The sequence below is a fragment of the Verrucomicrobiia bacterium genome (genome assembly GCA_019634625.1).
GTDB lineage: Bacteria > Verrucomicrobiota > Verrucomicrobiia > Limisphaerales > CAIMTB01 > CAIMTB01.
Genome location: JAHCBA010000005.1, coordinates 57,672 through 115,342, shown reverse-complemented (window position 1 = coordinate 115,342; position 57,671 = coordinate 57,672). Strand labels below are relative to the sequence as shown.

At 66.6% G+C, this 57,671-nt stretch carries 42 protein-coding genes and 1 pseudogene (2 of these 43 cut by a window edge); 24 read left to right on the top strand and 19 right to left on the bottom strand.

Annotation, left to right across the window (positions count from 1 at the left end; genetic code table 11):
- On the top strand, positions 1-517 hold the 3' portion of the coding sequence (locus KF833_04655; protein MBX3744577.1) for a hypothetical protein. 371 nt of this gene lie to the left of the window's left edge; only the last 517 of its 888 coding nucleotides appear in the window; the start codon falls outside the window, past its left edge; it ends in the stop codon at positions 515-517.
- Positions 518-1,027: 510 nt separating this feature from the next.
- Here KF833_04655 and KF833_04650 read toward each other — a convergent pair.
- Positions 1,028-2,173 (bottom strand): hypothetical protein, encoded by a 1,146-nt coding sequence (locus KF833_04650; protein ID MBX3744576.1) that lies wholly within the window; start codon positions 2,171-2,173, stop codon positions 1,028-1,030.
- A gap of 98 nt (positions 2,174-2,271) precedes the next feature.
- On the opposite strand from KF833_04650, the gene KF833_04645 reads away from it, so the two are divergent.
- From KF833_04645 to KF833_04635, 3 genes are read left to right on the top strand one after another with little or no spacing between them, the layout of a single operon-like run.
- Positions 2,272-3,321 carry a polyprenyl synthetase family protein gene (locus KF833_04645; protein ID MBX3744575.1) on the top strand — a complete coding sequence of 350 codons (1,050 nt, stop codon included), beginning with the start codon at positions 2,272-2,274 and terminating at the stop codon, positions 3,319-3,321.
- Positions 3,322-3,327: 6 nt separating this feature from the next.
- A complete protein-coding gene (locus KF833_04640) occupies positions 3,328-3,963 on the top strand; it encodes a sigma-70 family RNA polymerase sigma factor (protein ID MBX3744574.1) in 636 nt (211 codons plus the stop codon).
- On the top strand, positions 3,960-4,463 hold the full coding sequence (locus KF833_04635) for a hypothetical protein (protein MBX3744573.1): 504 nt from the start codon (positions 3,960-3,962) through the stop codon (positions 4,461-4,463). The genes KF833_04640 and KF833_04635 overlap by 4 nt, the downstream gene beginning before the upstream one ends.
- 66 nt (positions 4,464-4,529) lie before the next feature.
- Here KF833_04635 and KF833_04630 read toward each other — a convergent pair whose 3' ends face one another.
- The 5 genes from KF833_04630 to KF833_04610 all read right to left on the bottom strand — a co-directional run bounded on the left by KF833_04630 (position 4,530) and on the right by KF833_04610 (position 11,809).
- Positions 4,530-6,137: a TolC family protein gene (locus tag KF833_04630; GenBank protein MBX3744572.1), complete on the bottom strand. Its 1,608-nt coding sequence runs from the start codon at positions 6,135-6,137 to the stop codon at positions 4,530-4,532.
- 71 nt (positions 6,138-6,208) lie between these two features.
- Complete coding sequence (locus KF833_04625; GenBank protein MBX3744571.1) at positions 6,209-7,474, bottom strand: Na+ dependent nucleoside transporter domain protein; 1,266 nt, start codon at positions 7,472-7,474, stop codon at positions 6,209-6,211.
- A 237-nt stretch (positions 7,475-7,711) separates the two neighbouring features.
- Positions 7,712-8,536: a helix-turn-helix transcriptional regulator gene (locus KF833_04620; protein ID MBX3744570.1), complete on the bottom strand. Its 825-nt coding sequence runs from the start codon at positions 8,534-8,536 to the stop codon at positions 7,712-7,714.
- Positions 8,537-8,791: 255 nt separating this feature from the next.
- The gene (locus tag KF833_04615; GenBank protein ID MBX3744569.1) at positions 8,792-10,099 is read right to left on the bottom strand and encodes a TrpB-like pyridoxal phosphate-dependent enzyme; all 1,308 of its coding nucleotides are present in this window, start codon (positions 10,097-10,099) and stop codon (positions 8,792-8,794) included.
- A 144-nt stretch (positions 10,100-10,243) separates the two neighbouring features.
- Positions 10,244-11,809, bottom strand: coding sequence for a cellulase family glycosylhydrolase (locus KF833_04610; GenBank protein MBX3744568.1), 1,566 nt, complete (start codon positions 11,807-11,809; stop codon positions 10,244-10,246).
- Positions 11,810-12,116: 307 nt separating this feature from the next.
- On the opposite strand from KF833_04610, the gene KF833_04605 reads away from it, so the two are divergent.
- Positions 12,117-12,692 carry an AAA family ATPase gene (locus tag KF833_04605; GenBank protein MBX3744567.1) on the top strand — a complete coding sequence of 192 codons (576 nt, stop codon included), beginning with the start codon at positions 12,117-12,119 and terminating at the stop codon, positions 12,690-12,692.
- On the opposite strand, the gene KF833_04600 is transcribed toward KF833_04605, so the two are convergent.
- Together KF833_04600 and KF833_04595 are read right to left on the bottom strand one after the other, a co-directional pair.
- Positions 12,634-14,031: a DUF3179 domain-containing protein gene (locus KF833_04600; GenBank protein ID MBX3744566.1), complete on the bottom strand. Its 1,398-nt coding sequence runs from the start codon at positions 14,029-14,031 to the stop codon at positions 12,634-12,636. The two genes, KF833_04605 and KF833_04600, sit on opposite strands and share 59 nt — an antisense overlap.
- A 673-nt stretch (positions 14,032-14,704) precedes the next feature.
- Positions 14,705-14,893, bottom strand: a pseudogene (locus KF833_04595) (type II secretion system protein).
- A gap of 511 nt (positions 14,894-15,404) precedes the next feature.
- Between KF833_04595 and KF833_04590 the strand changes: the two are divergent.
- The 11 genes from KF833_04590 to KF833_04540 all read left to right on the top strand — a co-directional run bounded on the left by KF833_04590 (position 15,405) and on the right by KF833_04540 (position 34,490).
- The gene (locus KF833_04590; GenBank protein MBX3744565.1) at positions 15,405-16,748 is read left to right on the top strand and encodes a PQQ-binding-like beta-propeller repeat protein; all 1,344 of its coding nucleotides are present in this window, start codon (positions 15,405-15,407) and stop codon (positions 16,746-16,748) included.
- 13 nt (positions 16,749-16,761) lie between these two features.
- Positions 16,762-17,124 (top strand): DUF1428 domain-containing protein, encoded by a 363-nt coding sequence (locus KF833_04585; GenBank protein ID MBX3744564.1) that lies wholly within the window; start codon positions 16,762-16,764, stop codon positions 17,122-17,124.
- A 363-nt stretch (positions 17,125-17,487) separates the two neighbouring features.
- Positions 17,488-20,757: a hypothetical protein gene (locus KF833_04580; GenBank protein MBX3744563.1), complete on the top strand. Its 3,270-nt coding sequence runs from the start codon at positions 17,488-17,490 to the stop codon at positions 20,755-20,757.
- Positions 20,754-21,410: a response regulator transcription factor gene (locus KF833_04575; GenBank protein ID MBX3744562.1), complete on the top strand. Its 657-nt coding sequence runs from the start codon at positions 20,754-20,756 to the stop codon at positions 21,408-21,410. The genes KF833_04580 and KF833_04575 overlap by 4 nt, the downstream gene beginning before the upstream one ends.
- A 266-nt stretch (positions 21,411-21,676) precedes the next feature.
- The gene (locus KF833_04570) at positions 21,677-22,459 is read left to right on the top strand and encodes a hypothetical protein (GenBank protein ID MBX3744561.1); all 783 of its coding nucleotides are present in this window, start codon (positions 21,677-21,679) and stop codon (positions 22,457-22,459) included.
- A 338-nt stretch (positions 22,460-22,797) separates the two neighbouring features.
- The gene (locus KF833_04565; GenBank protein MBX3744560.1) at positions 22,798-25,830 is read left to right on the top strand and encodes a hypothetical protein; all 3,033 of its coding nucleotides are present in this window, start codon (positions 22,798-22,800) and stop codon (positions 25,828-25,830) included.
- Positions 25,831-25,997: 167 nt separating this feature from the next.
- On the top strand, positions 25,998-27,005 hold the full coding sequence (locus KF833_04560; protein MBX3744559.1) for a hypothetical protein: 1,008 nt from the start codon (positions 25,998-26,000) through the stop codon (positions 27,003-27,005).
- 60 nt (positions 27,006-27,065) lie between these two features.
- Entirely contained in the window at positions 27,066-28,844 is a 1,779-nt protein-coding gene (locus KF833_04555; GenBank protein ID MBX3744558.1) for a delta-60 repeat domain-containing protein, read from the top strand.
- A 19-nt stretch (positions 28,845-28,863) separates the two neighbouring features.
- Positions 28,864-31,650, top strand: a complete 2,787-nt coding sequence (locus KF833_04550; protein MBX3744557.1) for a hypothetical protein — start codon at positions 28,864-28,866, stop codon at positions 31,648-31,650.
- 171 nt (positions 31,651-31,821) lie between these two features.
- Entirely contained in the window at positions 31,822-32,817 is a 996-nt protein-coding gene (locus KF833_04545) for a hypothetical protein (protein MBX3744556.1), read from the top strand.
- 692 nt (positions 32,818-33,509) lie between these two features.
- Positions 33,510-34,490, top strand: coding sequence for a TIM barrel protein (locus KF833_04540; GenBank protein ID MBX3744555.1), 981 nt, complete (start codon positions 33,510-33,512; stop codon positions 34,488-34,490).
- A gap of 43 nt (positions 34,491-34,533) precedes the next feature.
- On the opposite strand, the gene KF833_04535 is transcribed toward KF833_04540, so the two are convergent.
- Genes KF833_04535 through KF833_04510 form a run of 6 tightly spaced genes read right to left on the bottom strand, consistent with a single transcriptional unit; the run spans position 34,534 to position 41,440 of the window.
- Positions 34,534-35,064: an adenine phosphoribosyltransferase gene (locus KF833_04535; protein ID MBX3744554.1), complete on the bottom strand. Its 531-nt coding sequence runs from the start codon at positions 35,062-35,064 to the stop codon at positions 34,534-34,536.
- A gap of 22 nt (positions 35,065-35,086) precedes the next feature.
- Entirely contained in the window at positions 35,087-35,896 is an 810-nt protein-coding gene (trxA, locus tag KF833_04530) for a thioredoxin (GenBank protein MBX3744553.1), read from the bottom strand.
- Positions 35,893-36,981: a biotin synthase BioB gene (bioB, locus tag KF833_04525; protein MBX3744552.1), complete on the bottom strand. Its 1,089-nt coding sequence runs from the start codon at positions 36,979-36,981 to the stop codon at positions 35,893-35,895. Before bioB ends, trxA begins: the two co-directional genes overlap by 4 nt.
- Before the next feature lie 13 nt (positions 36,982-36,994).
- Positions 36,995-37,918: an NAD-dependent deacetylase gene (locus KF833_04520; protein MBX3744551.1), complete on the bottom strand. Its 924-nt coding sequence runs from the start codon at positions 37,916-37,918 to the stop codon at positions 36,995-36,997.
- Positions 37,902-40,064: a hypothetical protein gene (locus tag KF833_04515; GenBank protein MBX3744550.1), complete on the bottom strand. Its 2,163-nt coding sequence runs from the start codon at positions 40,062-40,064 to the stop codon at positions 37,902-37,904. Before KF833_04515 ends, KF833_04520 begins: the two co-directional genes overlap by 17 nt.
- Before the next feature lie 5 nt (positions 40,065-40,069).
- Entirely contained in the window at positions 40,070-41,440 is a 1,371-nt protein-coding gene (locus KF833_04510) for a trypsin-like peptidase domain-containing protein (protein MBX3744549.1), read from the bottom strand.
- Between the two features lie 108 nt (positions 41,441-41,548).
- On the opposite strand from KF833_04510, the gene KF833_04505 reads away from it, so the two are divergent.
- Together KF833_04505 and KF833_04500 are read left to right on the top strand one after the other, a co-directional pair.
- Positions 41,549-41,800 carry a HAMP domain-containing histidine kinase gene (locus KF833_04505; GenBank protein ID MBX3744548.1) on the top strand — a complete coding sequence of 84 codons (252 nt, stop codon included), beginning with the start codon at positions 41,549-41,551 and terminating at the stop codon, positions 41,798-41,800.
- Between the two features lie 358 nt (positions 41,801-42,158).
- Positions 42,159-45,212: a c-type cytochrome gene (locus KF833_04500; GenBank protein ID MBX3744547.1), complete on the top strand. Its 3,054-nt coding sequence runs from the start codon at positions 42,159-42,161 to the stop codon at positions 45,210-45,212.
- Here KF833_04500 and KF833_04495 read toward each other — a convergent pair.
- On the bottom strand, positions 45,205-46,104 hold the full coding sequence (locus tag KF833_04495; GenBank protein ID MBX3744546.1) for a phosphatidate cytidylyltransferase: 900 nt from the start codon (positions 46,102-46,104) through the stop codon (positions 45,205-45,207). The two genes, KF833_04500 and KF833_04495, sit on opposite strands and share 8 nt — an antisense overlap.
- A 635-nt stretch (positions 46,105-46,739) precedes the next feature.
- Here KF833_04495 and KF833_04490 point away from each other — a divergent pair.
- Both KF833_04490 and KF833_04485 read left to right on the top strand, forming a co-directional pair.
- Positions 46,740-48,023, top strand: a complete 1,284-nt coding sequence (locus KF833_04490) for a hypothetical protein (protein MBX3744545.1) — start codon at positions 46,740-46,742, stop codon at positions 48,021-48,023.
- A 235-nt stretch (positions 48,024-48,258) separates the two neighbouring features.
- A complete protein-coding gene (locus KF833_04485) occupies positions 48,259-49,740 on the top strand; it encodes a sigma-54-dependent Fis family transcriptional regulator (protein ID MBX3744544.1) in 1,482 nt (493 codons plus the stop codon).
- Positions 49,741-49,749: 9 nt separating this feature from the next.
- Here the strand turns inward: KF833_04485 and KF833_04480 are convergent, their stop codons facing one another.
- Positions 49,750-50,100, bottom strand: coding sequence for a response regulator (locus tag KF833_04480; GenBank protein ID MBX3744543.1), 351 nt, complete (start codon positions 50,098-50,100; stop codon positions 49,750-49,752).
- A 516-nt stretch (positions 50,101-50,616) separates the two neighbouring features.
- On the opposite strand from KF833_04480, the gene KF833_04475 reads away from it, so the two are divergent.
- Together KF833_04475 and KF833_04470 are read left to right on the top strand one after the other, a co-directional pair.
- Positions 50,617-50,772, top strand: coding sequence for a DUF1328 domain-containing protein (locus KF833_04475; GenBank protein MBX3744542.1), 156 nt, complete (start codon positions 50,617-50,619; stop codon positions 50,770-50,772).
- Between the two features lie 68 nt (positions 50,773-50,840).
- Entirely contained in the window at positions 50,841-51,353 is a 513-nt protein-coding gene (locus tag KF833_04470) for a hypothetical protein (GenBank protein ID MBX3744541.1), read from the top strand.
- An 84-nt stretch (positions 51,354-51,437) separates the two neighbouring features.
- Here the strand turns inward: KF833_04470 and KF833_04465 are convergent, their stop codons facing one another.
- The 3 genes from KF833_04465 to KF833_04455 are packed head-to-tail and all read right to left on the bottom strand — an operon-like array spanning position 51,438 to position 56,125.
- Entirely contained in the window at positions 51,438-52,808 is a 1,371-nt protein-coding gene (locus tag KF833_04465) for a sigma-54-dependent Fis family transcriptional regulator (protein MBX3744540.1), read from the bottom strand.
- Between the two features lie 24 nt (positions 52,809-52,832).
- On the bottom strand, positions 52,833-53,966 hold the full coding sequence (locus tag KF833_04460; GenBank protein MBX3744539.1) for a hybrid sensor histidine kinase/response regulator: 1,134 nt from the start codon (positions 53,964-53,966) through the stop codon (positions 52,833-52,835).
- Positions 53,963-56,125, bottom strand: a complete 2,163-nt coding sequence (locus KF833_04455) for a CHASE3 domain-containing protein (protein MBX3744538.1) — start codon at positions 56,123-56,125, stop codon at positions 53,963-53,965. The genes KF833_04460 and KF833_04455 overlap by 4 nt, the downstream gene beginning before the upstream one ends.
- A gap of 147 nt (positions 56,126-56,272) precedes the next feature.
- On the opposite strand from KF833_04455, the gene rph reads away from it, so the two are divergent.
- Positions 56,273-57,022, top strand: coding sequence for a ribonuclease PH (gene rph, locus KF833_04450; GenBank protein MBX3744537.1), 750 nt, complete (start codon positions 56,273-56,275; stop codon positions 57,020-57,022).
- 32 nt (positions 57,023-57,054) lie between these two features.
- On the top strand, positions 57,055-57,671 hold the 5' portion of the coding sequence (locus tag KF833_04445; GenBank protein MBX3744536.1) for a histidine phosphatase family protein. It continues 16 nt past the right edge of the window; 617 of the gene's 633 nt are visible here — the first part of the coding sequence; its start codon is at positions 57,055-57,057; its stop codon lies off the right edge, out of view.

Here is a 57,671-nt window from a genome sequence, read left to right as displayed (position 1 = left end):
CGGCATCCGGTCGCTGTTCGGCTGGACCCAGGTGCCTTACCCACGAAACGGACGCTTCTCCCTCTCCCGAACGGAGGCCTCCGCCCAGATCGCAGCCTGGCGTACCCCCCTGCTCGCGCTGCTCGGTGCCCTGATCGTCCTCGGACTCGCCATCGCCTGGCTGGCCCTGGCCCTCCTCCACACTCCGATCCTCGCCACCGCCGCGTTTCTAGTCGGACGTCCCCTTTCCCTTGGCGTCGCCTGGCAACTGGCGCAGGCGGCCCTCCTGCCCGGCGCCCTCCTGATGGCGGCGGCCGTCGCGCTTTATGCGAGCCGGCAGTTGAGCCTGGTCGGCCTGCTCGTGGCCCTGCCCCTGCACCTCGTGGCCGGTTGGATCTTCGCCGCCGGGGGCGCCTGGAAGCTCACGCGCCCGCCCGCCTCACCCCCGGCCAATCCGTTTCGCCCCCCCGATCCGGAACCGCTCCCCGCTCCCACGGACGCCGTCGCCCCGGAGAACCCATTCATATCCCCCCGATGACCGAGTCCGCACCCCCGCAGACAGCGCCTGCCTGGCGCATTTTCGCCATTCCCGCCCTGCTGGCACTGACAGGCTACCTGCTGCTGTACGGATGCGACCGTCACCTTCGTACGCGTCATGGACCTTGGGAGGTCACTTTCCTGACCGAGGCTACCGGCACTCCCGCCCTTCGCATCGCCCACCCGAACCTGGGAATCCCCGCGGTTACCCTTCGTTTCCCTGAGGAGCGTCTCGATCCGGAACCGCCCTCGCTTCCCGACACGGTCCGCTTCGATCAGCCACGCCTGCCGGTCCCCTTCGGCGCGACGGTCTTCGATGACCTGATGTACCTCCCGGGCACGGTGGTCCTCCATTGCTTCGGCCACGAAGTGCAGCTTCTGCCACGAGCCCTCTACCTGAACCGCCGGGAACATCCGTGGCGCGAACTCGCCACCGTGGACCTGCACGCCGCCGACAAGCTCCCGTCGCTCACCCCCGCCCCAACGGGCCGCCGCCCGTCCGTGCCAGCCGCTAGTTCACGAGCGATTCCCGGTACTGACGATACCCGTCGTCGCCAAGGGCCTGACGCAAGCCCCGCTCCCGCTCCCGCTCCAGCTCCTCCAGGCCCGCCTGTCGCTGCCCCGCGTTGAGCGCCGTATTGTTCAACACCTCCCGCCTCCGGCTCTCGTGGGCATTGAGGATCTCGTAAAAGGCCAGTACCCGGTCGTCCGGTAGCCCCGCCCGTCGAATCGCCAGTTGGGCCTGCCGGAACAAGGGGTACCGGCCCACCAGGTATCGCTGATACCGGTCCGGGGCCAGCACCTCCCGGATCGCCTCCTCCCGCTCCCGCTCGAACCTCTCCCGCTGACGCGCACTCAGGGAATCGATGGCGCCGTACTCCAGTTGCAAGCGGTGCTCCAGGGCGTCCACCGCCCGGAAGACCCCGCGAAATTCCTCCGGGGTCGGCTCCAAACCCGCCAATTCGCGCCGCAACCGGTTCGCATTGTGGGAATAACGCAGGAGGAACTCCTCCAGCTCTTCGCTCGTCAGGATTTCGGCCAGGTGAACCCTTGTGAAGTCCCGCAATCGCGCCATGTCGCCCTGGTTCAAGAATACCCCCTCGGACTGGCGCGCATTGAAATACCCCTGGTGCCGGTCCAGCGAGCGCGCGCAGATCTCCTGCACCCGGTTGTACTTGTCCCGCGGCAACGCCCCCAAAACCGGCCCCGACAGCGGCACCACGATCGGCACCTCATCCACCCCTTCGCCCCCGTCCTCCGCATCCTCGCCCAAGTGGCGTCGCACCAGCTCCGCCCGTTGCGCCCGCAATTGGGCGTACTGGTTTCCAAATGCCGGATCCGTCGCCGTGGGAGGCTCGGCCTTCCACCAGGGAAAATCGCCGGCCACCGCCTGCGAAATCCGCCGCTGCAGGAGCCACTCGTCCGCGTCGGCCAGCACGATCAGCCGCACCCGCTCCGGAGGACAACCGGCCGCCCGAAGTCGATCGAGGTAAGCCGCATACGCCCCGGTCTCCAGCTCCGCCCAACCGATCGTCCGTCCCGCGCTTTCCCCCCCGACGTCCCCAGTTGTGCCCGCGCCTGCCCCTCCGCAGATCAGGACCCATCCCACCACCAGTCCGCCGAGCCGACTTCTCCAGGAACGATACGATGCCTGCACGTCGTCAAGATTCCCGCGCCGCCCCCGGCGCACAATCGCAAATTCCAACAGGGTGAACGGTTTGACTTGAATTGCCCGCAAACCTAGAGTCGCAACCGATGTTGGCCGCCGAACTCAAGCCCGCGCAGGGAGGGCCTCCCCGGTCAAGCCCTGCGACGACAAGCAGGGCTTGGCGGGAGGTCTCCGATCCCCTGGCACCGTTCCTGGCCGACGTTCGCCGCTTCCTCGAGGCCCAGGTGGCCACCTTCGAGGAGGAAGTCGCCGAAGGCGCCCGCTATGCCCTCTCCGCCAGTGGCAAGCAACTCCGGCCAGTCCTGGTGGCCCTCAGCGCCAGGGCGGTCGGCAGCCTCCAACCCTCCCATGTCACCGGCGCTGCCATCGTTGAACTCGTTCACCTTGCCACCCTCGTCCACGACGATGTGATCGATGCCGCCGGGGTCCGGCGCCAGTTGCCCACGGTCGCCGCCCGCTTCGGGAATCGAACCGCCGTCCTGCTCGGCGATTGCCTCTTCGCCCACGCCCTGAAACTGGCGTCGGGCTATCCCACCACCGACGTCTGCCGCGCCGTCTCGGCGGCCACCAAGGCGGTCTGTTCCGGGGAGATCCTCCAGACCCTGCGCCCCGGTCGTGTCGATCAGCCGATCGAGCAGTACTTCCGGATCCTCCAGCTCAAAACCGCCGAACTGTTCGCCCTCGCCTGTGAGATCGGAGCCCTGCTGGCCACCCATCAGGCCGCTCATCGCACCTCGCTCCGTCGCTTCGGCCTCGAATTCGGCACGGCCTACCAGATCTTCGACGACTGCCTCGATGTCTTCGGCAACGAGCAGACGGCCGGAAAAACCCTCGGGACCGACCTGGCCAACGGCAAAGTCACCCTCCCCATCCTGCTCGCCTACCAGCGGGCCAGCCCGTCCGACCGTCAGCTCATCGAACGCTTCCTGGGTGGAACCGCGCCCGCAGCGCCGCCGGGAATCCGCCCCGTCCTCGCCCGCTACGGCGCGGCCGCCGCCTGCCGCGATGTCGTGGACGCGCATCTCCACAGTGCCCGGTCCGCCCTCGCCTTCCTCGGCTCGTCGGACGGGTCGTCCGCCCTTCTCGCTCTCACCGTCCACCTCGCCGATCAGGCGGCTTGCCTGGTTGACTCCTGAAACGCCATGTCGAAACCGTCAGCGACTGCACCCGCCGTGTCGCCCACGCCAGGAGGCAACCCGCCTCCGCCAGTGGACGATGCCATGCTTGTGCAGCGGGCCAGGGCCGGAGACCTGGATGCCTTCGGCGAGCTGGTTCGGCGCCATCAGGAGCGGGTGTACGGCACCGTGTACCACATGACGGCCAATCACGAGGATGCCGCCGACATCACCCAGGAATCGTTCATCAAGGCCCACAACGCCCTTCGCGGTTTCAAGGGCGACTGCAGCTTCTTCACCTGGCTGTACCGCATCGCGGTGAACCGGACCCTCAATTTTCTCAAGCAACGACGCCAGCGGGTCGTCCACCTCAGCCTTAACGACCTCGACTTCCAGGCCGAACACGATCCCGAAATTGTGTCCCTCATCTCCGACCGGACGCCCCGCCGTGACATCGACCTGGGAGAACTTCAGGAAAAGTTGAACGCCGCCCTGCTCAAGCTGTCGGAAGTGCATAGAATGGTGGTAGTTCTGCACGACATCCAAGGGCTTCCCCACGAGGAAATCGCCACCATCATGGACTGCAACCCGGGCACCGTGCGATCGCGGCTGTTCTACGCGCGCCAGCAACTCCAGGCTTACCTGTCCGATTACCTCCAATGACGATGGTCCCCAACCCCGACGAAGCCAATCGACGTCTCCTCAGTCTCCTCGCGCTGAAACGGCACGAGACGCCTCCGCCCGGTTTCTTCGATCTGCTGCCCCATCGTGTCCTCGTCAACATCCGGGCGGGCTCCCGGACCCCCGAGATCCCGTGGTGGGAGCGCCTTTGGCACAATGTGCGCCATGAACCCCTCCTGGCCGGCTCCTACGCGGCACTGGCGACCGGTGCCCTGATCTTCGGAATCAGTGTCTTCCAGGTGGCCACCGAACCCGCCGGTCCTTCCACGCCTCTTGGGGGCTTGGAGGCCTTCGCGATGGATGGCAGTCCGATCAACGTTTCCCCCTTTGCTTCCGCGGTGCCCTCGGGAGTCATCTACCGGGTCTCTCCCGCAACCTACGTCGGGGAATCATCCGTGATGCCCCTGCCGGCGAACGGTCTCTTCGCCGCCCCGGCATTCGATCCCTACCCGGGCCCGCAACGTCCCGCCAACGCCCCGTAATCTGCCCCGTGATCTTCCCGTAAGAGGTCGTCGATGGCCGCGGGTGTCCGGCCGCGACCGGAAAGATCAAGGCAGCCGCGCCCGATCCGGAATCTCCACCGCCGTCTCCAGATCGAACTTCAGCAGGCTCGAACCTTGCCGCTGCCGGACCGTCGCCAGCGCCTTGTTGTAATCCGCCAGGGCCCGCGTTTCGTCGCGGCGCGCCTGGGTCAGGTCCCGCTGCAATCGCAGCACCTCGAAACTGGTGCTCTTCCCGTTCGCCAGCTTCTTCTCCTCCGCGTCCAGGGCCTCCTCCGCAAACTGCCGCGCCGCACGCGTGGCCCCCACCCGCTGAAAGCTCGATTCCGCCTCCTGGATCGCATCGTGCACGCCCACCATGATCTGCTGCCGGGCCTGTCGCAGCCGCAGTTCCGCCTGGGCCTTCTCGTCCTTGCTGATCCGGAAGTTCTCCCGCGCCCGCCGGTTGCTCAGGGGAAAACTCAGGACGGCCCCGTAACTGTGCCGGGGCGCCGACCCGTCGAGAACCTGGCTGTACGAATCCCCGATCGACCGTCCCGAAGCATCGGCCCCCTGCCACCCGAACGCTCCGAACACATCCAGTTGCGGGAACAGCTGGTTCCGCGTGTACCGCGTCAGCAGGTTCCGCCGCTCCATGTCGATCACGAGGGCCAGCAGGTCAGGCCGCAGCCGGAACGCAAGGTCCCAGGCTTCCTCGACATCCAGTGCCTGCGGCAGGGCGTCGAGTTTCTCCGCCGGCACAATCTCCACCCGGTGCCACTCCTGGTAGTTGTCCGTCAGCAGGTTCTTGAGGATGTTCCCGGCGAAGTTCACCGCCCGCCGCGCCTCGATCACCGCAGCCTCGCTCGCCGCCATCTGCGCCTGCGCCTGCCGCTCGTCCAACTGCGCCATCGCCCCCACCTCCACCCGCTTCTTGTTCTCCTCGTACAGCTTTCTCGCCAGTTGCAGCGCGATTTCCGCACTCACCACGTTCTCCCGCGCCGCAATCAGGTCGTAGTACGCCTGCTCCACGCTGCTCACCGTGTTGATGATCTGCAGCCGCAGGTTCAAATCCGAAATCCGCAGATCCCGCCTCCGCAACCCCACATTCAACCGCGTCCCGTCGATCCAGAAGTTCCGGAGCAGCGGCTGACGCAACTCCCCCACCGCAAACTCCGCCTGCGCAAACGGCGACTGCGTCATGAACGGATCCCCCGTGATCGGGTCCCGCAATTCCTGCCGGTCCAGCCGGTCCCCCGCAAAGGTCGAGATGCTGTAGCTCAAGCCCCCGGGCGCCAGACCGGACAACGAGGCCGAGAAGTTGTCCGACTCGCTCTCCCGTCCGCTGAACGGTCCGCGATCGTCCACGCCGCCCGGCGACTGGCTGTAACTGTGGGAACCCCGGAACGTCACCTGCGGATCGTAGTCGCCGTACACCAGCCGCAACCGCGACTCGGCGATCAACGGCGAATACCGCTCGATCTGGATGTCCAGGTTGTGCTCCAACGCCATCGCGATGCAGTCCGCCAGGGCAATCGGCCGCTCCACCGCCGCCGCCGCCACCGCGCGCCCCGACATGCAGGCGACCATGAACACCGGCAACCACCTGAGAAGGACCAACGTGCTGCGCATCGCGGCGCCAGCCTGTTCGAACCGCCCCGCTTCGTCAAATCCCACGCGGACGCTCGAGCGCCTTCCCCATCCGGCAGGACGAACTCCGCAAGTCCCCCCCCCCTCCCGCTCCCCACTCATCCCCCCAAGAGCAGCCCCGCCATCGCCGCGGTCAGATACGATGCCAGAACCCCGCCCACCATCGCTCTCAACCCCAGCGCGGCCAATTCCCCCCGCCGTTCCGGAATCAGGGCCCCAATGCCGCCAATCTGGATCGCGACGCTCCCGAAATTCGCGAATCCGCACAGGGCGTAGGTCGCAATCACGAAACTGCGCGGCTCGATCTCCGGTCGTTGGGCCGCCAGGGTGGTGTACCCCACAAACTCGTTGAGAATCACCCGCTCCCCCAGAACCGATCCCACCGTCACACAATCCTTCCACGGCACCCCCATCAGCCACGCCAGCGGCGCATTCAGCCATCCCAGCACCTGCTGAAGCGTCACCGGCTGGACCACGCCCAACGGCCGTTGCGCCAGCCCGAACAGGAAATTCGCCAGGGCCACGATGGCGACAAACGCGATCAGCATGGCCAGCACGTTCAACGACAGTTTCATCCCTTCGCCCGCCCCGCGGCACAGGGCATCGATGCTGTTCGCCGCCTCCCGACCGGTCGCCAGCTCCGCCCCCTCCGACGTCTCGCTGGCCTCGATCTCAGGCAGCATGACCTTGGCGACAAGCAGCGCCGCCGGCGCGCTCATGACCGATGCCGTCAGCAGGTGCCCCGCCATGTTCGCCTCGCCCGCCTGCACCCCGAGCGTGACATACACCGCCCCCACGCCTCCCGCGATGGTGGCCATGCCCCCGGTCATCAGCGACAGCAACTCGCTCCGCGTCATCCCACGCAGATAGGGCCGCACCACCAGCGGCGCCTCCGCCTGCCCCACGAAGATGTTCGCCGCCGCCGCCAGACTCTCGCTCCCACTGGTCCGCATCAGCCGCCGCATCACCCACGCCGCCATCGCCACCACCCGCTGCAGCCAGCCCCAGTGGTAAAGCAGTGCCGACAACGCCGCGACCACGATGATCGTCGCCGTCACCATCACCGCCACGATATGGACCTGGGTCGGACCGAAGGCGCCGCCCAGCGATTCCCCGTCCGCCAACGGCCCGAACACCATCCGCGCCCCCTCCCCGGCGAACCCCAGCAGCCGGTTGAACGCCCGCTGCGTCCACGCGAACACCCACAACCCAGCCTCGGTCCGCAGAATCACCAGCGCGAAACAGCCCTGCAGCGCCAACCCCGCCACCACCGTCCGCCATGGAAACGCCGTGCGCCGCAGCGACAGCAGCCACGCCAGCCCGATGAACGCCGGGATCCCGAGAATCGCGACCAGATTCTGCATCCTGATCCTGAACCGGGTGCCGAAAACCCGGACGACCCCACGGCCCCATCACAACGGCCGATCGCCCCCGCTCGTGCAACCCTGACCAAGGCTCGCCCCCTCCCACCCCGCGATGCAAGCGCTCACCCGCCCCACCCTGCTTCACCCTTCGGAGGGACGAGCTCCGCGAGTCCTCATCCCAGCGGCCCGGTAGGGCGCGCCTTTCGGACGGCTGACACGATGCCGTTCCGCCGCCCCTCACTTCCCCTTCGCCGCCGGTTTCGCACGGAGCGGATAGAGTCCCGGACAGATCCCGAAGGTTTCGTGAAACGCCGCGCTGAAGTGGCTCAGGCTGTTGTAACCCACCTCGAACGCCGCCTCGGTCACGTTGTATTCCCCGCTCCTCAGCAGTTCCGCCGCCCGATCCAGCCGCAACCGCCGCAGGAACTGGCTCAGCGACACCCCCATCTCCCTCGAAAAAGTCCGGCTCAGGTAGCACGGACTCACCCCCACCTCGCGCGCCAGTTTCCCGAGCGACGGCGGTTCCGCGAGGTTCCGTTTCAAGATGCCGATGGCCTCCGCCACCCGGTCCCGCTGCAGACGCAATTGACGCTGGCAGAACAACTCGTCCGCCGCCGGCGCAAAGCAGCACTCCACCAGCACATCCAGCGCCCGCGCCTCGTACCACAATCGTCGCGCCGCCCGCGGCACCGGCGGACTGCGCAGGGCCCGCACGAGTTCGAGTTGACGCGGATTGAGCCGTTCCACCCCGCCCACACCCACTTTGCCGGGTCCCTCCTCGACCAGGGCCCGCACGACCGGATGCAGCCGCTCCGCCGATGCCGCCAGCCGCGTCCGCAGGAAGGGACGGGCCAGTTCCACCGTGAGAAACTGGTGTCTCCCTCCCGCCTCGCGCCTCGCCCTCAACCCCGCTTCCCCGGGCACGTAGAACCCGCAGGTCCCCGGCGTCAGTCGCAGGCTCGACCCGTCCCCGGCCACCGTTCCGTCCCCGGCCAGGTTGAGGCAGATCTCGAGGCTTCCCGGATGAAAACTCGGCGCCCAGTCAAGGCCCTCCCGTTCCATCTCGAAATCGTGCCACTCGAAACTGAAGCCCAATTCGTGGAACCCGCCGAACAACGGGCACCAACCCCGACCCACACGCGCCCACGCCGCCGATTCCCATCGGCAACCTTCCTCCCCGTCACCGGAGTCCGAACGGTCGGCGCACACCCCGTCTCTCTAACCCGTCCCCGCCCGCGCCGCTTGCTGTCGCTTGTCCCAAATTGTCTTCCGCTTGCGCCCTTCGTGCCGCCTCTCCCACAACCCCTCACGGCACAGTTACCCGTCCGTCAACCCGCCACCCAGGTACGCCTCGTAGGCGCTCAGGTCCAGGAGCCCATGACCGGACAGGTTGAACAGCAGCACCCGCGATTCGCCAGACTCCCGGCAGCGCTTCGCCTCGTTCACCACCGAGGCAATCGCATGCGCCGACTCCGGCGCCGGCACCAGCCCCTCGCTCCGGGCAAACAACGTGGCCGCCTCGAACACCTCGGTCTGCTGGTACGCCTCCGCCTCCATCAAACCCAGCTTCAGCGCGTGACTCACCATGGGCGCCATCCCGTGGTACCGCAGTCCCCCCGAATGAATCGATGGCGGCATGAACCGGTGTCCCAGGGTGTGCATCATCATCAACGGCGTCATCTCCGCCGTGTCCCCGAAATCGTACCGCAACTCCCCCTGCGTCAGGGTGGGACAGGCCGACGGCTCGACGCCGATGACCCGGTACGGCTTCCCCTCCACGATCTTCCTCCGCAGATACGGAAACGCCAGACCCGCGAAATTGCTCCCGCCCCCGCAGCACCCGATGATCACGTCGGGCTCCTCCCCGGCACGCTCCATCTGTCGCAGCGTCTCCTGCCCGATGACCGTCTGGTGCAGACACACGTGATTCAACACGCTCCCCAGGGAATACTTCGTGTGCGGATGGGTGGTTGCGTCCTCGATGGCCTCGCTGATCGCAATGCCCAGGCTGCCCGGACAGTCCGGATCCTCCGCCTGCAAACGCCGGCCGTACGCCGTCTGCCCGCTCGGACTCGCATGGACCGTCGCGCCCCACGTGTGCATCAGCATCCGCCGGTACGGCTTGCTGTCGTAACTCACCCGCACCATGTACACATTGCATTCCAGCCCGAAGAGACGGCACGCGAACCCGAGCGACGAACCCCACTGCCCCGCCCCCGTCTCGGTCGCCAGCCGCCGCGTCCCCGCCAGCTTGTTGAAGTACGCCTGCGGCACCGAGGTGTTCACCTTGTGACTCCCGGCCGGACTCACCCCCTCGTACTTGTAATAGATGCGGGCCGGCGTCTGCAGCGCCCTCTCGAACCGCACCGCCCGAAGCAGCGGTGTCGGACGCCACAGCGCATAGATCTCCCGCACCGGTTCCGGAATCTCGATCCACCGCTCCGCACTGATCTCCTGCTCGATCAGATTCCTCGGAAACAACCCCTCCATCGCTTCCGGCGTCAGCGGCTCCCGCGTCCCCGGATGCAACGGCGGCGGCAACGGCTCCGGAAAATCGGCGTTCAGGTTGTACCATGCGGACGGAATCTCCGCCTGGGTCAGGTCGAATCGCGTGGGGCCACTCATGGATGCATCGCCTTGCCGTTCATCCTTCAAGGGCCGCCCCCCCCTGACCAGCCCTACCGTGCCATTTCCCCACCAGAACTTGCCCTGCCGGCGCCCGGCCCCCACCGGTCCGCCATGCCGCCTTCATCGCCGCCGGTCCGGGGCTCACCGCGGGGATGGAGGAACGGCCACGCCTCCCTGCCCGGCCGCACCCACCAGCAGATCGAGCATGGCACGGTCGGCTTGCCGCCCTTCCAGGGGTTCGTACTCCACATCGCGCCGGTTGGAATCGAGGGGGCCGAAGCTCCCGCCGAAATTCCACAGGGCCCAGCCCAGGCCGGCCCGGCGATAATTCGCCAGCATGTCGCGCATCCAGGCCAGAGCCACCGGGTGCGGGGTCTGATGATGCACACCCCACTCCCCCACCATCACGCCCACCCCGCGTTCCCGCAGCTCGATCCAGGGCTGGATCGTTTCCCGCCACAGCCAGTCGCGTCCCAACGCCTCCGGGTAGCGGAACGGTTCCACCGTGTCGCCATCCCGATACTCGACGGTGCCGACCTGGCGTTCGCCCCAATCCATGCTCCCGGGCCGCAGCACCACCTCGACCGCACCCGGCCGTTCGGGAAGCAATCCCACCTCCCGGAAGGTCAGCCAGTCGCCGTCGGTGTTGGCAACGGTCACCCGTGCCGAACCGGCGGGGATCACGGCGGTGTAGTCCCGCCGGTAGAAATTCTGATAGCTGTTCCATTCCGGTCGATGCACCACCTCGGCCCATTCGCCTTCCCCCGCCCCGGGCACGAAAAGCTTGTCGAGCAGAACGGCGTTGTCGGCCCGCACCACCAGCCGGGCGCGTGAGGAGACCTGGTTGACGTGCACCCGAAGGCGGGTGGGCACCGGGAAAGGTCCGGCCAGGACGAGCGGGCTCTGGTATTCCTGTTTCATGGAACCGTACAGGTGATGATTGACACGCGAGGCGGGCCAGACGGGAACCGGCCAGGAATCGGACCCGGTCACCCAACTGGCGCGGTAATGGGTGAGCCCGAACGGCGCGTAACCGCGGGTCGCCTGGGCCACCCGCAGGGGGATGAGTTCGGGGACGGGCATGCGCCCGTACTCGAGTCCGTCGGCAATGATCAGGCGTTCGGGATCCTCCGCCCGGATGGCGGCAACGAGACGGGCCACGACATTCGAATACACCAGGGCGGACACCCCGTGGGGTTCGTTGAACAGGTTGAAGCTGACGTGGGAATTCGGACGGCCGGCGTACCGTCGGGCGAGGGTGGACCAATGCAGTGCCGCCACCCGTTGCGCCTCGGGATCGGTGAAGAGGTCCAGCGGTTCGGGCGGCGACGCGACAGTGAACCCGGCGATGCGGTGGAAATTGACGCACACATGAATGCCGTGGCGCTCCCCGTACACCATGACGCGGTCCAGGTCCTCAAGCGCCGCGGACGAGAACTCGGTCCAGTTGGTGCCGACGATCAGAGTGCGGTAGTCGATGGGCAACCGGACGAAATTGAACCCCAGCCGCGCCAGGAGCTGAAACTCCGCCTCCTCGAACGGCCGGGTGGCCCAGTCGCGATGAAACCGGTTGAGCAGGTTGAAACCGCGCCACTCCGGCAACCGGTCCCACGAGGCGTCCGGCAACGGAGCCGGCCGGGCAGCCGCCACCGGCGAAACGATGAGGGCCAGCAGGGCACCAACCACGGCGAAACAACGCGACGACATGCGGTCACTCTAAGGATCGACCGGCACCCGCAAAGCGAATCGTGACGAAAGCGACCCGCCATGAATCCACTCGCAGATGCCCCCGGTGCATCCCGGAGTTGTGGGTGAAGAGGCAGCGAATCGGAGGGACGAGCTCCGCGAGTCCTCAACCCAACGCTCCACACCGTTGCGGCCTCGTGGAACTCGGCCCTCCGAAGCGCCGCTTCGCGGAGTTCGCACCTCGACCGACAACTTCAGAACTCACGGGTATCCCCGTTCACGCAAGCCATGTCCTGCAAATTCACCATGAACCGGTGAAAAAACGTCCGTGATCCGGCGACATATCGATGAGCCCCTCCGGCGCGCCCTGGGCGATACTCCGGTCGTCCTCCTCAACGGGGCCCGCCAGACCGGTAAGACCACTCTCGCTCAGGCCATCGGCCAACGTTCCGGTGCCACCTACTTCACCCTCGACGATGCCGCCACCCTCGCGCTGGCCACCGCGGATCCGACCGGGTTCATCCGAAACCTTTCCGGACCTGTCGTCCTCGATGAAATCCAGCAAGCCCCGGACTTGTTCCCTGCCATCAAGCTGGCCGTGGACCAGCATCGAGTGGCCGGCCGCTTCCTGCTGACGGCGTCCGCCAACGTCATGATCCCGCCGCGATTGTCGGAATCGCTGGCCGGGCGGATGGAGATCGTTCCGATTGGGCGACCGGGTGCTTCCATCAGGAGATCGACTCTGGCTCGTGCCCTTGCCGTCCTTGTGGCAGCCATGACTCCGCTCCATCGCCCGGCCGGTCGCGGAAGAGACAAAGCCGGCTGCCGCCCGCCCCGGGACGCCGTCAACGCCGTGGCGCCGGAGGCAGCACGATGCTGTCAGGAAACGCGGCGTACCATGTGAACCAGTACGCCTCCACCAGCGGAACGTCGACGGGTGCTCCCTCCGCCCCGTGCACCTTCACCCGGCCGCGTTCCGACTGGATCTCCACCGGCCACGGGAATCCCGGCAGTTCCATGCGTTCACCCTCCAGCCAGGAAAGCACCTCCACCGGCACACAGACCGCATGCTCCCCGTACCGGAAACCCGCCACCGGCTGCATCGGCGGCAGACGGGGGTCCTCCCGGCTGACAGGTGCCGATGGTGACTCCACCTGGAAGCGTCCCTGGCCACGTTCCATCGGTCCGGTCCGATAAAACCTTCCTTGCCGCGCGTCCCCGACCAGCACCTGGGTCGCGGGATGTTGCCGCCGCCAATCGCCCCATCGAAGCACGGGCGCCGGGACGGCCGTCAATCGCACCCCGGAATGCAAACCCTCGATCGCCACTCCGCCCAGTTGATGCCAAAGGCTTCCCGTCGCCCGGTCGTACATCACCAGGTTGCACTCATAGACCGCCCCCTCATTGCCAAACGTGGCCCGACGCCTCCCGACGCGTGCGACAAACGCGACCGCCGACGCCGACCATGGACAATACGTCACGCAGATCGGTTCGGAACCGAACCGGTCGTTCACAATCTCCCGCTGCGAGAGGATCCAGAGTGGATACGCCCGCGCTTCCGAACCGCGAACCACCCCGATGACCCAGTCGTCGTCCTCCAGTCCCGACGTGTTCGGTGCCGTGGCCGCGAACACCGGATCGGTCACCGCCGGAATGGCGTCCCGCCCCCTGGCCGGATGCAGTTGACCCCCCGCGTTGGCAACCATGAACGTCCGGCCCCGGGGCACGAGGCCCGGAACGGCAATTCCGGATCGCACCATTCCCACGACCGCGAGCACCGCCACGCCCGCCACCCCTCCCAGTGCAACCCACGGCCGCCTGGAAATCCGGGCGCGAACTTCATTCCACCCGCGCACCCACCAGGCCGGTCCGGAAACCCTGGTTGCCGTCGATGCTGACGTCCCCAGTTCGCGTTCGGTCCTGGACCAGATCGACGGCCAATCCACCCCCTCGCAAACCTGGAACCGAACCCGGTAATACACCGCCGGACAATCCCGGCGCGCGCAGTAGCCCATCTGGAGACGGCGTTGCTTCTCCGTCAACCCCTCCGCTTCCGCCGATCCGGGTCCCGCCGCAATCAGGTCCTCACCGGACACCTCGATGCCGCACGAAACACATGAGCACGACATCGACCTCCTCAAAACCCCGGCCATCGCCGGGCCGCCCATTCCCGACTCCCCGAAGGCCGGCGCCATGGCGCCAACCAGTCGCGCCAGCAATCGAATCTCAACCTGCTGTTCCATGCTCGGTTCAACGGCTCGCAACCTCCGGGTCCTTCGGCCGGTACCAGATCCAGTCACGTGTCGGCTCGTAGGGATACAGAGGGTCGTCCCGCAACGCCCGGGTGAAATTGTGAAACTTCACATGACCATCCACGAACAACACCGGCGAATAGAACGCCGGCGGAGCCACCACCGGATCGTGGTAGGTCGAAGCCCCGCGAGCCCGGTGCCATTGCACCCAAACCGCCGGTTCCCCCGCGCATCCCCACGGCCGCGCCGGCGGCTCATACATCGAAATATAGCGTGATGGCTCGCGAACCCAGTTCTCCGCCTTGCCCGCCATCCCGTCCTCCGGATCCTCCTGCGGCTCCCGCGTCGCCGCCACCGTGAGCCTGGTGAACTGTCCGGCGTTGTAATTGTAACTGCAACCCAGCTCCTCCCACTTCCGGTCCGGCATCCCGGGACAATCCGCGCACGCCTGCCACGGTACACCGCGATCCCGCGGACACTCAAATGTCGCCTCCGCGGGCACGTACGGATTCAGGGGACGCAACTCCTTCGGCGCATAGATCGTCATCGGGTGATCCTCCGTCTTCTGCATCGCCCCCCCCATCGTGTACCGAACGTCATACGTTCGTATCAACCGCCCCGTGACGGGATCCCGACGCTCGACGCGCGAAGGCGGGTAATGGGACCGGTAATCCTCCATGTACAGGCGTATGCCGATTCCGATCTGCCGCAGATTGTTGATGCAGGTCGTCTCGTGCGCCCGTTCCTTCGCCTGACTCAACCCCGGCAACAACAAACTCGCCAGGATCCCAATGATCGCAATCACCACCAGCAACTCGATCAGCGTGAATCCACGCCGTGTTCTCGTCTTCATAAGGGTCGATTCCGGATGACACACGACCGCCCGGGATCCGCCGCACTTCGCCACTCCACCCCAACACCATCCCGTCGCGAACCGCTTCTTCTGCCGGGCGTTGATGTTCTCGGATTACATTAGTGCGTAACGGAGGTCAAGCCTTGTCTTCCAGCCGGCAGGAATGTCGGTGAGGAGGCAGCCAATCGGAGGGACAAGCTCCGCGAGTCCTCAGCCCAACGCACCCCATCGTTGCGGCCTCGTGGAACTCGGCCCTCCGAGGCGATGCTTCGCGAAGTTCGCGCCTCTCCCCACAATTCCGGGATGCACGGCCCTCCGGGCCAGTTCGCAGTGTGGCATTGGCCCACGCCCGCGGTTCTGGTATCCGAATCCCGGCCCTGATAGAAGTTGCCCCCTCCGCCCTGCCCAACCCCTCATGCCACCGGACATCTTCCCGCCCCACCCAGTCCCGTATCCACGGCGCCGTCCAGGGAGGGTCTGGATCACCGCCCTGGCCTGCATCGTGTCATGGATGGTCACCGCCCCGGCCCCGGCCCTCGACCCAGGCACGGCCCTTTGGCCCCAGTTTCGCGGGCCCGACGGCGCCGGCGTCAGCGCCGACCCCAGGGTTCCGGACACCTGGTCGGCCACTGAAAACGTGGCGTGGAAGACCGACCTTCCCGGTCGCAGCTGGTCTTCACCCATCGTCTGGGGACCACGCGTGTTCGTCACGACGGTGGTGAACTCGGGCGAGTCCGAGGAACCCAGGAAGGGCCTCTATTTCGGCGGGGACCGACCAGAACCACCCGGGTCGGAACATGAATGGAAGGTGCTCTGCCTGGACCTGGAAACCGGAGCCATCGCCTGGGAACGGACCGTTCACCGCGGCCTGCCCCCCACCCCCATCCACCTCAAGAGCAGCTACGGCGCCGAAACCCCTGTGACCGACGGCCAACGGGTGTATGCCCTCTTTGGTGGCATCGGCCTGTTTGCCCTGACACCCGACGGCAACCCTGCCTGGTCCAGGCCACTGGAACCGCGCCGGATGCGTTACGGCTGGGGCACGGCGTCGTCGCCCGTCCTGCACGGCGGTCGCCTCTTCCTGGTCAACGACAACGAGGAACGCGCCGAACTGTTGGCCATCGAAGCCGCCACCGGACGCGAATTGTGGCGCGTGGACCGCGACGAAAAGAGCAACTGGGCGACACCCTTCCTCTGGCGGAACGACCGGCGCACGGAACTGGTCACCCCGGGCAGCGGCGCGGTGCGCAGCTACGATCTCGAGGGCCGGCTGTTGTGGTCGTTCTCCGGGATGTCCGGCATCGCCATCCCCACCCCGGTCGCCGGCAGCGGACTGCTCTTCGTCAGCTCTGGTTACGTGGGCGACGCGCTCCGCCCGCTGTATGCCGTCCGCCCCGGCGCCCAGGGCGACATCACGCTGACCCCGGACGAAACCCGCAATGCCTTCATCGCCTGGTCGAACCCGGTCGGCGGCCCCTACAACCCCTCGCCCCTCCACTACGATGGCCGGGTCCATGTCCTGTATGATCGCGGGCTGGTGAGCGCCTTCGAGGCCGCCACCGGTCGCTTGCTCTACGACCGCGAACGTCTGCCCCGGGGTTTCGCCTTCACCTCCTCCCCCTGGGCCGCCAACGGACGGGTGTTCTTCCTCAACGAAGACGGCGTCTGCTACGTCCTGCGTGCCGGCGACAGCTTCGAACTGCTCCATACCAACACGCTGGCGGACGACGACATGTGCATGGCCACACCCGCCCTGGCCGGGGACCGGTTGCTGATCCGCACCTCGGCCCGCCTTTACTGCCTGCGCACCGCCCGTCCGGAGGCCGGCCGCGGGTCCACAACAAACCCCCAGTAAAACCAGTTGACCCATGAGCAAGTACATCGATGGATTCGTCCTCCCGCTGCCCGACGACAAAGTGGAGGTCTACCGAGAAACGGCATCCAAGGCGGCCGCGATCTGGAAAGAGCACGGTGCCCTCGAATACGTCGAGGCGATTGGTGACGACATGGAGGCCCAGGACATGGTCCCGTTTCCGAGGATGGCCGGTGCCGGGCCGAACGAGAAGGTCGTGATGGCCTATATCGTGTACCGCTCTCGTGAGCATCGCGACGAGGTCAACGCCAAGATCATGGCCGATCCGCGGATCAAGGCGATGTGCGACCCGGAGCATCCGATCTTCGACTACAAGCGGATGGCTTTCGGCGGGTTCAAGTGCTTCGTCGAGGCCTAGCCGGTGGACGGTTCGGGGAGGATTCCCGCATCGCACAAGTCCTCCGACTTATTGCCCGGGGGTCCCTCGGCGGATGCGCCTGTGGAGAGCGCGAACGATCGCAGCATTCCATGGGGCGCGGTCGGGGACTTCTCCTCCGGCGATCGGAGCCGTTGCCACGGGGCCTGAAGAGGCTTGGCTTGAAGGAATCGGACGGTGTAGAGCCGTGGGCATGGATTCCGCGAGATCCAGGTCCATGAGCCCGGGTCATTTCACGGCCGGTCAGGTCGCCGGTTGTCCTGCGGTGGCGTCCGGGATGACCGCGAACATCGAGAGGGTTGGGGAGGGTTCCCGATGCCGGCACCATGTACGAGGTCGGGTCTGATGATGCGACTTCGGCTGGGTGTCGGGATGCTGCTGACATCGGGCGGGACGCTTGCCTCGACCGAATCGGTCGGACTCATGGAATCCCCTCCGTTTCGAGTCAGTCAGATGGCGGTCGAACTCAGCGGTGCGCCCATGGTGACCTTGACGCCACACCGCATCACTTCCGTCGTCTATGGGAATCGAGTCACCAATGTCGTGTTCGATAATGAATCTCCGGTCCAGGAAGGCACCGCGGCTGGGATCGGAGTCGCGTTCTGGGGGGATCCACGGGCAGGCAGCCCGCCGGCGCGGCCGCAGCCCAGATACGTCATCGATCGTTGGAACGTGGAAGGCGGACTGCCCGCTCACAGGATCCTTTCCCTTCTTCAGACCCGCGATGGTTTCCTCTGGATGGGCAAAGTCCGCGCCCTGGTGCGCTTCGACGGCGTCCGCTTCACCACGTTCGACGCGGGGAACACTCCCGAGCTGCGGGACCATCGATCCATCGGACGCTGCCTGTACGAGGACCCGGAGGGCCGGCTGTGGATTGGCACGGGAAACGGGGTCCTCTGCCGCGCAGGAGGTCAGTTCGTCCGGTTTCCCGGAGACATGGAATTGCAGGGCGAAGCGATCAACGCCATTGCCGGGCGCGCTGCGGGCGGATTCTGGATCGGCGCGGATCGCGGCCTGGGTCTTTGGGAGGGCGACGGCGTTCAATGGATGGAGATCCCCGGGGTCAGCCGGGTCCTGTCGCTCGCCGAAGCGGCCGACGGCAGAGTGTGGCTCGGCACGCCCGGTTCGGTGACCTATTACGACACGGCGTCGCGCCAGGTTCTTCGGGCCTGGACCCATTCCGACTTGAGAACGAGAGCGGCGCCCATCGACGTTCTCGGGTTGCTCCTCGACCGCCGGCAGCGCCTGTGGATTGCCTCCACTCATGGCATCGCGCTGCTGAACTCACCGGATGCATCGCCCGTTCGCCTCGATATCCGGGAGGTACGTACCAGCATTGGCCTCGCGGAGGATGGTCAGGGCAACATCTGGGCCACCAACGGGTCCGACTATGTCGATCATCTTGGCAGCTTGTTTCGACTGGTGGAGGAACAAGGGAGGATTCTCCCCGTCCCCGTCGGCCCGATGATGGGAATCAAACTGTGCATCTGGGTGGATCGCGACGGTGCGGTCTGGGCGGGTGGCTGGGACGGTCTCGCCCGGGTGCGTGCCCTGCCTTTTGCGGTCCTGTCGTTCGATGGACCGTCAACCCGGGGCCATTTTTCCTTGGCGGAGGATCCGGCAGGAGCCCTCTGGCTCGGGGGTCTTTACTTCTTCGGACGCTGGTCGGGCCAGGAGTTAGCCATCCTCGACACGCAACGCCTCTTCAACGTGCGCACCCGGCTGCTCCAGTACCCGCTCGTGTTGGCCGGTTCGTCCGATGGCACTTGGGCGAGTCACAGTTCTGGCGGGCTCTTTCGGTTGCCGCTGCAATCCCCTGAATCGGAACCCGGGGACCCGTTTCCGCGCCGCTTTCAGGAACTGGGCGAGTTGCGGGCGCTGCACGCCAGCCGTTCGGGCGGGCTCTGGCTTGGCACTTCGAATCGTCTTTTTCTTGCCGCCGACGCGACCCGGGCCGTGCCGATGGGTGATTTCGAGTTCCCGGGGATCCATGCGTTCATCGAGGACCGCCGGACCAACCTCTGGATCGGAACCCAGGGCGGACTGTACCGGCTCGACCCCACCGGCCGCATCGAGGGCCTGACGGAACCGTTCGACCGGGGCGACACCGCCGTGATCGCCCTGCATGCCACGGAAGAAGGAGAACTCTGGCTGGGGACGCGGCAGGGTCTGCAACGGTTCGCGATGGGCGAGTTCGCACGGTTCGGTCCGGAGTCCGGCCTTCCTCAACTGGCCATTCACGGCATCCTCGAAGACGATTCCGGACGCCTGTGGATGAGTTGCGATGCGGGCGTGGTCCGGGTTGCGCTGGACGAACTGAGGCTTTGGTTGCGGGAACCCGCGCGTCAGCCTGCCGTCGCCATCTTCGGAACCGCGGATGGCGTCGCGACCCTCCGGGGCCGGGTCGGCGCTCAAACGTGTATCAAAGGCAGCGACGGTCGCCTGTGGTTCTCGAAGGATGGGTCCCTGGTGGTGGTGGATCCTTCCGAATGCCCCACCGCCCCACCGCCCCAGGTCCATATCGAAAGTGCGATCGCGGATGGGGAGATCCTGAACCTTGCTCCGTTCCACTCCGTCGCGGACCGGTTACCCCGCCCGGAGGCCGCGCGTGGGGCCGAAGCGGCGATCGATCTTCGTTCCGGGCAGGGACGCCACCTCGAGTTTCGCTTTACCGCCACCAGTCTGCATTCGCCCGAGCGCGTGCTCCTCCGCTACCGGCTGGATGGCCACGATCCCGATTGGATCGAGGCCGGCTCCGTCCGCCGTGCGAGCTATGCGAACCTCCGACCGGGCCGGTACCGCTTCCGGGTTCAGGCGCGGAATCACGAGGGCCGCTGGAGCGAGGACGACGCCGTGGTGGCGTTCCGCCTGACTCCCTTCTTATGGGAGAGCCGGCCCTTTTACCTCACTTGTGGGTTGGGCCTGTTCGGAGGCACCGCGGCTGCGGTGATCTGGCGGTTGCGCCGCCAGCGCCGCCGCCTCGATGCCGAGCGCCGGCATGCCCTGGAAACCGAGCGCGCGCGGATCGCCCGCGATTTGCACGATCATCTCGGTTCACGACTGACGGCGGCGGCCTTTACCGGCGGGACCGGCGTTGAGCATCACGTTCGCGAGTCCCTGGGCGAACTCGGTGACCTGATCTGGGCCGTCCATCCGGAACACGATACCCTCCCCAGCCTGGCCGGATTCATCATCGACCATGCCAGCCGGTTCCTCGGCGCCGCCGGACTGACCCTGAAGGCGGACATCCCGCCCGATCTGCCCGATGTCCCGGTGGCCGTCCATCTGCGTCGGGATGTCGCCGGCATGTTCAAGGAAGCCCTTCGCAATGTCGTCCAGCACGCCCACGCCACCCATGTCTCCATCCGGTTGCGAGTCCGGGAAGGTTTGCTCGAACTGTCCATCGAAGACAACGGATGCGGGTTCGATGGCGAGCCCGGCGTTCCCTCCTCCGGGCAGTCGTTCGTCCGGGGACGCGGCCTTCGGAACCTCCGAACCCGTTGTGCCGAACTCGGCGGTCACTGCGAAATCCGCTCCCGGCCGGGTTGCGGCGTCGAGGTCCGGCTTGTCGTGCCCATGAGCCTCCCCAATCCGAAGGCGTTCGGATCCCGATGAGTCGCCAGGTTCGAATCGCCCTGGTCGAAGACTCCGACCCGTTGCGGAGCCTGCTGCGGTCCACCCTCGATGCCCGGGACGGATGGTCGGTCGTCGCCGACTGCGGCAGCGCCGAGGACGCCCTCGAACGCATCCCCGATGCGAAACCGGACATCATCCTGTTGGACATCGTCCTCGGCGCCGACGATGACGGCATCAAACTCATTGCGCCGCTCAAACGGGCGTTGCCCGGAGCCCGGGTGGTCATGCTCACGGTCGTTGAAAACGACACCGCCATCTCGCGCGCCATCCATGCCGGAGCCTGCGGATACATCGTGAAGCGCGAAAAGGCTCATCTGATCGCCGGGTTGGAGGATGTCCTCGCGGACCGTGCACCGGCCATGAGCCCTTCCGTCGCCTGCCGGCTCTGGAACCTGGCGCAGCGGTACCTCCTGGCGGTTCCCCCCGGCGATCACGGCCTCACTCCCCGTGAATGGGACGTGCTCCGTCACGGTTCCCGAGGCAAACAACAGGGCGAGATCGCCCTGGAACTCGGCATCGAGATCAACACCGTCAAGAAGCACTGCAGCCACATCTACCGGAAACTGGGTGTGAACTCGATGCGCGAGGCGGTGCTCAAGGTTCAGGGTCTTCCACCCCTCCCCGACGAATAGCCGGATCCGCCCTCACCTTCCCGCGTGACCCCTCGCGAGGGGTCGGGAGGTCGTGCCGGCCACCCGGCATCACCCGCAAGGAGTATTCCCGGACGACCCGGCCCGCTGGCATGCTTCTCAAGCCCCTGAAGGCCCAACACACCGCCACTTCAAGAATGACCTCGCCAGAAAGCCACCCAGTCCGAAGTCGCCGACCCTCTTCCGCCTCCATGGACTGGCGATTGTCCCGCGTGGAGTCCCAGGCTCGATCTGCCGTCCTCGCGTCCGTGAAACGCCTCCCTGCCGGACTGATCCTGGCATTTTTTTGCGCTTCGGCCTCCGCCCAGCCCATTGCGGATTCCGTGTCCGGATTCTCGAACGTCCAGGGCGCCAACAACTGGCATTACGGCTACTACAATGTCACCGCCGACACGACACCCGGTTATGATCCCGAACACGACTTCACTCCATTCCCTGTCTTCGAACCGGGCAACCTCGGGAGCCCTGCCTGGAGGATCGGCTCGTTCTGGACCGAAGTCACCGCCACCAGCGCGCATCCCCATGCCGGGGACGCTCAGGAACATTGGGCGATCCGGCGGTGGATCAGCGGGACGACGGGCCTGGTGCGCATCTCTGGTCACCTCGCCAAACATTCCGCCGGCGGCAATGGCGTCCGGTTCACCGTGTACATCAACGGACGGAAGGTGTTCGAACGCCTGGTGAGCGGGGGCGACACGGCGGGTTCCGGCTACAGCTTTGGTGTTGGACTGAAGGAGGGCGACAGGGTCGATTTCGCAGTGGATGCCGCCGGGGACATCTTCTACGACACGCTGGTTCACTCCATCCAGATCGAGCCGGCGGAATGGGTGATGACTTCCGCAACCGCCATTGAAATCGGGACGCCCACCGTACCCGGAACCACCTACCAGCTTCTCCGCTCCCCCGATCTGGCCAACTGGAGCCCGGTCGCGGCCCCGTTCGTGGGCACCGGGGACACCCTCTATCACCTCTTCTCGACTCGGGAGTTCGGGACACCCGGCTACTTCAAGGCTGAGGTTGTTCCGGAATAGGTCATCGGAACTCTGGACCCTCCCGGAATCCGCACCCTTTTCGACCGGCCCTGACAACGTGCGGACGTTTTCCGCCGTGCTGCGCTCTGCTGCGACCCGACAACGACGCCCATTTCCACGATCACATGATAAAGCCCACCCCTGAAGTACCACCGACAGCGCAATCTTCCCACGGGCAATTACGCCCGGCGCGAACTCCCCTTGGCCCCGTCCTTGAGCCTCTGTCGCCGAATCGGCGTCTGCGCGCTTCCCTGACTGATTTCCAGCCGCGGATCTCAACGCCGACCGTTCTTCATGCCCGGGCTTCTGCCGTCAAGGCGCTGACTGTTTCGCTGTCAATGCTGATGGCCGGGTTGCTCACGGTGCGGGCTGACGGCCCCCTCACCCACGCCGGCAATCACAGCGACGCCATCTCTCCTGCCGGGGACGAGGACACATGGACCTTCACCGCCCAGGAGGGTGATCGCATTTACCTGCGCGCCAGCCAGACCAGCGGCGGCACGACTTTCGCCCCGCGCCTCCGCGTCTTCGATGCCGGACAAAACCTGGTCGGACGGGCGGCCGGAGCCAGTGATTCCTCGACGTCTTCCGCCCGCCTGGACCATGTCGCCACCTCCACCGGGACGTTCACGGTCATCGTGGATTCCGCACTGGCCAATGGCACCGGCAACTACCGCATGGATTTCGTGCGCCAACCCGGGGACGCCGCGGTCCCCTCCGGCGAAACCGGCGGCCCGCTGCCCAACGAATCCCGCTCCGAAGGCGCCATCGCCATCGGCGACCTGGACGTCTGGAGCTTCGAGGCGGCGACGGGCAACTCGGTGCTGCTCCGGCTGGCACAACTCTCCGGCGGCACGGGATTCGTTCCCCGGATGCGCGTGTTCGGCGCTGATGGAGGACTCCTGGCTGAGGCGGCTGGTGGTTCCAACTCGAGCACTTCCGAGGCGCGGCTGCTGTTTCAACCCACGGCGGAGGGCACGTTCATGCTCGCCATCGACTCCGCCACCGCCGAAGGCACGGGCAATTACCGGATTCACCGGCTGCAACTCCCAGGCGCCGTGACCACGCCATCGGGCGACACGGGAGGCCCGCTCACCAGCGGGGGGAACCACGATGGGGCGATCAGCCTCGGTGACATGGATGCGTGGACGTTCGAAGCGGCGGCCGGCGAGCGCGTATTTTTGCGCGCGGCGCAAACTTCGGGTGATGCCACCTTCGCCCCACGCCTCCAGGTCTATGATGCCCGGGGTCTCCTCGTGGGCCACGCGGCGGGCGCAAGCAACTCGAATGCGTCTGAAGCGCGGCTGGATTTTGTGCCGGACGAGGAAGGAAGCTTCACGGTCGTGCTCGATTCCAGCCTGGTCGAGGGCACCGGCAACTACCGGCTGTTCTATCTGAAATCGCCCGGCTCGTTCATCACCCCGCCCTTGGACGATGGCATGCCGCTCGTCACCGGCAATCAGGACGGCAGCACCACGCTCGGCGACCTGGACGTTTGGACCTTCACCGCCAATGCCGGGGACCGGGTGACGCTCGGCCTGACTCAGTTGACGGGCGCCGCGACCTACGCACCCCGCGCGAGGGTGTACGATGGCAACGGCACGCTGGTCGGATACAGCGTGGACACCGTCCCGGGCAGTGCCTCGGCCAGCACGCTCAAACTCATCCTGCCGACCACCGGCACGTTCAACGTGGTCCTGGACTCCCTGTTGATAGGAGGTTCAGGCAACTATCGGATCAACTATCTGCTCGAAGCCGGGCCGTTCTCGCCCGAGCCCGCGAACGGAACAACCCTGACAAACGGCGGGAATCACGAAGGGGCTATTGCGGTAGGGGAGGAGGACCCCTGGATCTTTGAAGTGTCTGCGGGCGAGCAGGTGTTCCTGCGCCTGGCCGGGCTCACCGGCGGTTCGGGCAACTCCGCCATACCCACGCTCCGATTGGGTGTCTATGGGCCCGAGGGTGAGTTGGTCGCGAGCACTTCGGCTCACAACGACGCCAGCATCAGCTTCGTGACCGGGGTGGCGGGCAGCTACACTGCCCTGGTCAGTTTCGGAACCGGCCTGACCGGCACCTATCGCCTGCACTACTTGAAGCTTCCCAGTGCCTTCACCATCCCCGGCGGGGACGAGGGCGGGCCGCTGGCCAACGGCGGCAACCACGAAGGTGCCGTTACGCTGGCCGATCTGGATCCCTGGACCTTTGAAGTGTCTGCGGGCGAGCAGGTGTTCCTGCGCCTGGCCGGGCTCACCGGGGGTTCGGGCAACTCCGCCATACCCACGCTCCGATTGGGTGTCTATGGGCCCGAGGGTGAGTTGGTCGCGAGCACTTCGGCTCACAACGACGCCAGCATCAGCTTCGTGACCGGGGTGGCGGGCAGTTACACTGCCCTGGTCAGTTTCGGAACCGGCCTGACCGGCACCTACCGCCTGCACTACTTGAAGCTTCCCAGTGCCTTCACCATCCCCGGCGGGGACGAGGGTGGGCCGCTGGCCAACGGCGGCAACCACGAAGGCGCCGTCACACTCGCCGATCTGGATCCCTGGACCTTTGAAGTGTCTGCGGGCGAGCAGGTGCTCCTGCGCCTGGCCGCGCTCACCGGTGGTTCGGGCAACTCCGCCATACCCACGCTCCGATTGGGTGTCTATGGGCCCGATGGCGAGTTGGTCGCGAGCACTTCGGCTCACAATGACGCCAGCATCAGCTTCGTGACCGGGGTGGCGGGCAGCTACACTGCCCTGGTCAGTTTCGGAACCGGCCTGATCGGCACCTACCGGCTCCACTACCTGAAGATCCCGGGCGCGTTCATCATCCCCGGCGGGGACGAGGGCGGGCCGTTGACCAACGGCGGCAACCATGAAGGCGCCGTCACACTCGCCGATCTGGATCCCTGGACGTTTGAAGCGGATCAAGGGAACAACATCACTCTGCAAGTCCAGGAAGTGACCACAACGAGCCTGACGCCGTTGCTCCTGCTCTATGGTCCCGATGGTCAGTTCATCGGCTCCCACACGCACGCCAGCCTGGCGCAGCTCAACTTCACCGCCCCGGACAGCGGCATTTTCCTGGTGGTGGTGGCCAACAACACCGCGGGTGGCACCGGCAACTATCAAATCTCCGCCACCGGCCTGCCCGAGCAGGGCAAGCAACTGCGCGTGGCTTGGCAGCGGGACGCGCTGCAGAACGAGACCGTGACCGTGAACTGGCCGTCCGCGCTGACAGGGCATGTGTTGCAGTGGAGCGAGGTCGTCGATGACCCGGATGGCTGGGAGGACATCGGCGCGGTGAACGACAACGGCCTCAACGTGCGGATCACGATCCCTGTCGAACCCGGGCAACGGTTCTTCCGGCTGCGCCCGCCGACGCCTTGAAGCCATGCCTGCCACCCACCTGGACTTCACCATGCCCGATGAAGATGCCCAACGACTCCCTCGGCAGCGCGGGAAAGGCAGACCGTTCGATCCCGCAGGCTGAAGACGAACCAGGATGACCTGTACAACCTCCAAGACCACTCAAGCACACCAACACCGTCCATGATATGAAACGACACTGCATCTCCACCCTGCTGACCCTTCTCGTGATCTCGGGCGCGGCGACAACGTCGAGGGTTGCCAAAGGCGAACCTCCGACCCTGATCGTGGCGCCATTCACCGGGGACCGGGTTCACATCCAGTACTGGCAGCCCGCGCTGGGCAGCGGGCTGGCCGACATGCTGGTCACGGAGGTCGGAAGAATCGGCAAGTTCACCGTGCTCGAAACGATCCATCTCGATGTGCTCAAGGACGAAATCCGCGAGGGCCAGGACGGCTGGATCGACGCGGCTGAGATGGTCGAGAAGGGCGGGTTTGCCGCCGCGGACTTCATGCTGACCGGCAAGGTCACGCGCTTCGGCGCCCAGGAATCCAATACCGGCGTCGGCGGCATCGCCCGGCGCGTGGGCCTGGGCAACGTGGGCATCCGGCAGAGTTCGGTCGATGTGCGGATCGACTGGCGGCTGGTGGATGCCTCGCACCGGCGGGTCATCAAGACCGGTTCGGCCACGGCGGAAAAGAGAGGCACGAGCTTCAATGTTTCCGGATTCGGCAGGGGCAGCGGGGGCGGCATCAGTCACGACAACCGTGAGTTCATGGACAGCGCTCTGGTCAAGGCCACGGTCGATGCGCTCGGGATGATTGTCGAGGAACTGCGGCCCGTGACACTGCCGGAGTCCGGTCGCGTGAAGCGGATCGCCGCCAGGGATCAGGCCGCGGGTGCCGCGGCGAGCGCTGAGTTCCAGGCCAGGCGCGCCACGGCGGGCAAGGTGCTTGCCGCACCGAGCCGGCAGGCGATCATCGTGTCGCTTGGCAAGGCGCAGGGCTTCAGGGACGGCGAGAAGCTGAATCTCTACGAGGCCATCGAGATCCGGGATGAGCATGACGTGGTTGTCTTTACGGAGGAGAAGCTGGTGGGGGAATTGACCATCCAATCGGCCCAGGAGGAGAGAAGCCGGGCGGTTTACGAGGGCGATCTCGAGGTCAAGGCCGGCTGGGTGGTCAAGGCGAAGTAGGCGTCCCGCAGCCGGAAAGCCGCGCGCGGCACGACCTTCGATCTGAATCCTGGTCCGACCATGAAGGCACCTGGATGGGAGCGTCACCGGATGGCCTTCGTTCGGAAGGCGGCGCTGGCGGTGTTGGGTTCGATCCTTGCCGGGAACGGGATGTCGATGGGGAGGCCGTCGCCGGGCGACGTGGACGAGGCATTCCGCCCCGTCATCGATCCGTTTGTCGTGACCGCGACGGTGCAGGCCGATCATGGAATACTGGTCGCCCTGCGTACAGGAGGCACTGGACGGAACCATTTGGTGCGCCTTCTCCCGAACGGTGATCCCGATCCCGGCTTCGAGGCGGACGTGCGCGGGGATGTGAGCAGCATCATCGTGCTGGGCGATGGCGGGATCGTCCTCGGCGGAGCATTCAGATCGATCGGGGGTGTTGAGCGGGTATTCGCCGCGCGACTTCATCCGGACGGCGCCCTCGATGCGGGCTTCGATCCGAGAGTGTCGGGGGAGGGTTCGTTCACAGGGGTGTACACCACGCTCCTCCTGCCGGACGGGCGGTTCATCCTGGGCGGGATCTTCGACACCGTCGGCGGGATCGAACGCGCTCATCTGGCGAGGATTGAGTCCGACGGTTCGGTCGATCCGGCCTTTGATCCGCGGGTGTCGGCGGATGGCGGATTCGCTTCTGTGAACGCCCTTGTCCGGCAATCTGATGGCCGCATTCTGGTGGGAGGCGGCTTCACGGGGATCGACGGTGTGGCGCGCACCAACCTCGCGCGGCTTCATCCCGACGGGTCGCTTGATCCTGACTTCAATCCCGGCGTGTCCGGCGGCGAATTCGGTGGCGTGTACGCCATCCGCGAGCAGCCGGATGGAATGATCCTGGTCGGGGGCATTTTTCACTCCGTCGCGGGGACCGCACGGACTCACATGGCCCGTCTTCACCCTGATGGCTCGCTGGATATGGGTTTCGATCCACAGATCTCGGGCGCCGGAACCGTCGGCGTGTTCACCATGGGATTGCAGACGGATGCTAGACTCGTCATCGGCGGATTCTTTAAAGCCGTTGGGGGGATCGCTCGCAACGCCATGGCAAGGCTTCTTCCCGACGGGACCATCGATGCCGCCTTCGCTGCCAGCGCCTACGCCGAGGTCGCTGCTCCTGTCGTCTCGGGCGTCCTCATCCAGGGAGACGGGAGCGTGGTGATCGGAGGCAGGTTTGCCGGGGTCAATGGGCAGCCGCGGGCCAATCTTGCGCTGCTCAAGAACGATGCCGCCACGCAAAACCTCGCCGTCACGGCGGCCGACAGGATCGAATGGCTGCGCGGCGGCGCCTCACCGGAGGCGGAAGGTGTCGCGTTCGATCTCTCGACGGACGGGGGCATGATCTGGAGCGCGCTGGGAGCGGGAGTGCGCATTCCGGGAGGCTGGCAACTCACCGATCTCGCGCTTCCAGTCACCGGGTCCGTGAGGGCCCGTGCGCGGGTAACGGATGGGGCCGTCACCTCGGGGCTCGTGGAGACCCTCGCCGACTATGCCCTCATGTCCCCGCCACCTGAGTTCACCGCCGTGACGCTCTCGGGCGACGGTTCGTTGCGCATGGAGTTCACGGCCCCGGCGGGTGAGACCTTCACGGTCCTGGCCACGGATCTCTTGGGTTTGCCGAGGAGTCAGTGGATGCCGATGGGTCCTGCCAGGGAATTGGTCCCGGGCGAATACGAGTTCGTTGGTTCGGCAACCCCAGGCCTTCCGTTCCGATTCTATGTGGTTCGATCCGAACCGCGACTCCGGCTTCGAACCCCCGCCTCCCGCCTCCACCTTCCAGCGAAGCCCGCGACAGGGAACTGAGCCTGAAACGAACTGCCGCATGAAGAAATTGCCTGCCCTCGCATGGATCGTTCCGGCCCTTGCCGCACCTGCTCAGACGTGGACAGAGATAACCACGAACGTCCCCGGGCCGCTGACGATAGCCAGCACCTCATCAAGCCGCACTCAACCTGTTGCCAGTGACGGCACACACCTCTACTTCCTGGGCGCTGCGGGCGTCTATCGGACCGAGGATGGGCGGACGTTTGACACCATCAACGCGGTTCAGGGAACCGGCTCATACAACTTGACGAACCTCTCCTTGAACTTTGTGAAATTCGAGAACGGGTTCGTCTGGGTCGGCGGGGATCTGCTTCAACCGCAGACACCGGTGGGCGCAACAGCGCTCCATCGGCTTCGGCCCGGGGAAGCGACATGGGAGAAGGCCGTTGAATCAGGTATAGCACTCGATTCAGTTCCGATTCTGCGGGACATCGCTTATGACGCCGCGTCTGAGCGTTACTACGTCCCTTCGGTATGGAACGGCGTGTACACGTCTGCAAACGGGATGGACTGGCACCAAGTCACGAATGGATTGCCCGCAGGCACTCAGCCGAAGTCCGTCATAGCCGGGGCAGGGCAAGCACTCGTGAGTGTGCGAATCCCAAATGCTCTGCCTCATGAGATATACAAGACGACGGACCATGGAGCCAGTTGGAGAAAGACAACCGCACCGGTTGGCATTTACCACGGTCAGTTTGTTCGCCACGGCAGCCGGGTTTTCATTCCGATCGATGAGGATCCGCTCAGGGCAAGGTCGCCCGAGGGCATCTACTTCACAGACGACTTCGGTGACTCGTGGACAGAGGCGAGAGCCGGATTGGGGACGGGCGCAAATTTTCAATGGAATCTCACCTCGGACGGATCCACTCTTTTTCTCGGCCACCTTGCGGGAACCAGCATCGAAGGGCCAAAGTTCTCTGTCACTGACGGGATAACGTGGGACAATCTTCCGACCGCGACCGCCTCGTTGCCTGCCAGTCTTGTCCAATCCTGGACCCGGCATGTCTTCCGTCACGGTCCGCACCTGTTTGCGCTTGCCGCGGACAGCTTGGTCCGGCTGCTTCGCATTCCTGTTGCCGATGTCAACTTCACGCCGACTCCGCGCATCGTCGTCACGGAGCACCCTCGATCGGCCGCACTCCTGACGGGCCAAACCCTCGCTTTGAGCGTCAGTGTCTTCGCTGTGAGTGTAGATCCGATCTACCAATGGCAGAAGCAGCCGGCCGGGAGGTTGGGCTACACGAATATTCCCAATGCGACCGCCGCAATGTTCATCGTGGCCAATGCGACAACCAATGATTCCGGCAACTATCGTTGCCTTGTCTCGGACGGCGGAATCTTCGGGCAGCAAACTTCGGCTGCTGGCATCGTGCAGGTGGTCGAGCGCCGCGACGGAGCACACGATCCCACGATGAAACCGGCGAGCATGGGCAGTGGCACCCTCACCCGCCTGTTCGTCCGAAGGGACGGGAGTGTCGTGGCGACCGGTACAAGTGGTGTCATCCAACGCATCGGTCCCGACGGAGGGGTAGTTGACCAAAGATCCGCATGGAGTGCCTTCGGCCTGGACGAGGAAACCACCAGCCACTCCTTTCAGAATGGCATCATCGACTCCCAAGGCCGGCTTGTATGCAGTAGCAATGTTCGACAAGGACAAGGCGGGCGAGGTCCTGGAGGCCGAGTCCCTGTCTTCAAGTACATCATCCAACGGGTATTCGCCGACCAGGCCGGCCTTCCGGATGATCCGTCGTTCAGTCCCATCGAGTTGATTGGGGGCCCGGCGAATTCGATCTCGGAAAGGCCGGGTGTCGGCTACGTCCTCGTCGGAGGGTTCACCAACGTGGTCACCGGCGGGATCACGAACGCCGCGATGCAGGCGACGTTGGTGGACTATCACGGGAGAGTCATCCCGGCTTTCGACGTGCAAAATGGGCCGGGGGCGGAAGCGCTGGCAGAGTTGTTGTCAGTGTCAGGCCGTGAAAACCTCTTCAAAAGGTGGAATTTTGACACAAACTCCCTGGCCAGTGTCGGGCATGATCCGGCTGGATCGATCTGGGTGTTCGGCGGCTTCCAATCCTGGAATGGATTGGATGCCTCGCAACTGATGAAACTCGACTCCAGCGGAAACAAGGCTGCGAACTTCAGCCCTTTCCATACCACCACCGGTTCGAACCTGATCGCTGCCGCGAAGCTCCTTGGGAACGGCCGCGTTCTCGTGTGTCAGGGGGTGGAAGGCGAGCATCTGTTACGTTTGATGAGATCCGATGGCACGTTTGATCCGGTCTTCAACGTCGCCAATGCAACCGTGAGTCCGCAGTTTATCGACGCGGTCGAGCAAGCTGACGGAAAGATCGTGATGATCTTCGGGCGCGAGAACAGCTCTGACACGGCTTCCAACGTGCTCGGCAATGCGGTCAGCAAATACGCGCGGATCAATCCCGATGGAACATTCGATGCCGGATTCGACACCAGCCAGAACCTTGGGATTCCCAGCTGTGTCGCCTACGATCCACGGGGCTATATTTATCTCGGGATGGGACCAGCAGTGATTCGCGTCTTTGCCGCGCCTGCCGAAGTCATCAGCTTGTCGGCGGAGTTCCTCGACGCCGGTCAACTCCGCCTCCGCGTTTCCGGCCCGGCGGGGAGAGCCTTCACCGTTGAAGAGTCCTCGGACCTGGTCGAATGGACGATGTGGACAAATGTTGTAAGCGAGGCGGCGACGACAGACCTGTTGAGATCGATTTCGCCTGAAACCCGGCTGTTCTTCCGAACTCATACCCGTTGAGAGCGGGCCGGCAAACATGTGGCTCACCGAGTCAGCCAGGATCGGGAAGATCACCGTGCTGGAAGCGACCGCCGTCAACGTGCTTAACAACGGCATCCGCCAAGGGCATGACGCGGTTGTATTCGGTGACGACGTTCTGTGACACTGCAAAGACACCATACCATTAAAGCCATGAAGATCGGATTGGATCACGTAGTACGCCTAATCCTGCCCCTCGCGGTCTCGCTGACACTACAGGCGCAGACACCTCTGGCATGCACATCGAAGTCGAGCCTCGTCGTCGGTGGCTTCACCAGCCAGCGAGCCGGAAGCTATTCCTTTATCGAGGGAGCCTACTACTCCCAGGCCAGGGCCGCGGTCGCGGCCCGGTTTCCGAACGTCACATTCGAAGGTTTCACAACGATGGATGCCTCAAGCCTCGTTGTTGTGGACATACTTATCATCGGTTCGGCAGCCGACCGGCAAGGTGCGATCGAGCCGCTCTCCGAGGATGAGCAGGGGGCGGTGATGGAGTTCGTTCGCCACGGCGGGTCGGCAGTCGTCTTCGCCGATAACTCAACATTCGATCCCAGCGCGCCTGCCGCGAACGAGGCCGTTCTCGCCCCGTTTGGAGTCCAAGTCGACGGCACGGTAGGTGGCTTCGCCACCGCTACTGTGACGATGCCGTCGTCGCACCCGGTCACCCGTGGCCCATTTGGCAGTGTCGCTGCGTTTGGTCAGGTATTTCCCGGGGGTCTGACCGATCTAGGCCCGTACGCTGTGTCGCTTGCCACAAATCAGATCGGCGTTGCGCTGGCGGTAATCGAGGCAGGAATGTTGGGTCCCGGGGCGGGTCGGGTGGTCATCTACTCGGACCACGATGCGTTCGCGGACACGACGGTCCCGGGTGCGTTCTCACAGAATGAAGCGTTGTTCCTGAATACATTCGATTACTGCCGCAAGCCATTATGCGGCCCGATTGCCACCATTCGTTGCTCGCAGGTTGAGATTTGCTGGAATGCCACGGTTGGGGCGTCGTACCAGGTGCAGTATCGATCAGATTTGACACCTCCTGGATGGATGGATCTGGGAGCGGCGATAAGCGCTATCGGCGAGGTTCAGTGTGTTACCGACGATGTGCCGTTCGGCCAGCCCCAGAGGTCCTATCGAGTCGTCGTGTTGCCATGATGCAGGGTGGGTAGGAGACGCCTCCAGAAAGGGGTCAGGAGCTTCGTCATTCATTCGTTACGCATCTGTTCCAAGACGCGCCTCGCTCACTCCTCGTCTTGCCCGAAACTCTGCGGCGCCATCGCTTTCCTCCCAACTGCATGGCTACGGCTAAGAGCCTGTCTGAAAACTGGAAGGGGCCCTGGTGTCGCGGAAAAGGCCGGATGGCGAGGCGCGAGGAGGGAGCCTACCCGCCAGCGGTCTGTGACCGAGGAGCAACGAAGCCAGCCGGCCTCTTCCGCGACAACCCTTCGGGCGACGGTCCTTTCGGCCAGGGCCTGCGTTGGCTCGACCGTTACAGCCCGCTGCGGGGATGCGCCGGCCTCGCCGTCCCGCGGCTGCGGGACCAAAACCCTCGTCGCAGGGCCCCTTCCAGTTTTCAGAGAGGCTCTTAGGGCGAAGGGTCACCTTCCGGGCGTTGCGTCGCACTCGTGTTCCTTCGTTCTCGGTGCCTGCCGGAGCGGCGCGATGCGGTTCGGCGGGGTTGGCCCCCGAACGGATGCTGCGCGAGACGTTCGAGGGCCGGGCCGCAGGGCTGGCGGAGGGGAGGCGCGGTGGGAGGCGCGACGGGTGGCACGATGTTAGGTGGGGGGTGGTGCGCGGGGTGGCGATTCCGATTCACGGGGGCGCCGGGTTTGGCGCATCCTCCATGCATGCCAATCACACGTCGCGCCTTTTTCGGATCCACGGCCCTGGCTTCGGCGGCCGGGCTGGTTGGGGGTCTTCCAACATCGGGGGCGGCGGTTGCGCCGGGAGCGCCGGTGCCGGCGGGGCGTCGGCCCCGGGTCAAACTGGCGATCTCGACCTATTCGTACTGGCATTTCCGGACGGCGAAGGTTCCGGTCGAGACGGTGATCGAGAAGTCCGCGCTGATCGGGGTGGAAGGGGTGGATATCCTGCACCGGCAGATGGACATGGGGGAACGCGAGCCGCTGACCCCGGGGCATCGCGCCTATCTGCAGCGGCTCAAGCGGCATGCGTTCCGGAACGGCATCGACCTGATCGCGTTGTCCATTCATCAGGACTTTGTGGATCCGCGTCCGGAGTACCTGGCGGGGCAGATCGAGCACACGCGGAAGTGCATCGAGATCGCCTACGAGCTGGGCATTCCCTGCATCCGGTTGAACTCGGGCCGCTGGAACACCATCGCGAATTTCAACGATCTGATGAAGGCGCGCGGCATCGAGCCGATCCTCGACGGGTACACCGAGGACGACGGGTTCAAGTGGTGCATCGACTCGATCGAGAAGTGCCTGCCCAAGGCGGAGGAATGCGGGGTCCTGCTGGCCCTCGAGAATCACTGGGGTCTGACCAACACGCCGGAGGGGCTGCTGCGGATCGTCAAGGCCATCGATTCCCCGTGGCTGGGAGTATTGATGGATACCGGGAACTTCCTCGAGGATCCCTACGACAAGCTGGCCGCCATCGCGCCCAGGACGGTGTTCGTGCAGGCGAAGACGTACGACGGGGGCGGCGAGTGGTACACGCTGGACCTCGATTACCCGCGGATCGCCCGCATCCTGGCCGAGGTGGGCTACACCGGGTATGTCTCGCTGGAGATGGAGGGGAAGGAGGATCCCGATATCGCGGTGCCCAACAGCATCGCCATGCTGCGGCGGGCGTTCGGGTCCTGAACGGGCGGACTGCCGGTTCGTCGGCCGGGTCAGCCGGGTTGGGTCAGAACTGGAGCACGCTGCGGACCGGGCGCCCGCCGAGACGGGCGCGACCCTCGAGGAAGCCGAGTTCCAGCAGGAACACCACCTCGACCAGGCGTCCGCCGAGGCGTTCGATGAGGGCCACGGTGGCCGCCGCGGTTCCGCCGGTGGCGAGGACGTCGTCCACGAGGAGGACGCGTTGTCCCGGGCGGATGGCATCGACGTGAAGGCAGAGGGTGTTGGTGCCGTATTCGAGCTGGTAGCTTTCCTCGATGGTGTCGAAGGGGAGCTTGCCCTTTTTGCGGACGGGGACGACTCCGGCATTGAGGCGGAGGGCCACGGCGGAAGCGAAGAGGAAGCCTCGGGCGTCGATGCCGGCGACCAGATCGATGTCCCCGGGCCGGTGGGATCCGACGAGGCGATCGATGCAGGCGGCCAGCAGGGCGGGGTTGGCGAGGAGCGGCGTGATGTCCTTGAATTGAATCCCCGGCTTGGGGAAATCGGGCACGTTGCGGATGGCGTCCTTGAGGGGGTCCGCGGGGATGGCGCTCATCGGAGGGTTCAGGCCGGAAGGTTCAGGCGTTGAGGGCGCCGCTGAAGCGGCGGTAGTGCTTTTCGGCGGTGGGGTGGCGGATGCCGAGGTAGCGGAAGATGGCCTTGCCGGCGTCGGCGGCGAGGCCTTCGGCGTAGGTGGGGGCGCGTTCGAGGACGTCGGTGAAGGCGGGCAGGGCGGTTTCCCAGTCACGCTGGCGGACGGCCTGGAGGGCTTGTTCGAGGCGGGGTCGGGCGTCGTGATCGGGCAGGCCCTGGTCGAGGCGAAGCGTGCCTTCGATCAGCAACCGGAGGGCCTGGGCATGACTGGCTTCATCGGCTTCGACGGGGATTTCGGCGAGGAGCGCCAGGGCGCGCTGCGGGTCGGTGGCCAGGAGGATTTCGGCGAGGAGGAGCTTGGCGGCGGCGCGAGCGGGATCGGCGGCGAGGGATTGTTCGATGAGGACGCGGGCGCCGGCGAGATCGCCGTCGTCGATGAGTTCGGCGGCCTTTTCGAGTTCGAGGGTGGCGGGGGAAGGGAGGTGCCGATCGAGCCAGCGCCGGATCCCGGCTTCGGGGAGGAAGCCGGAGAACTCGTCCACGACGGCGCCGTCCCGGAAGAGTTTGACCGTGGGGAGGCTGGCGATGCGGTAGGCTTCGGCGAGGCCGGGTTGGGCATCGGTATCGACCTTGACCAGGGCCCATCGACCGTCGGCCTCGGAGGCGAGGCGTTCGATGACGGGGCCGAGCATTTTGCAGGGGCCGCACCAGGGGGCCCAGAAGTCCACGACGACGGGGATGGAACGGCTGCGGTGGAGGACGTCGCGGTCGAAATCGAGAGGGGCTTCGTTCATGCGGTGGCGAGGGCAGCGGGGGCGGCGGCGGAGGGGACGGCGGGGACGGATTCGAGTTGATCGGCGAAGTGATGATCCCAGGAGGGATCGAGGCCGAGGTCTTTGAGCATGCGGAGATCGTCTTCGACCGGGCGGTTGAGGGTGGTGAGGTAGTTGCCGACCATGAGGGCGCTGGCGCCGGCGGTGAAGATCATGCTTTGGAGGTCGCGGAGCCCCTGGGTGCGGCCGCCGGCGACCATGATTTCCTGGCGGGGCAGGAGGAAGCGGAAGCAGGCGATGGTCTTGAGGGCCTCCATGGGCTCGATGGGGGTGAGCTTCTCGAAGGGGGTGCCGGGGATGGGATTGAGGATGTTGATGGGGACCACGTTGGCGCCGATTTCGCGGAGTTCGAGGGCGAGATCGCAGCGGTCCTCGCGGGATTCGCCCATGCCGATGATGCCGCCGGAGCAGATGCGGATGCCGGCCGTCTTGAGAAAGCGGATGGTCTGGAGGCGGTCGTCGTAGGTGTGGGTGGTGCAGTGTTCGGGGAAGAAGCGGCGGGAGCTTTCGAGGTTGTGCCCGTAGCATTCGACGCCGGCGTCGCGGAGCCGGTCGGCGACGGCCTGTTTGCCGATCATGCCCAGGGAGACATCGACGCGGACCTTGCCGGACGCCTTGAGTTCGCGGACGCGGTCGCAGACCTCGTCGAGCATGGGGCCCTCGTTGAGGCCCTTCCAGGCGGCGACGAGGCCGAGGGCGGTGACCTGGTTGCGTCCGGCTTCGGCGGCGGCCTCGAGGGTGGGTTCGGGTTCGACGAAGCCGTACCGGGGCGAGTCGGTCTGGTAGAAGGCGGACTGGGCGCAGAACTTGCAGTTTTCGGAGCAGCCGCCGGCCTTGGCGTTCACGATGGAGCAGAGGTGGATCTTGTTCCCCTTGAAGTGCTCCCGGATGCGGTTGGCCCAGGCGAGGAGATCGAAGATGTCGGCGGCGCCTTCCAGATGGAACAGGAAGAGGGCGTCTTCGCGGCTGAGGCGCCCGCCTTCCAGAACCTGCTGTCCGAGGGCTGCGATCCGTGTTCCTGGCGTGGCGTCAACGAGCTTCCCCATAGCGGTTGACAGCCTAGGCGGAGGGGGCGCTGGAGGGAAGCGAAAGGTGGGGAGCGAGGGCGGCGTCGAGTTGGCGGAGCCCGGCGAGGGCGCCCTCGGGGAGGCTGAAATGGCCCGGGGGGACTTCGGGTTCGCGCGGGTTGATGCGGAGGAGGACGGCGCGGGGCGAGCGGGCGAGGTCTTCGGAGAAGTGGCGGACGGTCGGCACGGCGGAGCCGGCGCCGAGTTCGATGATCACCAGACGGGCGCGTTCCGTGCGCAGGGCTTCGAGCCAGCCTTCGAGCGCCCCCCATTGCGTGTCGGTGCGGTCCGGGATCCAGGAACCGTCGCCGAACATGAGGACATTGGGCCGGGCGACGGCTCCGCAGCGGGGGCAGCGCGGCAGGGGATCGGCGGCGCGGAAGGTTTCCTCGTCCACGGCGACCGTCAGGTTGTCCGCCGGGAGGATGTCGTCCGTGCAGGGTTGGGAGCACTGGGCGTGGTGGAGCGATCCGTGGCACTCGACGAGGCGGGCGGGGTCGAAGCCGGCCTGCTGAAACTGGCCGTCCACGTTGGAGGTAAAGACGAAGGCACCGTGGGGCAGGCGGTCGGACCAGCGACGCAGGAGGGCGAAGCCGTCGTGGGGGACGGTGGTGCGGTAGAGGTTCAGGCGGTGTCCGTAGAAGGCCCAGGCGAGGTGGGGATCACGGTGGAACCAGGCTGGATTTGCCATCTGCTCGAAGCGGAGTCCCAGGCGGGCGACGGCAGGGTAGGCGCGCCAGAAACCCTCCGTGCCGCGGAAATCGGGCAGACCGGAGTCCACCCCCATGCCGGCACCGGCGGCGATGACGAGGGCCTCGGCATCGAGCAGGGCCTGGAGGAGAGTGGGGTTCACGGGGCGCCGGGTTTGACCTGGGGAGAATGGGACGGCGCCGCCGGGGTTATTCGGCGGGGACATCGCGCAGGTGGACGACGCGCCCCTGGCTCATGCGGCGGATGGCGAGCCGGAAGTCGCCCCCTGCGCGAACGGCTGTCTCGAGGATGGCGACGTCCGACAACGGCAGGTCGTCGAGGTGGGTGATGATCTCGTAGGGCCGGAGGCCGGCGACGGCGGCCTTTCCGCCGGGTTCGATCTTCGACACGACGACGGCGGGTTCATCGGCGCCGAGATTGAGGTAGCGACGGACCTCGAAGGTGGTGTCCCTGGCGGTCAATCCGAGGGCGGAGGATTTGAAGCTGGGCGCCGAGTCGAAGTGCGGGGGGCCGACTTCGACCTGGAGTTCGCGCCGGACGGATTCGCTGTCGGCAAGAAACTCGGCGGCGTAGCGGGTGCCGCGACCGAGTTGGGCCAGGAGACGGTTGAACGGGGTTTCGGCGGCAGGCCAGGGGGCCGGAAGGCGGTCCAGGTACTCGGCCGGCACCTCGTCGAGGCGGTCCCAGGGGAACTCGAAGCCGTCGCCGCCCCCATCGCGATCCAGCCGGACCTCGACGGGGACGTTGCGGCCGGCGGGATGCAGGCGCAGGAGGATCCAGCCGGTCCCGACACCGGCGGCATGGGCCGGCGAATCGGGGTGAACGGCGGTGACGATGCCGCCGAACTGGCCGTTGCGGGTGAGGTGGGAGACGCCGAGGGCGCGGGCCAGATCGGGGGTCATGCTCTCCATCTCGATCCCGGCCCAGACCATGCGGCGGGCGTCGGCTTCGGTGAGCGGGGCATTGGCCGGGTCCGAGGCGGTGTCCAGATCGGCGAGGGCCTCCCGCAGGTAGGACAGCGGGGTGAGGCGCCGGGACTCGTCGCGGGAGAACCGGTCGGTGGCGGAGGGGCGGGCTCGCGACGCCAGCGGCAGGGCCAGAACGCGGCCGGCGTGGTCGAGCAGGAATCCCTCGGGCAGGCCGGGGCGCAGTTCCGGGTAGAGCCGGTGTCGGGGACCGCGAACGGTCTGCTCGACCCGGACCGGCTGGAGGTGGGCGGTCCGGGTTTCGCCGCGCAGGTCCACCCGGGCCAGCCAGAGCGGTTTCGAGGGCCATTCGGCGACGGGGAGGTCGGAGGGCTCCAAGGGGCCCGGCAGCGGGCGGGCCAGGTCGGCGACGAAGGCGCCCGTATCCCGGAGGGACGCGACGAACGTGGCCTCGATGGGGTCGCCTTCGGGGGGATGAACCAGGATTCGTTCCAGCCGCGCCGTGGTGGCCGGGGGAAGTCCGGCCAGGACAACGAGGCGGCGATCCTCGACGAGGACGGCGAGTTCGCGGCGTTCGGTCGCGTCGTCGTCGGTATTCAGACCGTAGCGCATGGAGAGACGGGGATCGATGGCGGTCGGCGAGGCCCGGAACCGCAGTTCAACCTGGAGGGCGGCTGCGTCGATCCGGCGGCGCAGGGTCGTTTCCTGGGCGGCCAGGGCGGCGGCATCGTGCCAATCCCAGACCTGGCCGGGGTGGCCCTTCCAGGAATCGTCGAGGGGAAGACGGCCGTCGAGCGTTGCGCCCGCGGCGACGCCGGTGGGGGAGAGGAGGATTCCCGGGGCGGCCAGATCAAGGAACGGTGGCACGCCTTCACGGAAGGACACCGCCGTCGGCAGGGCGTGGATCGCGACCGTCCAGCCGGCATCGTACTTGAAGGAGGCCAGGGCGTGCGGTGCGGCGGCGCGGGGGTCGAAGGGCACCGGTCGGCTGGACCGTAACGGACGGTCCAGGTGCAGGAGCATGGCCGGCTGGCCCACGGCCCGGGCGGCGCTCCGGGCGGCGACGTCATCGTCGCCGGATCGAACGACGATGGAACGGATGAAGCGTGGGTGGATCTGCGCCTCGGGCATGAGGACCGTGGTGTCCCCGATCAGGATCCCGGGGAACTCGAGGCGTCGATCCTCCTCGATCACGGTGGCGGCGAGTTCGACGTGGAAACGTCCGCAGCGGGGGCAGCGTTCGACCAGGCCGGCACCCTCGGGCGGGTCTCCCGAATCGGGGTGCAGTTCGAGTTCGATACGGACCAGGGAGGGGAGCAGATGCTGGGCGAGGGCGGACTGCGCCTCGGGCGGCAAGGGGGCGGCCACCGTGGCGGGCGTTGCGGCGACGAGACCCAGGGCCGAGGCGAGGAACAGGGATTTCATGGGCATCATTCCTTGAGATAATCGCGGGAGAAATCGAGAACCACCTGACGGGAGAGGCCGGCGCGGCGGATGCCGAGGACGGCGCGGGGCTGGCGGTCGATGCGTTCGAGGGCGCGGCGGTGCAGTTCGGCCACCTCGGCCAGGGTGCGGACGGGTTCCCCGTCGATGAGCGCGAGGATGTCATTGGGTCGGAGCCCGGCGAGGGCCGCGTTGCCGGGCTGGCGGACACCGAACACGTACACCCCCTCGGATTGGTGCAGGTGGAGATTGGGGGTGTCGAAGCGGTTGATCGCCTTGACCGTGAAATCCCAGCGCGGGCAGTCGAGGACGTCCCCTTCGATGGCGCCCTTTCGCGCAGGCTGGAAGGAGAGGGTGAGGGGGGTCTGGCCGCGGATCACGTCGGCCCGGGCCGGGGCATCGGGGGGCAACTGGTCGAGCCGCCGGCGCAGATCCGGGAGGTCCTCGTCGGTTCGGGCGGTCACGGGATTCCCGTTCAGGGAGACAATCCGGTCGCCCGGCAGGAACCCGGCGCGCCGGGCCGGACTGTCGGCGGCTGTCTCGGCGACCATCACCCCTTCGTCGGCATCGAAGTACATGTCGCGGTCGAAGTCGCGCAGGGGTTGGAGTTGAAGCCCGCTCCAGCTCCAGCCCGGATCCCCACGGCGACGCAGAAGCTCGGCGATTTCCCGGGCGACATTGCTGGGCACGGCGAACCCGAGGTCGCCGCCGGCCATGGCACCGCGGGTGTTGATGCCGATGACCTCGCCGGCGGTGTTGAGGAGCGGGCCTCCGGAGTTCCCCGGACTGATCGCGGCGTCGGTCTGCACCCAGCAGTGGTATTCGCTGGCCCCGGGCAGGAAGCGTCGGGCGCAGGAGACGATGCCGATCGACACCGACCGCGCCAGGCCCCAGGGGGCGCCCATGGCCATCACGAAGTCGCCCTCGGTCAGGGCATCCGAGTCGCCCAGCACCGCGAACGGGAGGGGTCCGGCGTCCGCGGGCAGGCGCAGGCGGAGCAGCGCGACGTCCGTGGCCTTGTCCGAACCCACGATATCGGCGGGGAAGGCCCGGCCGTCCTGGAGCAGGCAGCGGACTCGCAGTGCCTTCTCGACCACGTGCCAGTTCGAGAGGATCTCGCCCTTGGGCGAAATGAGGAATCCGCTGCCCGACACCTCCCGGGACCGGCGGGCCCCGCCCTCGAAGTCCTCACGAAGGCACTTGAGGAAGACCACCGCGGGAAAGACGCGTTCCTTGGCCTGATTGACCTCGGCGCGGAAGTCGAGGGCGACCGAGAGCGCCGGGCCGGAGGAGGAGGCGCGGGCAGGGGTTGGCAGGAAAGCGGCCGCGATGACGAAAGCCAGGGCGAGCGTGGCCATCCGGCGGGGCGCGGGGTGCGGGGGAGAGAGCGGCCCGGACGCGGTGCGGGACGTTCGGAGCGGGGGCGGCGGGATCATGAAAGCCTGACGATCGGCGTGGAGCGTGCCATGGGGGACGGTGATTGCCAATGGGCGTCCATCCTCTTCATCGACGGGGGGCAGGGCATGGGAAGGGCTGCCATCAGCCGGGTATTCGATCCGTTTTTCACCACCAAGCCGCCGGGCGAGGGAACGGGGCTGGGATTGGCGGTGGCGCAGTCGGTCGTCGAGCGGCATGGGGGGAGGATCGAGTTGGTCAGCGAACCCGGTCTTGGAACCCTCGTGGCGATCCGCCTTCCACTGGATGGCCCGGGACGATGAAGTCGATCTGAACCGATCCTCCAATTCGCTGCCTCCCCACCCACAACTCGGGGATGCACCGGCTCGACCCTGACGCAATCCGGCGTCGTGGACCGGGGGCACAGGCAACGCGGGCAGCGCCTGACCGTTCCCGGGCGGTCTGTTGCGGCGGGCCTCGTTCGAGCTGCGTCGTCCCGATCGAGGATTCGATTCCCGGTGCGGGCCGGCTCCTGCCGGACATCTGTGGAATGGACAGTCCGGCCATCCGAAGAATGCGGTTCCGGATGAGCGAACGCTCCCGTCAAGAATGCCGGGAATGGACCCGGGCTCCATTTTCGACTCGCCCGCGTTGCGCCTGGCGGTTTCGCATGCCCGGGTCATGCCTCCGTCGCGCCGCCCCTTCGCCGCCTTGCTTGCCGCCGCGATCGCCTGTTCCGCCGTGGGCGCCGCCGAGCCGGATCTGCAGCGGGAGGAGATTCCCCGGTATCCGCCGCTGAACCCGGGCGAAGCCCTGGCGGCTTTCGTGGTCAAACCCGGGTTCCGCATCGAACTCGCCGCCCACGAACCCGCCGTCGTGGACCCCATCGCGCTGGCGTTCGATGAGCATGGGCGGGGACTCGTCATCGAGATGCGGGATTACTCCGAGCGCCGCCCGGAACAGCTTGGGCGCGTCCGACGCATCGAGGATCGCGACGGCGACGGCCACTTCGAGACGGGCGAGGTTTTCCTGGAGGACCTCCCGTGGCCGACCGCCATCGCCTGCTGGGACGGCGGAGTGTTCGTCGGGGCCACGCCGGACATCTGGTACGCCAAGGACACCACGGGCGACGGACGCGCGGACCTCCGCGAGATCGTCTTCACGGGGTTCGCGAGTCAGTTCGCGCCGTATGCCACGAACCGCCTCAACGTGCAGGCGATGCTGAACTCGTTCCGCTGGGGCCTCGACAACCGGATCCACGGATCGTCCAGCTTGAGCGGCGGACAGGTCCGTGCCGTCGATTCCGCCTTCACGCGTGCCTGGCGCGCCAAAGCCGGCCTGCCGCCACTCGATCCCGAACGGAGCTGGGATTTGCGGGGACGCGATTTCTCCCTGGATCCGCGCACGCTGGAGTTCCGACCGGAGACCGGCGGCGGCCAGCATGGCATGAGCTTCGACAGCACGGGCCGGAAGTTCCTCTGCTCGAATTCCGACCACCTCCAATGGGCACGGTACGAGGAGCACCATGCCGCCCGGAACACCGCAGGCGTCCTGGGACCCGCCCGCGTCAGCATCGCCGCCGACGGACCCGCCGCGGAGGTGTTCCGCCTCAGCCCCGAGGAACCCTGGCGCATCATTCGCACCCGCTGGCGCGTGACCGGTTTGGTCGCCGGCCTCATCGAGGGGGGTGGCCGATCCAGCGGCTACTTCACCAGCGCCACCGGACTCACGCTCTACCGGGGCGACGCCTTCGGCCCCGATTTCGCCGACGACGCCTTCGTCGCCGACTGCGGGAGCAATCTCGTTCACCGCAAGAAGATCCGGGCCGAGGGCAGCGAGCTCATCGGCGAACGGCCCTCTGACGAACGTGACCGGGAGTTCCTGGCCAGCCGTGACACCTGGTTCCGCCCCGTCGATTTCGTCAACGCCCCCGACGGCTGTCTGTGGGTCATCGACATGTACCGGGAGATCATCGAACACCCGTGGTCGCTCCCGCCCAACCTCAAACGCCACCTCGATCTCAATGCGGGCAACGACCTCGGCCGCCTCTATCGCGTTGCCCCGGCCCAGCAACCCATCCGCCGTCAGGTCGGGCTCGCCGGCCTCACCACCCCGGAGTACGTCGCCCTGCTGGGGCATCCCAACGGCTGGCATCGTGACACCGCCGCCCGTCTCCTCCTCGAACGGGCGGATCCCGAAGCGCCGGCGCTGCTCCGTGGCGCCCTGCGCGGCGCCGCGTTCCCGATGGCCCGACTCCACGCCCTTTACGTGCTGGACTCACTCGGGGGGCTTCAGGTCTCCGACCTCGGCAGCGCCCTGGGCGACGCTTCCGAACCCGTCCGTCGTCACGCGGTGCGCCTTGCCGAACGTCGCCTCACCGGGCGTGGTCCCACGGAGATCGACGACGCCACATGGACCGCCCTTGCCGGCGACGAGCCGTTCGTCCGGCTCGAACTCGCCTTCGCCCTCGGCACCCTCCAGGTCCCGCAACGCACCGCGCTACTGGCCCGCCTGATCCGCACGGCGGACAGCCAGCCGCGGGAGCAGGGGATTGTTGAGGCCGCGATCCTGTCGGCAGGTGACGACACGCTGGCGCTCTTCCGGGCGCTCCTTCGGGACAACGATCTTCCGCACCGGTCCGGCGCCCTGGCCGCTCTCGCCCGGACCCTCGGGCGTCGGAACAGGCCCGACGAACGCGCCACGATGCTGGACGTCCTCCTCGCGCGGTCCCCGGAACGCTCCGTCCTTCACCTGGCCACGCGCTTCGTCGAAGGGCTGCGTCAGGCCGGCGCCGAGGCTGCCGTCCTCGTTCCCGGGGACCCGCGATGGCAGGGCATCCATGCGTTGGCTTTGACCCTCGCCGCGTCCCCCGAGGCTGCCACTGACCTGGCCGATCGCCTCGATGCGGTGCGCTGGCTCGGCCTGATGCCGACTCCTTCCGGGTTTGATCGCCTGGCCTTGCTCGCCACCCTTGCCGGATCGACTGAACTGCCACGCGCGGCGGTGGAAGCCCTGTTCCGAACGGACGAATCCCGCGCCTGGGACGCCCTCCTCCCGCGCTGGTCGCAACTGGCGGCCCCGGCCCGCCTGGACGCCCTGGAGATCACCCTGCGCCGGCCCGCTGGGATGGACCGCGTTCTCGACGCTCTGGCGGGCGGCACTCTCACCCCGCGCGACCTGACCGCCACCCAGATCGCCGGTCTCCGCCGTCATCCCGATGCGGCCCGGCGCGAACGCGCGATGGAATTGCTGGGGGCCCCAGCGCCGTCGCGCACTGAAGCCCTGGCCACCGCGCTCGCCGCCCTGGATCTCCCTGCCGATCCGCGGCGCGGCTTCGCCGTGCATCAGGCCCAGTGCGCTCCCTGCCACCGGCTCGCCGGATACGGACACGTCCTCGGTCCCGATCTGGAGAGTGTGCGTTCCCAACCGCGGGAGAAGCTCCTGGTGGGCATACTGGATCCCAACCGGGAAGTCGCCTCCGCCTTCCTCGCCACCACGGTCGAGACCACCGACGGGGAGTCGCTGACCGGCGTCATCGTTTCGGAGTCGGCCGACGGTCTCGTTCTGCGGCAGGCATCCGGTCTCGAAACGTCGCTCCCACGCCAACGCATCCTGCGGCAGACCACCGAACCACGATCCCTCATGCCCGAGGGTTTCGAGACAACCCTCACCCCTCAGGAACTGGCGGATCTCCTCGCCTGCCTGACGGACGGCGTCCCGGTGGCCCTCAAGTGAGCACGAACCGTAGGTAGAGGTACATCAGCGGTGCGTTGAACAGGAGGCTGTCCACCAGGTCAAGGACGCCTCCGATCCCGGGGAACCACTGCCCGGAATCCTTGACGCCCGCCTCCCGCTTGAACTGCGACTCGACCAGATCTCCCAGGACCGCGGACACGCTCAACAGGATGCCGAGCAGGGCGGCGTGCATGAGGGTCATGCCCGCCAATCGATCCCCAGCGGTCGCGGTGAAGGCGAGGCTCGCGCCGGTGGAAAAGGCGATCGCCCCGGCAAAACCCTCCCAGGTTTTCCCCGGGCTGATCCGTGGAATCATCTTGTGCCGGCCGATTAGCGAACCGGTCACATAGGCACCGAGGTCGCTGAACTTGGTCACCAGGATGAAGTAGAGGAGGTAGCAGCGGCCATCGATGGCGGAGTCGAGGACGATCCGGGCCATGAAGTTCAGCAGCCACGGCACATACAGCAATCCAAGCCAGGTCGTGGCCAGGGCGGCCAGACCGTCCGTCACGTCCCGGGCCAGGAAGCGCCGCGCGCACAGCGCCAGGAAGGCCAGCGCCATGGCCGGCCCTTCCAGGTCGCCTCCGCCCAGAATCCCCATCTGCCCAAGATACGGCACCGTCACAATGCCCAGCCCCAGCCCGACGCCCCACCCGGGAAAGCAGGCTTTCCCGAGTCGCCCAACCCAGCCATAGAACTCCCGCATCCCCACCCACGTCAGGCCCATCAGCATCCCCAGGAAGACCCAGTCGGTCAGGTCCCGCCGGGTGGAAAACACGGTCCAGAGCACCACCGCCCATAGAGCCGCCGTGCTGCCGAGGCGCCGCACGAAAATGCGCCCGCGGGTAGGACCGGAGGTCTTCGGTGCCGGAGCTTCGGGGGCAGCGGACATGCCCCATCAAGCCCCGACCGATCGTCGGCCGGAAAGCGGAATCTCGGCAGCGCCAGCCTCCACCCGAATCCTTGGCAAACGATTCGGCTTGAGGATGGTTGAGTCCTTATTGGGGGCTTGGGGGGGCGTACTGCCGTGCCGGGGAAGGCTCGGCGGAGTGCGGGCATATTGGGAGAAACCATTGGGGGAACAACCGACCCGGATGGACGTTCAGCCGCGCTCCATTTGATAAGACAGTCAAATAATTATTGACCACTGACCCAGTTGCATAAAAAGCCCGACATATTGCGATTGACGATCCGCGAGCAGGTCAACTCCGGCGGCCGGACGGGATTCCCAGCAGGAGAGTGCGGTGTCAACAACTATGAGTCAGACCTACTATCGAATACGTGGTCAACACATAAAAGACTGACTAGGTATTGGACATCAACAACAAACAGCCTGGCGAGCTATCGTTGGACATCAACAACAAGCAGCCTGGCGAGCTATCGGACGCGCCCCATCGCAGGGTTCCCTGCGGCCGGCACGGGCGTTACCGTACCGCCGTGCACGCCTCCCTGCTTCGTTGCTGGATTGTAGGTTTGTGGCTGATCGGCTCCGGACTCCCGCTGGCCGCGCCGGCGACGGGTCTGCGTCTGGGCACCTTCGATGTGGACGCCACGCCCCCCCCCGGTTCAGCCATGGCGTACGATCCAGTCACGAACAGTTGGGATCTCGGGTTGCGCGCGCGCGGCATCGTGCTGGTGGGCGCCGGGGAGCCGATCGTCCTGATGGCCATCGACTGGATCGGCATCGCCAACGAAGGCCACGACGTCTTCAGGCAAGTCCTTGCCCGCGCCGCCGGCACCCGTCCGGAACGGGTGGCGGTTCATGCGCTTCACCAGCACGACGCGCCGCACTGCGATTTCGGTGCTGAACGACTGCTCCGCCAGGCTGGTCTCGAGCCGGGCAGCTACGACGGCACCTTCGCCCGCGAGGTCCTCGACAGGCTCGACGTGGGGGTGCGCCGGGCCTTGGCGCGGCCGGAGCCGATCAGCCATCTCGGGCTTGGTCAGGCGCCGGTATTCGAAGTGGCCTCGAATCGCCGAATTCTGGGTTCCGACGGCAAAGTGCGGGCAACCCGGTACACCACCTGCCGGGATCCCGAACTTCGCGCCGAACCCGAGGGCACCATCGACCCGATCGTTTCGGTGATCAGTCTCTGGCAGCACGACCGTCCCCTCGCGGTGCTCAGCTACTACGCGGTCCATCCCCAGAGCTACTACCGGACCGGCATTCCGAACCCCGACTTCCCGGGAGTGGCCCGGTTCTTCCGGCAACTGGCCGTTCCGGACGCGCTTCACGTTCATTTCAACGGGGCAGGGGGCAATCTCGGGGCGGGCAAGTACAACGACGGCGCGCGGGAGAACCGCGGGCTCCTCGCCGAACGGCTGGCGGACGGACTGCGCCGCGCCTGGGAAGCCACGGATCGCTCCCCGATCGACGCCAGTCGGGTGGGATGGACCTCGATCCCCACGGCGCTGCCCCCGGCCCGGCACCTTGCCATCGCCGATCTCGAAGCCCGGATGGCTGGCCGCGATGGTACTTTCTTCCTGACCGGCGGGGCTTCCAAGCTCGCCTGGCTGCGGCGTGTCGAGTCCGGCCACCGGGTTGACGTGAGCTGCCTGGCCCTTGGCCCGGCCCGCATTCTCCATCTGCCCGGGGAATTGTTTGTCGAGTACCAGCTCGCGGCGAAGGCGGCGCGCCCGGACCTTTTCGTCGCCATGGCTGCGTACGGGGACTACGGACCCGGATACATCGGGACGGCCATTGCCTACGACGAGGGCGGGTACGAGACCAGCCCGCCGGCTTCCAATGTCGCCCCCGAGGTCGAGGGCGTGCTGACGGAGGTGCTTCAGCGCCTCCTCGACGTGCCCTAACCGGACTTGCGAACCGCCTTGAGGCCGTGGCTTGAGGGGACCTGGAGCCGCGAGTCCGTGCCTTTCGGGTCACCCACAGGTCTGGCCTCTTGGAATTCGGCCCTCCGAGGCGACGTTTCGCGCAGTTCGCACCTCTCTCCACAACTCCGGGATGCACGGCACCCCCAAGGTGGCCGGTCCAAAACGCTTTCCTTGGACGGGCCCGGATATATCGTGCGGGCCCGATGGACGTTTCATGGACAAGTTGCTGATCATCGACGACGACGCCGATATCCTGCACGCCTTCCGGCGGCTTCTTGAAGGGGATGACCTTGCGATTCACACCGGCGGAAGTGGGGAGGCCGCTCTCGAACTGATTCCGCAGCTCCATCCTGACCTGGTGATCATGGATGTCCGCATGGCCGGCCTCAACGGGCTGGAGACGCTTCGCCGCATCCGCGAGGCCGACGCGCGCCTGCCGGTCATCATCATGACGGCTTACGGCACGACCCAGACGGCCATCGAGGCGATGAAGCTGGGGGCCTACGATTACCTGCTCAAGCCGCCCGACATCCCGAAGCTCAAGGAATTGATCGCCGGGGCCTTGCGTGCCGCGCGCCAGATGAAGGCCGTGGTGAGCGTCGAGCCGCTCCTTGAGTCGGCCGACTATGAACTCGGCATCGTGGGCCGCAGCCCGGCGATGCAGCGGGTCTTCAAGCTGATCGGGCAACTTTCGGCGTCCTCTGCCACCGCGCTGATCACCGGCGAGAGCGGCACCGGCAAGGAACTCGTGGCGCGCGCCATCTACAGCCACGGATCCCGTGCGCGGCAGCCGTTCGTGGCCATCAACTGTGCGGCCATCCCGGAAAACCTTCTCGAGAGCGAACTGTTCGGCCACGAGAAGGGCGCCTTCACCGGCGCCACCCAGCAGCGAATCGGGAAATTTGAGCAATGCCACCGCGGCACGCTCTTCCTCGATGAGATCGGTGATATGCCGCTGGCCACCCAGACCAAGATCCTGCGCGTGCTCCAGTCGGGCACCTTCGAACGGGTGGGCGGCAACGAGACCGTCCAGGTGGATGTCCAGGTGATCGCCGCGACCAACAAACCCCTCGAACAGGCGGTGGCGGCCCGCGCTTTCCGCGAAGACCTCTTCTACCGCCTGAATGTCGTGCGGATCCCGCTGCCGCCCCTCCGGGAACGCCGCGACGACATCCCGCTGCTGGTGGATTACTTCCTCCGGCGCTTCGCCCGCGAATCCGGCCGTCCCGCCAAGGCCATCGTGGCGGATGCCTTGCGTGCCCTTGAGGCTCACCCATGGCCGGGCAATGTCCGCGAACTCGAAAACGCCCTCCGTCGCGCCTCGGTGGTGGCCACTGGCGACACCATCCTGCCCCGCGATCTGCCTCCCGAAGTCATCGGCCCCTCCGCACCGATGCCCGGCATTCTGGCCGCTGTTGAACCCGCATCCCCGGTCCCGACCGCCGCCGTTGAGGCCCCGACGGTGCCGGAGACCGAAAAGGAGCTGCTGCCGCTCATCCAGGGGCTCTTCCGATGGGCCCGTACGCGCCCGGGCATGAAGGTCCTGCCTGCCGTCGAGCGCGAACTGGTGATCGAGGCGCTCAAGGAGACCCGCGGCAATCAGGTGCAGGCCGCCCGGATGCTGGGCATCACCCGCGCCACGCTCCGCAAACGCATCGAGAAGTATGCCATCCGGAAAGACCTGGTGATCCAGTAGGCGGCGGCCCTACCGGCTTTCCAGCAACCTCCGGAGAACGGCGTCCAGTTCCTCCGGAGGGCTCGGTTTGCCGACCACCTCGGTCCGCCCCAGTCGGGTTGCCATTTCCAGGTCCTCGGGGCGGATGCAGCCGGAGGTCAGCACCATGGGCACGTCCGGCCGGATGCGCCTCAATTCCGAGGCCAGTTCGATGCCGGACAATCCGGGCATCGACAGGTCGGTGACCACCACATCGAAGGCGTCCGGACTCGCCTCGAACTGCTGCAGCGCCACCTGGGCGTTCAACAGGCCTGTCACCTGGTATCCCAGCCGTTCCAGCACCCTCGAGGTGATGAAGACGATCGCTTCGTCATCATCCACGCACAGGATGCGCGGATTCCTTGGGACGGCGGTTTGCGCGCCCTGGGATTCGCCGGCAGCCGCGAATGGGGCCGCTTCCCTGCGCTCCTTCCCCGGTCCGGGAGGCCCGGGTCTTCCGGGCGACAGCTCGTGATCCATTCTCGAAGTGAGCGTCCGTTCGCCGTTCGCGCTGGTGGCGTCCATCTGATGCATCGCCTTCTTGTGAACCTGTCGGTCGATCATGGCAAGCCGACGCCATGGCCGACTTGTAGCCACGCGACGCCCGGATGTTGCAGGTCGTCGTCGGAACAGGGCTCTTCAGAATCCCCATGTCGGGATCTTGCAGGATGCACGAAGGCTGACGGTGGGTCGGGCAGGTCGCCACGGTGCGATCCGGATCTCCGACGGGGAGGGGGCCGCAACGGCAACGGGTTAGGCCCCAGACCGGGTTGGGCACGAACTTTGCACCGGGAGATTGTGCGGATTCCGGTTGGACCCGGAGCGCCGTACCAAGACAACCCGAAAGAAAGGACCCTTATGTTGCACTGGACGCTGACCTTCCTGGTTCTTGCCTTGATCGCTGGAGCCTTGGGCTTTACCGGCATTGCCGGCGCCGCCGCCGGAATCGCGCAGATCCTCTTCGTCATCTTCCTCGTCTTTTTCCTCGTGTCGCTGATCCGGCGGAATGCCTGACCCGCGACCCACCTCAACCTTCCTACCCACTACCCGTGAAAACCATGCTTCCCAAGCCAGTCCTTCCCATGAGCCCCAACCACCATCCCCAGCGACGCCGTGTCCGACGATGGATCGCTGCGAGTGCCGTCCTGACGGGACTCGTTCTGGCCGCAGGCTGCGGCTTGGAGGACGATGCTTCGCCGCCTCCTGCCGTGGATCGGTCGCAGGCCTCGCCGACGGCGGGCGAGGTGCAGCGACAATACCAGGAGGCGTTCAGCGCCACCGGCGAATTCGCCTACACCCGAAAGCAGGAGTTCGTGGAAGCCATGCGGATCAAGGTCCAGGCCCTGGAGCGCAGGTTTGCCGAACTTGCGGAGTCGGCGGAGCGGGCCGGCGCCAACGTTCGGGAGGAGTCCCAGGAGATCCTTGAGGACATCGACACGAGGGCCTCGGCGTTGCGAGGCATGCTGGACAACGTGGAAAGCGCGACCGAGGAGTCGTGGGAGGCAGTCCGGACGGGTGCGGTGAACGCCTACGATGGCTTGAGCGAGCGGCTCGATCGCGCCCGGAAATGGTTGAGCGAACGCATCGCACCCTGATCTGAAGGCCGCGGGGTCGCATCTCTGATTTTGACAAATGGGGCAGGGTCCCGCGGGGGGGGGGGGCGCGCCCAAATGTCAAATTCACAGATCTGACCCCGACAGGCCCAGCTTCTTGCGTTTCCGGTAGAGGGTGGCCTGGTCGATGCCGAGCCACTGGGCGGCCTGGGCCAGGCTCGAGGCCCGCTTCAGCGCCCGCCGGATGGCCCGCTCCTCGAGGCGGTCGAGAGAGAGGATCTCGTCGGTGTCCACCGGACCGGCTTCTGCACCGGGTTCGACGGGAGCGCGCAGTTCCAGGGGGAGGTCCGCGAGGTGGACGGTTTGTCCGCGGGCGAGGATGGCGGCCCGCTCGATGGCGTTGCGCAGTTCGCGCAGGTTGCCGGGCCAAGGGTACCTCATCAGTTCGGCCCTTGCATCGTCGGAGAAGCCTTCGAACCGGCGTCCGCACTGGGCGGCGAAATGGCGCAGGTAGTGCCCGGCGAAACGCACGATGTCCTCCTGACGCGCCCGAAGCGGCGGCATGGTGACCGAGATGACATTGAGGCGGAAGAAGAGGTCCTCGCGGAAGTGGCCCTCGGCGACGCGCTGTTTCAGGTCGCGATTGGTGGCGGCGATGACACGGACCCGGGCCTGGCGGGTGACGTTTTCGCCGAGGCGCTCGTACTCACGTTCCTGGAGGAGGCGCAGGAGTTTCGGTTGGATCTCGACAGGGAGGTCGCCGATTTCGTCGAGGAACAGCGTGCCGCCTTCGGCGGCCCGGACTTTGCCCCAGTGATCCTTCACCGCCCCGGTGAAGGCGCCCTTCGTGTGTCCGAACAGGTCGCTTTCGAGGAGTTCGCGGGAGAGGCTTGGGCAACTGACGGTCACGAACGCCCTGTCCCGGAGATCGCTCTGGTGATGGACCTCCCGGGCAACGACGCCTTTGCCGGTGCCGCTTTCGCCCAGGATGAGTATCGACGCCGGGGTGGGCGCGGCGCGGGACAGCACATCCATCACTTCGCGCATGGCCGGCGTGCTGAAGTCGAACAGCGGCTCGGGGCTGCCGGACCGGCTTTCGCTGACCTCCTGTTCGAGGCGGCGGATGCGCTGGTCCAGTTGCCCGATGCGCTGCAATCGCGCGACGACGGTCAGGAGGTGGTCCCGGCGGAAGGGTTTTTCCAGGTAATCCACCGCGCCACGGCGCATGGCCTCAACCGCCGGGGCCACCGTTCCCTCCGCCGTGCACAGGACCACCGGCATGCCGGGGTGCGCCCTGAGGATGTCGGACAGCACGTCGAGTCCGTTCTCGGCCCCGAGGTGAAGGTCCAGCAGGACCGCCTCGAACCGGTCCTCCCTCAACCGGGTCAACGCCGCCTCGCCCGATCCGACGGCCTCGGCGTAGTGACCCTCCTCTTCAACCAGCAGGGTGGCCCCCTCCCGGAAGGTGGGGTCGTCATCGACGATCAGAAAGTCCATGGCGTGGGGGGTATGGGCGGTCGGTCACGGGACGTTGCGGCGGGGAAGGCGCACGGTGATCCGCGCGCCCTCGCCGGGTTCGCCTTCGACCCGGATTTCGCCGTGCATCGCGGTGACCAGCTTGTGCGAGATGGCGAGGCCAAGTCCGGTGGAGGGTTCCCCTGCGGTCGGACGGGCCGAGAGGCGTCCGTAGCGCTGGAACAGCCTGGCGCGATCCTCCGGTTGGAACCCGGGTCCCTGGTCCCGCACCCGGCACTCGATCCAGTCGGGATGGTCTTCCACCGAGACCTCGACCATGCGGCCCGGGGGGGAGAATTTGATGGCGTTGGAGATCAGGTTGTCGAGAACCCGGTCGAGGGATTCGGCGTGGCCGTACCCCTTCACCGGGTGCCCGGGCAGGTGCGTCTGCATGGCGATGCCCTTGCGGCGCGCGGCCTCGAGATTGCGCTCGGTCACGGTTCGGGTGACGGCGGCCAGGTCCACGGTGCCGGGAGGAAGCACCGATTCCCGGTCGGCCGCCATGTTGGCGAGGAAACCGCGGACGAAACCCAGCATCCGGTCGCTCGCGTGCCGGAGGTTGTCGGCCAGACGGATCAGTCGGTTGTCGCCCTGCCGGATCACACGGTCGTGGAGCAATTGGGCGCTCATCTGCATGCCGCCAAGGTGGTTCTTCAGGTCGTGGGCCAGGATTCCCAGCAGCTCGTCCTTGTCCTCCGCCAGCCGCGCCAGCCGGTCCCGGGCAAACTTCAGGGCAAGCTGGGTCCGCACCCGCAGGATGAGTTCCGCCTGGTGGAACGGCTTGGTCACGTAATCCGTTCCGCCCGCCTCGAGCGCCTTCACCACCAGATCCGGATCGTCGGCCGCGGACAGGAAGATGACGGGGATATCGCGCCACTCCGGGCGGTCGCGGATTCTCCGGCACAGCTCGCAGCCGTCCATCTCCGGCATCAGAAGGTCGAGCAGGATCAGGTCAGGGGGATGGAGCCCCAGTCGCCGGAGGGCGGTCGGGCCATTGGCGGCGGGGACGATCTCATGGCCGAGTTTCCCGAGCACGGTGCCCGCCAGCTGGATGGTGGCCGGTTGATCGTCCACCACCAGGATGCGGGCGGGCGGATCCTGGATCGGTGTTGCGGCGCTGGAACCGGGATGGCCGTTCATGATGTCGGTCGGGCCTCCAGCCGGTCCGCCAGTTCCCCGAACCGGCCGAGGTGTTCCTCGAGTTCCACGACCGCGTAGTTCTCGGCGTGTTCCCGCAGGGTCCGGGCGTAGTCGATCAGGTCCGCACGCTCGAGTTCATGCCCGACCGACTCCAGTTCCCGGGCGAAGTCGCGGCACGCATTGAAGGCGGGCATCTCGCGCAACCGTGGCCAGACCTCGCGATGCAACCGTGCCAGTGTCACGGCCAGCGAGGCCGGCGTGGGCTGTCCTGGGGAGTCCGGGGCGCCGGAAACCGCCTCGGCAGGTCGGGCGGTTCCCGTGTGCGAAGCGTTCGGGGGCGTCCCTGCGGCCCGGGGAAGGAACTGGGCCAGTTCCGCGAAGAGATCGCGCCGGGTGAAGGGCTTTTGCAGGTAGCCGCTGAACTGTCTCTTCAAGCCCTCCTCCTCGTCCGCGAGGCTCGAAGCCGTGACTGCGATCACCGGCAGCAGGTCGAAGCCCGGCGTCTGCCGGATGGCCGCGAGGGCCGCCCGGCCGTCCATGCCGGGCATCCGCACATCCATGAGGATGACGTCCGGCCGGAGGAGGCGGGCCTTGGCCACGGCCTCCTCTCCGTTGTGGCCAAACTCAAGCCGGTGATGCGATCCCTCGAACATGCCGGCCACCAGGTCGCAGTTGATCCGGTTGTCGTCCACCACCAGGACCAGCGCCCCGGCGAGCCTGTTGAAATCCGTGTCGTCCTCCTCCGGCGCGCCTTCCTCCGCCGGCAGGCGCGGCGAGACGGTCAGGCCGGGCAACCGCAGCCGGAAGGTCGATCCCTCGCCGGGCTGGCTGGTCACACTCACCGTGCCTCCCATGGCTTCGGTGAGGCGGCGCACGATGGCGAGGCCCAATCCGGTGCCCTCCCGCTCCTTCTCGCGGTCTGCGCCCGCCTGGACGAACGGCTCGAAGATGGCCTCCAGGCGGTCGGGCGGGATGCCCACCCCGGTGTCGGAAACCTCGATCGTGAGGTTCACCCGTCCGTCCGAGGACGGCGGTTCCCACGGGACCCGGACGCGGACCCAGCCGCGGTCGGTGAACTTGAGCGCGTTTCCGACGAGGTTGATCAGGATCTGTCGGAGCCGGATCCGGTCGAGCAGCAGCGATCGGGGGACCTCGGCGGCCACCTCGCACTCCAGGGGCACGCCCTTGCGCGCCGCGGCCTCGCTGAACACCGAGCGGACAAATCCACAAAGCTCGGCCGGGTCGGTGGGCTCGGGGTGCAGTTCCATGACCCCGGCTTCGATCTTCGACATGTCGAGAATGTCGTTGATGAGCTGGAGCAGCGACCGGGCGCTGGACCGGATCGAGGAGAGGTACTGGCGGTGGCGCGGTTCGGTGAGGTCGCCGCTGAGCAATTCGCTGAAGCCCAGGATGGCGTTCATTGGAGTCCGGATCTCGTGACTCATGTTGGCCAGGAAGACCGTCTTCTCCCGGCTGCTCCGTTCCGCTTCGAGCCTGGCCTCCACCAGTTCCCGCTCCCGTTCCTGGTGCCGGATGCTCAGACGCGACAGTCGGAAGGCAAAGAGACCCGCCCCGATCCCCAGCACCCCGGCCAGCAGGCTGGTCAGCACCGCCCGGAACATCTGCGCCCGGGCCTGCGCCCCGTCGTCCGACAGCAGGTCCGACCGCATCCCGCGGATCTCGGCCACCTGCGTCCGCAGCGTTTCCATCATCCTCCGGCCGTCCCCGGTCATGACGATTTCCGCCGCCGCAAGGTAGCCGGCATGCTGGCGCGCCAGCACCACGGACTGGTGATGGTTCAGCAGAAGCTGGGCCTGCACGCGCAGATCCATGATCCTCTGAAGCGAGGCCGCGTCGCCACGGGTCAGCTCGATCAGGCGCTCGAACCGCGCCGGAAGCTGCTCCTCCCCCACCTCGAGCGGCACCAGGAAGGCATCGTCGCCCGTCAACGTGAAGCCCCGCTGGCTGGTCTCGGTGTCCAGCACCACCTGGAACACGGCGTCCAGTTCCGCCTGGATGGCGGCCGCCTGCCGGGATGCCTCGATATGCCTCGATAGCTCGATCCACGTGATGGCGGCCAGCACGACGCTCGCCGCCGACAGCGTCAGCCAGACCACCACCACCGTCCGGTACACCTCGTTGCTGGGTTGTCGAAACATCACGGACACCCTGAACCGCGCCCCGCAAGGCGCCTGCGGGCCCATCCCCGCAGCGTGGACGACGCTAGGGCTCCTCCCCCCGGGTGTCGAGTCCCGCCCCTTTTTTCGATTCAAGGCGGACCTTCCGGGCGATAGGATCTTTGGCCCATGGCTCAACCCACCCTGGTGTCGCCCGGCCGCTACGACGGGCGCCCCGCCGACGCCCTCCGCTCCATCCGCTTCGAGAATGGCATCGCTCCGCACGCCGCCGGCTCGACCCTCATCCACTGGGGCAGCACCCGGGTCATTTGCGGCGTCACGGTGGATGAAGGGGTGCCGCGCTGGATGAAGGAGCAGCAGGTGCCGGGCGGATGGCTCACCGCCGAGTACTCGATGCTTCCCTACTCGACCACCGAGCGAAAGGCGCGTGACATTACCCGGGGTCGCCTCGACGGACGCTCCAGCGAAATCCAGCGGCTGATCGGCCGCGCGCTCCGTGCTGCGGTGGACCTCGAGAAGCTGGGCCAGCGCACCCTGTGGATCGACTGCGATGTCCTTCAGGCCGATGGTGGAACCCGCACCGCCGCCATCACCGGCGCCTGGGTCGCCCTCCAGCTCGCCCTCCAGCAACTCATCGCCAACGGCGACCTCGTCTCCAGTCCCGTCGTCGATCAGGTTGCCGCGGTGAGCGTCGGCATCGTGGGTGGACGGCCCCTGCTCGACCTCTGCTATGTCGAGGATGCCGCGGCGACGGTGGACATGAACCTCGTCATGACCGGAGGTGGCAGGTTCATCGAAGTCCAGGGCTCCGGGGAGGAAGCCACCTTCAGCGGAGACGAACTGACGGCCATGCTCGAGCTTGGAAGGACAGGCATCGCCTCGCTGGTGGCCCTTCAGCAGGCGGCGATCGCCGGCTGAACGGACCGGCTTCCGGCGAACTTCGAGGGGCCATGTCCACTCCGCACGAATCCACCACCCGCCTCCTTTTCCTCCGTCACGCCGAGGTGGAAGAAGCGTATCACCGCGTCTTTGGAGGCCGGATCGACATGGGTCTGTCGGCCTTGGGGGGTCGCCAGGCGGCGCTTCTCGCCGAGTACCTCGCCGCGAAATTCCCCATCGATGCGCTCTACTCAAGCCCCATGCGGCGGGTCAGGGAAACCCTCGAACCGCTGCTGGCCCGGATACCCCTGTCCCCCGTCGTGGTGGAGGATCTGCGCGAGGTGGATTTCGGCGCCTGGACCGGCCTGAAGTGGGAGCAGATCGCCGAACGATACGGCGTCACGGCCTTCGACTGGCTCGATCATCTCGAGCGCGGCTCGGTCCCGGAAGCGGAACCCGAGGAGATGTTCCGGCGCCGGATCGAACGGGTTCTCGACCGGGTGCTGGCCGAACAACCGGGCAAGACCGTGGCCCTCGCCTGCCACGGCGGGGTCATTCGCATGGCACTGGCCGTGCTCCTGGACCTCCCGCTCCACAAGATGACCCACCTCGAGATCGACTATGCGAGCCTCACCTGGGTCGATTGCCGCGGGGCCCGCCGGGAAATGCAGCTCGGCAATTTCACCCC

Excerpts from the sequence above, each read along its gene's own strand:
- KF833_04645 (MBX3744575.1), top strand. The coding sequence starts at position 2,272 with ATGTTGGCCGCCGAACTCAAGCCCGCGCAGGGAGGGCCTCCCCGGTCA.
- KF833_04640 (MBX3744574.1), top strand. The coding sequence starts at position 3,328 with ATGTCGAAACCGTCAGCGACTGCACCCGCCGTGTCGCCCACGCCAGGA.
- KF833_04635 (MBX3744573.1), top strand. The coding sequence starts at position 3,960 with ATGACGATGGTCCCCAACCCCGACGAAGCCAATCGACGTCTCCTCAGT.
- KF833_04625 (MBX3744571.1), bottom strand. The coding sequence starts at position 7,474 with ATGCAGAATCTGGTCGCGATTCTCGGGATCCCGGCGTTCATCGGGCTG.
- KF833_04620 (MBX3744570.1), bottom strand. The coding sequence starts at position 8,536 with ATGGAACGGGAGGGCCTTGACTGGGCGCCGAGTTTTCATCCGGGAAGC.
- KF833_04615 (MBX3744569.1), bottom strand. The coding sequence starts at position 10,099 with ATGAGTGGCCCCACGCGATTCGACCTGACCCAGGCGGAGATTCCGTCC.
- KF833_04610 (MBX3744568.1), bottom strand. The coding sequence starts at position 11,809 with ATGTCGTCGCGTTGTTTCGCCGTGGTTGGTGCCCTGCTGGCCCTCATC.
- KF833_04600 (MBX3744566.1), bottom strand. The coding sequence starts at position 14,031 with ATGGAACAGCAGGTTGAGATTCGATTGCTGGCGCGACTGGTTGGCGCC.
- KF833_04590 (MBX3744565.1), top strand. The coding sequence starts at position 15,405 with ATGGTCACCGCCCCGGCCCCGGCCCTCGACCCAGGCACGGCCCTTTGG.
- KF833_04585 (MBX3744564.1), top strand. The coding sequence starts at position 16,762 with ATGAGCAAGTACATCGATGGATTCGTCCTCCCGCTGCCCGACGACAAA.
- KF833_04580 (MBX3744563.1), top strand. The coding sequence starts at position 17,488 with ATGATGCGACTTCGGCTGGGTGTCGGGATGCTGCTGACATCGGGCGGG.
- KF833_04575 (MBX3744562.1), top strand. The coding sequence starts at position 20,754 with ATGAGTCGCCAGGTTCGAATCGCCCTGGTCGAAGACTCCGACCCGTTG.
- KF833_04565 (MBX3744560.1), top strand. The coding sequence starts at position 22,798 with ATGCTGATGGCCGGGTTGCTCACGGTGCGGGCTGACGGCCCCCTCACC.
- KF833_04560 (MBX3744559.1), top strand. The coding sequence starts at position 25,998 with ATGAAACGACACTGCATCTCCACCCTGCTGACCCTTCTCGTGATCTCG.
- KF833_04555 (MBX3744558.1), top strand. The coding sequence starts at position 27,066 with ATGAAGGCACCTGGATGGGAGCGTCACCGGATGGCCTTCGTTCGGAAG.
- KF833_04550 (MBX3744557.1), top strand. The coding sequence starts at position 28,864 with ATGAAGAAATTGCCTGCCCTCGCATGGATCGTTCCGGCCCTTGCCGCA.
- KF833_04545 (MBX3744556.1), top strand. The coding sequence starts at position 31,822 with ATGAAGATCGGATTGGATCACGTAGTACGCCTAATCCTGCCCCTCGCG.
- KF833_04540 (MBX3744555.1), top strand. The coding sequence starts at position 33,510 with ATGCCAATCACACGTCGCGCCTTTTTCGGATCCACGGCCCTGGCTTCG.
- KF833_04535 (MBX3744554.1), bottom strand. The coding sequence starts at position 35,064 with ATGAGCGCCATCCCCGCGGACCCCCTCAAGGACGCCATCCGCAACGTG.
- trxA (MBX3744553.1), bottom strand. The coding sequence starts at position 35,896 with ATGAACGAAGCCCCTCTCGATTTCGACCGCGACGTCCTCCACCGCAGC.
- bioB (MBX3744552.1), bottom strand. The coding sequence starts at position 36,981 with ATGGGGAAGCTCGTTGACGCCACGCCAGGAACACGGATCGCAGCCCTC.
- KF833_04520 (MBX3744551.1), bottom strand. The coding sequence starts at position 37,918 with ATGTCCCCGCCGAATAACCCCGGCGGCGCCGTCCCATTCTCCCCAGGT.
- KF833_04515 (MBX3744550.1), bottom strand. The coding sequence starts at position 40,064 with ATGAAATCCCTGTTCCTCGCCTCGGCCCTGGGTCTCGTCGCCGCAACG.
- KF833_04510 (MBX3744549.1), bottom strand. The coding sequence starts at position 41,440 with ATGGCCACGCTCGCCCTGGCTTTCGTCATCGCGGCCGCTTTCCTGCCA.
- KF833_04505 (MBX3744548.1), top strand. The coding sequence starts at position 41,549 with ATGGGGGACGGTGATTGCCAATGGGCGTCCATCCTCTTCATCGACGGG.
- KF833_04500 (MBX3744547.1), top strand. The coding sequence starts at position 42,159 with ATGCCTCCGTCGCGCCGCCCCTTCGCCGCCTTGCTTGCCGCCGCGATC.
- KF833_04495 (MBX3744546.1), bottom strand. The coding sequence starts at position 46,104 with ATGTCCGCTGCCCCCGAAGCTCCGGCACCGAAGACCTCCGGTCCTACC.
- KF833_04485 (MBX3744544.1), top strand. The coding sequence starts at position 48,259 with ATGGACAAGTTGCTGATCATCGACGACGACGCCGATATCCTGCACGCC.
- KF833_04475 (MBX3744542.1), top strand. The coding sequence starts at position 50,617 with ATGTTGCACTGGACGCTGACCTTCCTGGTTCTTGCCTTGATCGCTGGA.
- KF833_04470 (MBX3744541.1), top strand. The coding sequence starts at position 50,841 with ATGAGCCCCAACCACCATCCCCAGCGACGCCGTGTCCGACGATGGATC.
- KF833_04465 (MBX3744540.1), bottom strand. The coding sequence starts at position 52,808 with ATGGACTTTCTGATCGTCGATGACGACCCCACCTTCCGGGAGGGGGCC.
- KF833_04460 (MBX3744539.1), bottom strand. The coding sequence starts at position 53,966 with ATGAACGGCCATCCCGGTTCCAGCGCCGCAACACCGATCCAGGATCCG.
- KF833_04455 (MBX3744538.1), bottom strand. The coding sequence starts at position 56,125 with ATGTTTCGACAACCCAGCAACGAGGTGTACCGGACGGTGGTGGTGGTC.
- rph (MBX3744537.1), top strand. The coding sequence starts at position 56,273 with ATGGCTCAACCCACCCTGGTGTCGCCCGGCCGCTACGACGGGCGCCCC.